The sequence below is a fragment of the Sphingomonas sp. genome (assembly GCF_025353885.1).
Lineage (GTDB): Bacteria > Pseudomonadota > Alphaproteobacteria > Sphingomonadales > Sphingomonadaceae > Sphingomonas_O.
In genome coordinates, this window is record NZ_JANXNX010000030.1 from 1 (window position 1) to 55410 (window position 55410).

Sequence of the window (55410 nt, forward strand, 5' to 3'; positions counted from 1 at the left end):
CGAGCGCGTCGCCGTCATCGGAGTCGTCGACGGTGACAAGCCGATGCTGGACCGCGCTTTGAAGGCGATTACCAACTGATCGTCGTCAATCTTCGGTGATCAGGGTGGCCCGTTTGGTTTCGGGCAGCAGGACGATCGCCAGGGTTGCCACGCCGACCAGCGCGGTGATGTACCAGTAAAAACCGCTCTCGAGGTTGATTTTCTTGAACCAGAGCGCCGCATATTCGGCCGACCCGCCGAACGCTGCGTTGGCAATCGCATAGGGCAGGGCAACGCCGAGCGTGCGAATGTGCGGCGGAAACAGTTCGGCCTTAACGAGCGCGCTGATCGACGTATAGGCGGCGAGCAGCGTTAGCGGGACAAGCAGCAATCCGAACGCGACGAGCGGCGAAGACACGATTTCGAGCGCGCGGAACACGGGCACCGACACGGCCATAGCCCCAATTCCGAACAGCAGCAATTGCGGCTTGCGTCCGAAACGATCCGCGACCAGTCCCCATAATGGCTGCATCAGCATGAACACGACCAGTGCGGCGGTCATGATGCCGGTCGAAATCTGTTTGGAAAAGCCGGTCGTGTTGACCAGAAACTTCTGCAAATAGGTCGTATAGGCGTAAAATGCTGCCGAACCGCCCGCAGTCAGGCCTACGACAATCAGGAACTCACGGCGGTGATTGCGCCAGAGATTGCGCAATGAGGATTCGGGCCGGTCGCGGGTCTGCGCCTCGAATGCGGCGGTTTCCGACAGGCGACGGCGCAGAATGTAGACGCCCAATGCCAGCCCCGCACCGATCACGAAGGGGATACGCCACCCCCATGCCTCCAATTGCGCCTCGGTCAACAGTGCCTGCAGGACGAGCAGCACCGCCAGCGCGCCGAGTTGCCCGCCGATTAGTGTAACATATTGAAAACTTGACCAGAACCCGCGCCGGTCGCGGCTCGCCATTTCCGACAGGTACGTCGCGCTCGCCCCGTATTCGCCCCCGACCGAAAGCCCCTGCATCATCCGCGCCAACACCAGCAGGGCGGGCGCCGCGACACCGGCGGAGGCATAGGTCGGCGACAGCGCAATGAGGAGCGATCCGCCGCACATCAGCGCAACCGACAGCGCCAGCCCTGCCTTGCGGCCATGCCGGTCTGCATAAATCCCCATAATCCAGGCCCCGATCGGACGCATCAGGAAACCAACCGCAAAGATCGCGGCGGCGTTCAGCAATTGCGCGGTCGGTTCACTCTCAGGGAAGAAAGAGGGTGCAAAGTAGATGGTCAACACCGAGTAAGTGTACCAGTCATACCATTCGACAAGATTGCCCGCCGACCCTCCGACAATGGATTTCAGACGTTTCGAATTGATCGACATTGCTGCCCTCGCTGTGCCGATGGGGGCCACCGGTGGCGGTTATGCGATGAAGGAGCCTGACCGCACAAGCGTGATGACTTGGCGGGCGCAGGGTCGTGCGTTACGACCGTATGATGATCTCGTTTCGTAAAGCTCTTGTCTTTGTGCCGCTTGCCATCACCGGATGCGTCGGGAAACCGGTTGCGCCGCCCTTGCCTGCCCTGGTGTACAGACCGCTGCCGCCGCCCGTCGCGCCCGTCGCCAACTGGGAAAATGGCAGGCTGACGCCGGGGATCTGGACCTACACCAAGGACGCCCGTGGTGGTCTCGCCCTGTATGGCCTGCCGGGAGGCACTGCAGCTCTCAGCCTCCGATGCGACATGACGACACGGCGGATATTTGTTTCCCGGCGCGGAAGTGTCGCTGCCCAGATGACCTTGCGCGCAACATCGGGTGCGCGCGTCTATGATTCAAAGCCTACCGCAGGAACGCTGCCGTATGTTGCCGCCGAACTGTCCCCTGCCGATCCCCAGCTCGATGCCGTCGCATTCAGCCGGGGCCGATTCCTGGTTGGACTGGCGGGAGCGCCCGATGTTGTCGTGCCCAGCTGGCCCGAAGTCGCGCGCGTGATCGAAGATTGTCGGGGCTAAGACCGTCGGTGCACGGATAAAAGTCCAGAACTTGAATCATGACGGTATTTATTTTTTTGCACAAGACTTGATCGGCGACTCATGATGAATCATGTTCCATCTGTGTCCAACGCAGGATACGGCTTTTTCAACTAGCGAAAGGAGGTGATCCGATGTCTCATGGTTCAGCACAGGGGTCGGGTAGTTTCGTTCGGGGGATGCGCAGCCAGGGGTAATCCTATGGCCGCCCATGGTCTCCCGGGCTTGAGATATATCTCCGGCCGCTGACCATGTTAGGGGTTGCCGGGCCTGCGGGTCCGGCAACCTTTTTCATTTCTGCTTCAGTCTCGCCATGAAGAATCCGTCCAGGCCCGGCTTCGGCAGGATGCGAACCCAGCCCTCCGGCGCAGGGACTAGGCCCAGCGGCAGTTCGTGCGCACTGACCGGATCCACCGTCAGGCCACTTGCCGCGATAACTTCCTCGCCTTCCTCAGGTTCCATTGAGCAGGTTGCGTAAACCAGACATCCGTCGGGTTTCAGCCATCGGACAGCGCGGGCAAGCATGCGACCCTGTAACGCCGACAGTGACGCAATGTCTTTTGCGCCGATGCGGTGCAAGACATCGGGATGGCGCGCAAAAATGCCGGTAGCGGTGCATGGCGCGTCGAGCATGATGGCATCGACCGGAGCGGGGGGCTCCCATGCCATGACATCGGCTTCGACGATGTCCGCGGCCAAGGCTGTCCGGCTAAGGTTTTCCCGAAGGCGCTGGATGCGACCCGAATGCTGTTCGACAGCAATGACGTTCCAACCCGCCGCGGCAAGCTGCATGGTCTTGCCGCCCGGTGCTGCGCACAGGTCGAGGACGGTGCGGCCGTTGCCCTTGCCCAATAGCGGGACGGGGATCTGGGCCGCGATATTCTGAACCCAGAAGCGGCCCTCGGCATAGCCGGGAAGTGCGATCACGCTGAGGCCGCGCGGCAGTCGGCGGTGGCCGGAGGCAAGCTCTTCGCCTTCGAGCCGGGTTTCATTTGGGTCGCGGAGGGCCAGGTCGAGCGGGGGCGGCGCGGCGATGGCGCGGGCGGCGTCTGCAACGGCTTCGGGGCCCCACGCCTTGGTCCAGCGCGTCACTACCTCGGCGGGAAGGGTCGGGATTTCGGGGAGCATCGCGCCGCGCCTGATCAGCGTGCCGAAAACGCCATGCACCAAACGGCGCGGACCGCCGAGAACAAGCGGCAGCGCGGTCGCGATGGCGGCATGGGGTGGGGTGCCGAGAATGAGCGCCTGGGTGAGCGCAAGGCGGAGAACACTGCGCGCCTTCACGTCCTGGGGGAGTTGCTTTTCGGTGGCGGAATCGATCAATGCGTCAAGATCGGGAAGATGGCGCAGGACTTCGGTCGCAATGGCGATGGCCAGCGCGCGATCTTCAGGGAGCGTCAGATTACGCGTCGCGTGGATAACCGAGGTGTCGAGGCGCTGGCCCTGCCGCAGGACGGCGTCGATTAAGCGGAGCGCAGCAACCCGAGATCGGGCTCCGGCAATTTCCCCCTCCGGACTTGAATTGGTACGTTTAGGCTCCGACTTGTTCACTGACTATCCTGTACTGAAAGCTGATCGCGATGAATGGTAACCGTCCGGCTCACATCAAGCCGCCCGCCGACCTGCCGGCAAATACGCCTGTGCCCGAACCCAAGCCGATTGTCGCTCAGGATGAGTCCGGGGGGCCAAAGGGCCTGGAACCAACGCGGTACAACGATTGGGAGAACAAGGGAATCTGCTGGGACTTTTAGGCGCAATCCTTCAAGAAGATCTGCGAAACAGTGAGGGCATGGTTTCCTCGCCTAGTAACACGGTTGCTCAGCCCTCACCTTTTAGCGGACGCGACATCAGAGCGGCCACGACTGCGTCGACCTTTGACTCACCGGTCAGTAGCGCGCAAACCGCGTCGACGACAGGCATGGCAATGCCGCAATCGTTCGCCGACTGGGCGAGGACCGGGGCCGTAAATGCGCCCTCCGCGACGCTGGCACGGTCGGCCAACAGCGATTCGGCCGATTCCCCCTTGCCTAGCCCCACGCCCAGCGAAAAGTTGCGTGACGCAACTGACGAGCAGGTCAGCACCAGATCGCCAAGGCCCGACAGGCCGCTGAGGGTTTCGGCCCTCCCACCCCGGGCGATTCCATAACGCACCATTTCAGCAAATCCACGCGCGATCAGGGCGGCGCGGGCGTTTTCGCCCAGCCCAGCCCCGGCCACGACCCCACAGGCGATGGCTAGCACATTTTTGACCGCGCCACCGATCTCTGCGCCCACAACATCCTCCGAAGCATAAGGTCGGAAATTCGGGCTGGCGAGGCGCTCTGCGAGCGCACGCCCGATGTTTTCGTCAACACAGGCCAAAGTGACGGCGGTGGGCAGGCCGCGCGCGACTTCTGCGGCGAAGGTCGGGCCGGAAAGGACCGCAACCGGCGCGTGCGGATGAACAGCGTGTGCGATTTCAGACATAAGCGCGGCGGTTCCGGCCTCGATCCCCTTCGCGCACAACACCAGCGGGCGGGTGTCCGCGGGGGTTTCAGACAGCACCGCGCGAAGATGCTGTGCTGGTGCCACAACCAGAAATGCGTCGCTGGCTGACAGGTCAGCAAGCGATTCAGTAGCGGTGATTGCAGGAGACAGCGCGATACCAGGGAGAAACTGCCGGTTTTCATGTTCGCGGTTGATCGACGCCACGACGTCGTGCTCCCGCGCCCACATCATGACCGGATCGCCACCCGCTGCCGCGACCTGAGCCAGTGCCGTGCCCCATGCGCCGCCACCAATCACTGCTATTCTCATGCCTTCACTCCCGCACCACGCGCTTTTTCCGCGAAGGGGTCGAGCGGCCACCGCGGATAAGCCGGCGTGTCGAGAGCGTCGCGATAGCCAGCGTTAAAGCGCTCGATCCCGGCCCAGGCGATCATCGCGGCATTATCGGTGCAGAGCCATAAAGGCGGCGCCACGAAGGGAAGTCCCCGCGAGGCTGCCAGTGCGCCGAGAGCGTTGCGGATCGCGGTGTTCGCGGCAACCCCGCCAGCGACGACCAATGCAGTCGCGCCCTGTGCTGTGGCCAAGGCGCGGGCAGTTCGGTCGACCAGGCAATCGACAACCGCGGATTGAAAGGATGCGGCAATGTCTTCAGGCCGATATTTTCCCGTATCGCGCGCGCGCAGTACGGCGCTTTTCAACCCGGCGAACGAAAAATGTGGCTCGAGCGATCCGAAGAGCGGGCGCGGTAGCTTTACCGCGCTGGCATCACCCGCTGCGGCGGCACGTTCGACGGCACTGCCACCGAAGCCGAGCCCCAACAGCTTGGCCGTCTTGTCAAAGGCTTCTCCCGCCGCATCGTCGATCGTGGTGGCCAAGCGGTGGTAGTTGCCGACACCGCGCACGAACAGCAACTGGCAATGGCCGCCCGAAACAAGCAGCAACAGATAAGGAAATTGCACGGTCGCATCGGCGAGGCGCGGAGACAGCGCATGACCCTCAAGATGGTTGATTGCCAGCAGGGGTTTACCGCTGGCATGGGCAAGCGCCTTGGCCGTGACCAGGCCCACCATGACGCCACCGATCAGCCCGGGTCCGGCAGTTGCCGCGATGGCGTCGAGATCCGACAGCGCGACCTTGGCATCGGCAAGCGCAGCCTCGACCAATGGGACCAGTACCTCGACATGAGCACGCGCGGCGATTTCGGGAACGACGCCGCCATACGGCGCGTGTGCTGCCTCCTGCCCGGCAAGGCAGTGGCTTAAAACCACCCGGTTACCGTCGACCACGGCGGCAGCCGTTTCGTCGCAACTCGATTCGATGCCGAGTATCAGTGTCATCGCACTTTCGCCTTCATCGCCAAGCCGCTAGCACGCGCGAATGACCGCCGCCACCATCCGTCTCGGTACCAGGGGTTCACCCCTTGCGCTCGTGCAGGCGCGGCTGACGCGCGACGCCTTTTGCGCCGCGCACAATTGGCCGCCGGAGCGGGTCGAGATCGTGCCGGTGATGACTGCGGGCGACCGGATTCAGGATCGCCCCCTGGCGGAAATCGGCGGCAAGGCTTTGTGGACCAAGGCACTGGATAGCGCACTGTTTTCAGGCGAGATCGATTTTGCGGTCCACTCATTGAAGGATGTCGAGACGCTGCGGCCCGCGGGGATAACGATCGCGGCGATGCTGAAACGCGCTGATGTGCGCGACCGGCTGATCGGCGCGCCATCGATTGCGTCGTTGAAGCACGGCGCGCGGGTGGGCACGAGCTCCCCGCGCCGGGGTGCGCAATTGCTCAGGCTGCGGCCCGACCTGGTCGTCTCGCCGATCAGGGGTAATGTGGCCACCCGGCTGGCAAAGCTGGCGGCGGGAGAAGTCGATGCGACCCTGCTGGCGGCGGCGGGGCTTGACCGACTGGGCCAACCGGACGTTGGGGTCGCGATAACGGTCGATCAAATGCTCCCTGCCGCGTCGCAAGGAGCGATCGGGGTCGAATGCCGGACCGAAGATGCCGCGATGCGCGCGCTGTTTGAAGCCATTGACTGCAAGTCGACGCGGGCGGCAGTTTGCGCCGAGCGCGACCTGCTGGCGGAATTGTCGGCCGATTGCCATTCGCCGGTCGGAGCTTTCGCAGAGGTGCGTGACGGAATATTGATTCTGACAGCCGAGCTACTGACCGAAGATGGCAGGCTTTACGTGCGCGACGAGATCGCGATCAACGGTCCCGACTCAGCGGCATTGCTGGCACGCAGGTTGCTCGACGATGCACCGTCCGAATTACGGGCCTTGTTCGGGAAGTGATGCGCCCGCTGCTGATCCTCCGTCCGGAGCCTGGAGCATCGGCGACGGCGGCCAGGGCTGGAACAATCGGATTGGGAGCAATGGTTCGCCCGCTGTTCGAAGTGCGCCCCGTTCGCTGGTCGGCCCCCGTTGCATCGCTGTTCGATTGCCTGCTGTTGACGAGTGCCAACGCCGCGCGGCTGGGTGGCGCTGGCTTGGCCGAATACCGGCGCTTGCGCGTATTTGCCGTTGGGGATGCGACTGCCGATGCCGCGGCGATGGCCGGCTTTGCCGATGTTGTTGCTGGAGCAACCGATGTCGCGACAGTGACTGGCCTGATGGCGAATGCAGGCCACAAAAACGTCCTTTATCTGGCCGGGCGCGATCGGACGACGTTTGCAGTGCCGCCCTTTCACCTTCACGTTGTCACAGTCTATGAAAGCGAGACATTGCCCCCGCCGGACATCGGTGAGCCAGCGGTCGCGATGCTTCATTCCGCGCGGGCGGCGCGGCGCCTTGCGGCAATCCTGCCCCGCAAATCTTCGGTGACGATCGTGGCAATCAGCCAGGCCGTGGCAGACGCGGCGGGGCCAGGCTGGCAGTCGGTAACGGTCGCCGTTGAACCCACGGACGGCGCGATGCTGGCACTCGCTGCCAGTCTGTGCAAAACGCAAGACGACTAGGCGACGGAACCGGGTAGCACGATGGCGAGCGACTATAACGAAACGGCTTCATCCTGGCAGGACAGCGTCCCGCCCCGGCGTGCGCCGCCGATGCGCAGTGCGCTTGTCATCGCATTGCTGGCCTTTCTGGCTGGATCGGTGGTCATGGTGTGGATATTCACCCGCTGGGCCCCAGCGCGAAAGCTGATCGGGGCGGCGCCGGTTGCGTTGGTTTCGTCAGTAGCGCGCCAGTCCGTTGTCCCGGTGCCCCCGGCGAGCATTGTCCCGGTCCCAGTCGGTCCAGCGAATGTCGTTCAGGCACAGTCGGCAACGGTTGACATGCGCGTATCGCAACTGGAGGAGCGCATTGCCCGGATCGACCTGCGCGCAGCGGCCGCAGCGGGGAACGCGAGCCGGGCGGAGGGCCTGCTGATCGCCTTTGCCGCGCGCCGGGCAATCGATCGTGGGACCGGCCTCGGCTATGTCGAGGGACAGTTGCGCGATCGATTCGGCGAGACCCAGCCGCGCGCGGTGTCTGCAGTGATTGCGGCAGGGCAGCAGCCGGTGACGATCGCCAATCTGAAACAAGGGCTCGACCGGATCGCGCCTAATTTGTCCAGCGGAACACGGAGCGAAAGCTGGTGGGCGGCAACTCGCCGCGCACTGTCGACGCTGGTCATCGTGCGCCGTGAAGGCACCCCCGCTCCCGCCCCGGACGAACGCATTGCCCGGGCGCGCCTGATGCTCGACGGTGGGCAGGTCGACGGCGCGCTGGCTGAAGTGGCACGCTTGCCGGGGCAGGCGATGGCTGGCGACTGGATGACCGCGGCGCGGCGTTGGGTCGAGGCGCACCGTGCACTAGACATCATCGAGGCCGCCGCGATCATGCCGCCGCCGGTAGTCGTACCCGTCACCGATGTCGGGGTTGCGCCTCCGGCCACAGCCGCGCTTCCGACCCCATAATAGCGCTCCGTCTACGGACCAAACTTGTTTCACCGGCCATTTTTTTTCCGCAGGAGCCAGTTCCGGTGCGGAGCATCTGGCGGTGCAGCGGGTTAACATGATTTATTTGCAGACAAAAGGACGTACGAAGTGACGATCGAAGCCGAATGGTGGGACTATGATTCTGCCGAAGATCTTGCCGAAGCCGTTGCCGGGGATGTCGGCTTCATCATCGATTCGGCACTCGACGCGCGCGGGTCTGCGTTGATCGCTTTGCCGGGCGGCAAGACGCCGCTGGCGGCGCTGGAGTTGATCAGTCAGCAAAAACGCAGCTGGAAGCATGTCACCATCGTGCCGACCGACGATCGCATCGTCGACGTTACCAGCCCTCATTCAAACGTGGCGATGCTGGCCAAGATGTTCTTGCCCAAAGGCGGCCGCGTGATCCCTCTGACCGGAGGCGCAACTGCTGCCGATTACAAAATGAGCGGAAAGGCCGCCGACGCCCGGCTGGCCGACCTGCCGTGGCCGATCGACCTCGTCTGGCTGGGCATGGGCAGCGATGGCCATGTCGCCTCGATTTTTGCTGGTCCCGACCTCGACGAGGCGCTAAACGGCCCAAAAGAACGCCGTGCGCTTGGCGTCATGCCCGATCCCCTGCCTGCCGATGCGCCGTATCCGCGCGTAACCTTGAGCAAGGCGGCGATCCTGTCTGCGCGGACGGTGTTGATGACTGTCACCGGAGACGACAAACGGGCCCTGCTGGAAAAGGCGATCGAGGACGGCGCACTGTCGCTGGTTCCAATCGGGCGAGTGCTGGCGGACTGCGAACTGCCAATCGACATTCACTGGGCGGCCTGAACCTTGAGCGCGCACGGGTTGCCCCACGAAAATCACGGTCATTCGGGTAATCATAAGGGCCATGATCATGCGGACCATAGCGGCGGTCATAGCCACAGCCATGCGACTGCGAATTTTGATTTGGCCTTCCTTATCGGAATTTCCCTGAACGTCGGTTTTGTTGTGCTCGAAGCGATTTATGGGTTTGCCGCCAATTCGATGGCACTGCTGGCCGACGCCGGACACAATTTGTCCGACGTATTCGGCCTTTTGATGGCCTGGGGCGCGGCGGCGGCCGGAAAGCGCGCTGCATCGAAGCGTTTTACCTACGGCTGGCGCAAGTCGTCGGTGCTGGCGGCGCTTTTTAACGCAGTGTTTCTGCTGGTTGCGGTCGGCGCTATCGCGGTTGAGGCGGTGCGGCGTTTCGGCGAACCCCAATCGGTCAGCAGCACTACGGTAATGGTAGTCGCGGCACTCGGCATAGCGATCAACGGCGCGACCGCTTTGTTGTTCGCGCGGGGGCCGGCAGGCGACATCAACATTCGTGGTGCCTATCTCCACATGGCGTCCGATGCCGCGGTGTCGGCAGGGGTGGTCGTGTCAGGTTTTATCATCGCGCGCACCGGTTGGGCGTGGCTGGACCCGGTGACCAGCCTGGCGATCGTGGCGGTCATTGTCTTTGGCACCTGGGGACTGTTACGCGATTCGGTAACGATGGCGATGGATGCGGTCCCGCCGTCGATCGAACCTGGAGCAGTGGAGGCGGCGCTGGGCAACCTGCCTGGCGTGGCCCAAGTTCACCACATGCACATTTGGCCAATGAGCACGACCGAAAGTGCACTAACTGCGCATCTGGTGACACCGGAAGGCCAGCCAGGAGATGCATTCCTTCGCGACGTATGCGCGATGCTAAAGACGCGGTTCGGAATCCAGCATGCGACGATACAGGTAGAGATTGATGAAGCTGCCTGCGCTTTAGGTGCGGACCATTCCCACTGAAGAGACTGACGACCCTCGGGCAGTGAACCACAGGCAAAGCCCCTGTTCTAGGTCCTCGCGAGAGCGCGCCCGGCGGCGCTGGTGCAGAGGTGATATAGCGTTGCTAAATCATCTCGCACTGCGCGTGGAGCGGGCGAAGGGATTCGAACCCTCGACCCCGACCTTGGCAAGGTCGTGCTCTACCCCTGAGCTACGCCCGCTCGAGCGTCGATGAAGACTGTCTGAAGTCTCCGTCGGGTAGGGCGGCGCTGCTAGCAGAGGGTTTGACGAGGCGCAACCCCGTGCGTTTTGACCCCTTTGCAAAGGCTCTCCCAACGGGGTGTTTGGCCCTTTCCCCTTGGCAGAGGCGGCGCAAACCCCACATAAGGGCAAGGACGATAACGGAGAATCATGTGGCGACGCTGGGATTGAGTGCGGCTGACCGGGAACAGATCGAAACATTTCGCAGGGATGTGATCGAGCCGTCGATGACCAAGCTCGTCATCCTGGATTTCTGGGCCGAATGGTGCGGTCCGTGCAAGGCATTGTCGCCAGTGCTCGAAAAGGTGGCGGCGGATTACGCGACGAAGGGCGTCATGCTCGTAAAGATCGATGTGGATGCTAACAAGGCAGTCGCGGCTCAGTTCCGCGTCCAGAGTATCCCGACCGTCTACGCGGTGTTCCAGGGACAGCTTGTCGCCGACCTGACGCCCGCGCGGACAGAGGGGGCACTGGTCAAGCTGCTCGATACGATCTTGAAGAAATTGCCGATCGAAGGTGAAGAACAGGCGCTGGAAGCCGAGATCGAGCCGTTGATCGCTATGGGCGAAGAGGTTCTTGCAGCAGGCGATGTTGAGCGTGCAGCGGCGATCTTTGCGCAAATAGTGGATATGGCCCCCGACAACCCTGCGGCTATCTCTGGACTGGCAAGAGCGCTGACGGCGAGTGGGCGGGTTGACGAAGCCGCCAAACTGCTGGGCGCGGTAGCCGTCGAGCTTGAAAAGGATCCGGCGATCGCCCGCGCGCACTCGGCGCTGGCTCTGGCGCGGGAGGCAAGGCCGGTGAGCGATTTATCCGGGCTGGAGGATGAGGTCGCGGCCAACCCGGACGATCACGACAAGCGGTTCGCGCTGGCGGGCGGCCTGATGGCAGCGGGCGATCGCGATGGCGCAGCCAATCACTTGCTGACGATGATAGCCGCAGATCGTGACTGGAACGAGGGCGCGGCAAAGGCTCAGTTATTGAAACTGTTTGATGTCGTCGGTGTGATGGATCCGTGGGTTTCGGGTCAGCGACGTCGGCTGTCGGCAGTGTTATTCACATGACCGACGAACCCGGGGTCTTGCAGCGCATTTCGATTTTTCCGCTGGGTGGAGCCCTGCTCTTCCCCCGCATGCAATTACCGCTTCATGTTTTCGAACCGCGTTACCGGGCGCTGATCAGCGATGCGATGGCGCGCGATCGTAAAATCGGCCTGATCCAGCCGCGCATCGTGCGCGCCGAGGATGATAATGATACCCCCAAGCTGTTCGACATCGGCTGCCTCGGCAAAATCGCGCACGTCGAGGCACTCGACGATGGTCGTTACAATATCGTGCTTGAAGGGCTGGCGCGGTTCCGGATGACGCGCGAACTCGACGTCACGACGCCATTTCGCCAGATCGAGGCTGCGATCGAGATCGACGATCGGGACGATACCAATCTCGCCCTCGCACGCCGCGCCAGCCTGGAACATGAATCGCGACGTTTTGCCGATAGCCAGGGCTATGCGGTCGACTGGGAAGCCGTGGCGAGGCTCGACGATGAGTCGCTGGTCAACGGCATTGCTCAGATCGCACCGTTCGACGCGGCGGCAAAACAGGCATTACTTGAGGCAACTTCGCTGGCCGACCGTGCCGACCTGATCGTGCAACTCATGCAGTTCTTTGGGCGACACGGCGGCGAGGAGCGGGTTACGCTCCAATAGTCAGACGGTTGCACCCTGCAGCAGCTTTGGCAGCGCGCCGGTCTCGCCACGCGCTTCTGCCATGAGCATCGACTTCAAGGGAACGATCCTCTGCACCGCGCCAATGCCCAGCCGCCGGACAGCGCGTGCCGATCGACCAGGAATGCCAAAAAGACGCGTCAGCGTATCGGTCGCGGTTGCGACCATCAGCGTGTCGAGACTGCGCCAGGTTTGATAGCGGGCCAGTAGCTGTGCATCACCAAGGTCGAGGCCGAGGCGACTTCCCTCGACCAGCACTTCGACCAGCGCGGCAACGTCCCGAAAGCCGAGGTTCAATCCTTGCCCGGCAATCGGGTGGATACCATGTGCAGCATCACCAACGAGCGCGAGGCGTTCGGCGGTAATCACAGCAGCATGGTGGAAACTTAAAGGGTAGGACGAGCGTGGGGCAGCGGCGGACAATTCACCCAGCAAGCCACCAGTGCGCTTTTGCGCTTCGACGGCAAAGGCGTGGTCGCTGAGTGCCAATAACCCCGGCGCGTCCTTTGCAGCGACTGTCCACACAAGCGCCGAGCGGTGACCAGGCAGCATGGGGAGCAGAGCAAACGGACCGGCCGGGTAGAATATCTCATGCGCCACATTATCGTGGGGGAGGCTGTGTTCGAATGCCGAGATGATCGCGACATGATCGTATTTCCACGTTGCGGTGCGGATGCCCGCAGCCGTGCGCGTCGACGAGTTGCGACCGTCGGCGGCAATCAGCAGGTCGGCGGCAACGGTGCTGCCGTCGTCGAGCGTCGCATGAACACCGTCAGGACCTCGCGTCACTGACACGGCGCGACCCGGTGCCTTCAGACTCACATGTTTGGCGCCAAGCACAGTTTCATAAAGCGCCCGCCGGACGAGGCGATTTTCCACCATTGTGCCCAGCGCCTCGCCATCGGTCGGCGTGAAATCGAGTGGGTTTCTGGTCAGCCCATCACGCACCTCGATGCGGCGAATTTTGCATCCCTGGCCTTCCAGCCGCGACGCGACGCCGACCGCCTGCAGCATCCGCCAGCTGGCCGACGCAATGGCACTGGCGCGGCCATCAAAGGCCGCGTTTGCAGTTCCCGCCGGATCGGTGGGATCGACAACCACCGAAGTCAGCCCGTGGGCGTTGAGAGCGAGGGCGGCCGTCAGCCCGACAAGGCCACCACCAAGGATTAGGACATCTACGCGCTGCATCGGCTGCTTATCGCACCCCGGCAGGCATCGCGCCAGCGGACTCTTGACGTGGAGTCACCCGAAAGCGCATGGTAAATGCGAACGAAACGCGCACAGATTCATCGTCGAGCAGAAGGGTGTCATCATGAGCAGCCGGGCGGTCGCCATTCGTCCCACTTTACGCGAGTCGGTAAAACGCGGTGCCGTGCGAAGCAGTGCGCTGGGCGGGGCGATCGCCCTGATTATTTTTGCGCTGTTGCTGGCGGCGTCGCTTATCACTTACCGGCCGAGCGATCCGTCCATGAATACGGCTGCGGGCGGACCAGCGCGGAACCTGGTTGGTGCGCCTGGTGCATGGGTGTCGGATTTCCTGCTTGGACTGCTTGGTCCCGCAATAATCCTGTTGCTGCCGGTTATTGTCGTGACGGCAATCCGCCTGTGGCGCGACGTGCCCGTTAGTGGCTGGCGTCGGCGCATGGCGGGATCGAGTCTTGGCATCGCCATAATTGCAATTGCACTTTCGCTGTTTCGCGATGGCGCAATGACCGGACTTCCTGCAGGGCTTGGCGGCGTGATAGGCCTGACGGGGAGTAGTGCGATACAGTGGGCCAGCGCGCTTGTGGGCAATCCCGGGATAGCCGAAGTAATTTCCTGGACAGTGATGGCCATATTCGCAGTTGTCGGGATCGTCGTTTGGGCAAAAAGCCTCGATCTCGACCAAGCGGAGCGGGCATTCCTATTCAGGCGACGCGAACGTGCGCGCCTCGAGCCAAAACCCGCAGTTCCCCCGGTACCGAACCGCATCACTGAATCGACACCCCGGATTACCGCTCCTTTGGAGGACCGTCCTCGCCCCGTTATTGCCGACCGTGCGCCCGCCGCATCACGGGCCAAGGGCGAGAAAGAACGTCAGTCGAGCCTGGCGCTGAGGGACAAGTACACCCTCCCGACGCTCGATCTGCTGACCCCACCGCCACCATCCGGCGGGCCTGTCATCGACAAGGCCGGACTCGAGCGTAATGCGCGTCTGCTGGAAAGCGTTCTAGAAGACTTTCACGTCAAGGGATCGATCGTCGAGGTTCGTCCCGGTCCGGTTGTCACCATGTACGAACTTGAACCGGCCGCCGGGATAAAAGCCAGTCGGGTGATCCAGTTGGCCGACGACATTGCGCGAAACATGTCGGCCCTATCGGCGCGCGTCGCAACCATACCGGGCCGTAGCGTGATTGGTATCGAACTGCCGAACGCCCGGCGTGAGTCGGTTGTGCTGCACGAACTGGTTGCAAGTCAGGCGTTCGAGGACCAATCGGCACAGCTGCCGATCATCCTGGGCAAGAACATCGCCGGAGATCCGGTGATCGCAGATCTTGCGCCAATGCCGCATCTGCTGGTCGCGGGCACGACCGGTTCGGGCAAGTCGGTTGGACTGAACGCGATGATCGTGTCGCTGCTGTATCGCCTGACGCCTGACCAGTGCCGGATGATCATGATCGATCCCAAAATGCTTGAGTTATCGAGCTACGAAGATATTCCGCACCTCCTTTCACCAGTTGTAACCGAACCCGCGAAGGCAATCCGCGCCTTGAAATGGGCGGTCGAGCAGATGGAGGAACGCTACCGTATGATGGCGTCGGTCGGCGTTCGTGGACTTGCCAGCTTCAATGACAAGGTGCGTGCTGCCAAGGCCAAAGGCACCCGTCTGGGGCGCCGCGTGCAGACGGGCTATGACGCTGAGACCGGTCAGCCACTGTATGAAGAGGAAGCACTCGATTTCGAAGTGCTGCCGCAGATCGTTGTGATCGTCGACGAGTTAGCCGACCTGATGATGACGGCGGGCAAAGAAGTTGAATTCCTCATTCAGCGCCTCGCGCAAAAGGCGCGCGCGGCCGGCATCCACCTGATCATGGCGACCCAGCGACCATCGGTCGATGTCATCACCGGCGTTATCAAGGCAAATCTTCCCACGCGCATCAGTTTCCAAGTTACGTCGAAAATAGATTCGCGCACGATTCTGGGAGAACAGGGTGCCGAACAGCTGCTTGGCAAGGGCGACATGCTCTACATGCCGGGCGGCAAGCAGATCGTCCGCGTCCACGGCCCCTTCGTCAGCGACGAGGAAGTGAAGGCGGTTGCCGATCACTGGCGCGCGCAGGGACGGCCGGATTATATTCAGGCAGTCACCGAGGAGCCTGAGGATGGCGGATACACACTGGACGGTGCGCCCTCCGGCGAAGACAGCCCCGAGGATCAAGCGTATCGGAAGGCGCGGCAACTCGTCGCCGAATCGCAAAAGGCATCGACGAGTTGGCTGCAGCGGCAACTACGCGTTGGCTACAACAGTGCTGCCCGTCTAATCGAACGTATGGAAACCGACGGGTTGGTGAGTCGCCCCGACCATGTTGGACGTCGCGAAGTCCTAATGGATACCGACGGCAGGCCACTTTAGCGGCTTGGTTCAGAACGGGTTAAAGCGACCCGCTGCAAACTTGCCAACGAATTTATGGAGATTGAGCGTGATGTATCGCCTGTTCGTGCCCTTTGCGCTTTTTGCTTCCGCTGCGGGCGCACAAGTCACGCTGCCCGCGGTAAACCCCGATCTGACTGCCGTTTCAGCGCACCTGAAAGCCGTTCAAACCATGACGGCGGACTTTGCGCAAACGGATCGCAGCGGAAAAGTCCTGACCGGCCAGCTTACGCTTAAACGACCAGGCAAAATCCGATTCCAATATCAGGCGGGAGTACCGATCCTGATTGTAGGAGATGGAAAGTCGCTGACTTTTATCGACTATTCGGTAAAGCAGGTATCACGCTGGCCGATTGGAAATTCTCCACTTGGAGTGCTGCTCGACCCGTCCAAGGATCTTACCCGGTTTGCGCGTATACTCGATACCGGTGACAATCGTATCGTGCTGGCTGAGGCGCGTGACCCCCGACATCCTGAATACGGTGCCATAACCTTGGCGTTTGCGCGCGAGCCCGGAGCGCCTGGCGGGATGCGTTTGCAGGGTTGGGTTACACTCGATTCACAAAATAATCGAACCTCTGTGCGCCTTAGCAATCAACGCTTTAACATACCGGTGAGCGACGGAGCGTTCGCGTGGCGCGATCCGCGCCCGATAGGGCCCCGTCAGTAGCGGGGGCGTTCATATTCGCGACAGGTATTGGCCAGTAGAACGACCGGGCAGCCATCAAGCGTCGAATTGCCGGGATTTCCCCTGTTGACCGTCACTTCGCCTTTGTGGCTCGCCTGCGTGACGAACGCCGGTCGACCCTCGCTCCACGCCCCCGGAGCGGGGGTCTTTCATTGTTCCGGCATCATCTCCTGAGCAGAGTTTCGGCTATGGCGCGGGGCCTCCTCCGTCGCTACATCGCCCTTATGAATAAAACGCTCAAGATCGCGTCCTGGAACATCAATTCGGTCCGTTTCAGGATCGGGATCGTCGAGCAATTCCTCCGGCAAGAGTCGCCAGACATCCTGTGCCTGCAGGAGACTAAGGCGATGAATGCGGCCTTTCCAACTCAGGTTTTTCGCGAAGTTGGTTTCGTGCACCAGATGCTCAACGGCCAGCAAATGCATCATGGGGTCGCCATCCTATCGCGGATTCCTTTGGTCGAAGATGACCGCCTCGATTGGCAGGCCAACGGCGAGGCGCGGCATGTTGGCGCCAGGCTGCCGAACGGGGTGCGGCTTGAGAATGTTTACGTTCCAGCGGGCGGCGACATCCCCGATCGCGAACTCAACCCCAAATTCGGCCAGAAACTCGATTTTTTCGAAAGAATGACGCGTTGGTCCGAGACGCTGGTGGGCCCGACGCTGCTGGTAGGGGATTTCAATGTCGCACCGCTCGAAAGCGATGTCTGGGGGCACAAACAGCTGCTTGACACGGTCAGTCATACGCCGATCGAAGTTGAGACGCTGGGCCGCCTCCAGAAGGCCGGCGGCTGGGTTGATCTCGGGCGCCAATTCGTGCCTGCTCCCGCGCGCCTGCACACCTGGTGGAGTTATCGTGCGAAGGACTGGGCAGCCTCGGATCGTGGACGCCGCCTCGACCATATGTGGGCCACGCCCGATCTGGCTGAAAAAGCCGTTGCGCACAGCGTCCACGAGCCTTGTCGTAGCTGGGAAAAACCGTCCGATCACGTCCCGCTGGTCACTGAGTTTGCATTCTGACCGCCGCCCCTGCAGACCCTCGTGCGGCAGCCCGGGCAATTGACGCGCTTCGCCGTGGCTGGGTCGTCGCGATCAACCAAACGCGCGTGTTGGCGATCGAGACGGCGGATGATCAGCGACTTGCCGCTTTCGACCCGGAAACGCACGCAGACATCCTGCTCGCCGGCTCGCGCGCTGCCACGCTAAAGTTGACGAACCAGCGTGATGCTGCCGACCCCGATCGTCCGGTTACCGTGGCACGGGTTGCTTGGCTGGATCTGCCCGCGGCGCGCGCGCTTGCCGATCCCGCCACCGATCTGGCACACCCACTACAAGGACCGTTTCGCGCTGTCGAAACGAATGACCCCAAAGCGGCTGCGGCGGCCCTCGAGCTGGCGCGCCTTGCGGGTATTCTGCCGGCGTTCTTCATTGCGACGCAGGGCGATACGGATACGACCGTCACCTTGGCCGATATCGCTGCCTATGACTCTTCTGACCGTCTGGAGATCGTAGCGCGAGCACGGTTGCCGGTAGAGGCGTGTGAGTCGGCCGAGATCGTCGCATTTCGCAGTCCAGAGACAACGTCCGAGCATGTCGCGCTCATCCTTGGCAAACCCGACGGCACAACGCCGCTGGTGAGGTTGCATAGCGAGTGCCTGACCGGAGATGTGCTGAGTTCGTTAAAATGCGATTGCGGTCCGCAACTTCATGCCGCACTTGCCGAAATCGCAGCAAGTGGCTGGGGAATCCTGTTGTATCTGCGGCAGGAAGGACGCGGCATCGGGCTGATCAACAAGCTGCGCGCCTATGAGCTACAAGACCAGGGTTTTGATACCGTGGACGCAAACCTGCGACTGGGTTTTGCGATAGACGCTCGCGATTTCGGCGTCGCTGGCCGGATGCTTTCACTGCTTGGCCAGTCCTGCATTCGCCTATTGACCAACAACCCAGCGAAGGTAGCAGGGCTGGCAGCATCGGGTATTACCGTAGTCGAGCGCGTGAGCCACAGCGTGCCGCCAAACCCGCACAATGAGAAATACTTGGCGACCAAGCGCGACCGCACGGGTCACCAACTCTAGAATATCAAGCGTCTGACGTCGTGGAAATCACTGGCGATGGCGTCCACCCCGATCGCGCGGAGCCGGTCTGCATGGTCGGCCGAACAATGACTTCCCCCGCAAAATCCGATGACATGCGCTCGCGACGCCACTGCGGCCGTGGCGCCCACTGGTGAGTCTTCGAGTATGACCGAGCGAATAACCTCGACGCCGAGCGCCGCTGCTGCGTGAAGGTAGATATCCGGCGCGGGCTTGCCATGCGTCACATGCTCGCGGCCCGAAAAAATCATATCCCCGAAAATGTCGCTGATGCCGAGATGTTCTAGATGACGGACGATCCACGCGCTCGAACTGGAGGAGGCGATGGCTTTGGGGAAGCCGGTTGGAAGCGAGCGGACAAAAGCGACTGCTCCGGCAACCTCCTCAATCCCCTCACGCATCACCCGCGCATCTTCCGCAGCGCGCGCGTTCTGGAATTCCGTAGACATGGGGCGACCGGTCCAGCGTTCGATCGCAGCGATAAAATCTTGCCCTGCGAGTCCCATGAAGTGCGCCATCGATTCTGCCGGCGTCGTTGGGTGCCCTGCGCCCGTAAGATATTCGGCGATCTGCTTGTTTCCCGCATATTCGCTTTCCAGCAGGACGCCGTCGAAATCAAAGATGATGGCATCAAATTTCATGTCCGAGCGCCGAACAATGCCGTGCCGACGCGAACGTGAGTCGCGCCGATCTTCACGGCGCTTTCGAAATCACCCGACATGCCCATGCTCAACCCGGGAAAGTCATGGTCGCGTGCAAGCTTTCCCAACAAGGCAAACCAGGGCGCAGGTTCCAAATCGACGGGCGGAACGCACATCAGGCCAATGACAGGGAGATCCGCTTCGCGCGCTTCGGTCAGCAAGCCCGGAAGATCGGCCACGGTGCACCCTCCTTTGTGCGCTTCCTCAGCCAGGTTAACCTGCACAAAGCACTTGGGCCTCTTGCCAGACTTGTCCATCGCCCGCGCAAGTGCCGTGACCAACGAGTGGCGGTCTACCGAATGGATGAAGTGCGCAATTTCAACGGCGTCCTCAGCCTTGTTCGATTGCAACTGGCCAACGAGGTGAAGTTTGATGTCCTTGTTGAATTCAATTAGCGCTGGCCACTTTTCCTGCGCCTCCTGCACCCGATTTTCACCAAAATGGCGTTGGCCTGCCGTGATGAGCGGCTGTATTTCCTTGATGGTCCGCGTTTTGGAAACGGCGATAAGGGTCACATCCTCGCTATTTCGGTTCCCGAACGTCGCGGAGCGTGCGATGCGATTGCCAACGTCGATAAGGTTGGAAGCAGCTTCTTCAGTCATGGCGCTGCGCTATAGAGGGGGCCATGCGACACCGCCACCCGCTCCCACGAATCTGGTTGATGACCGACGAACGCATCAACGATATGACGGCTGCGATAGCGTTATTGCCGCGTCGGTCAGGCATTGTCTTTCGTCATCATAGCCTGGAACCACTAGCGCGCCGGACCTTGTTCGATCAGGTTCTGAAGCTGGCAAGACGCAGTAATCATGTTTTGCTCCTGTCAGGTACACCGCAACAAGCTCGACAATGGGGGGCTGCTGGCGCGCACAATCGGTCGCGCCTGATCTCACAAGGAATTCGCACCGCCCCGGTCCATAATGGTCGCGAGTGCGTCGCCGCACTTCATGCGGGAGCGGACTTGATTTTCGTCTCGCCTGTTTTTGCCACACGTTCGCATCCGAGCCAGTCTCCCCTGGGGCGAGTTCGATTGGCGATTGTGTCAGGTCCCGTCCGCTCGCGCACAATTGCGCTCGGCGGGATGAGTGCAACACAGGCCAGAACCCTGTCTGCCTTGCGACTATTCGGCTGGGCGGCAATCGACGCTTTCAACCCGTGTTAAAACTTAAAGGCAGTTCCGATATACACCGCTTGGCTGTCACGACGGTCGTCGGTTAGCTCAAGACGGTCGCGTTCGGGCGCGCGATATCGAACGCCCGCCGTCAAGTCGAGATTGCGACTGAGGCGAAACGAGCCGCCAAGATCGAGGGAATAGGCTGCCATGCCGCTGCTAAGCGCCCGTGGCGTCCCGGTAATAGGGTGTTCGTTACCAACAGCAAGTCGCGTGGTCCAACTTTGCGCATTGTAGCTGACACCAATGTCCGCACTTTCGCGGCCACCCATCAGACCAAGATCCACCTTTGCCACGTCGCTGGACACGGCAAACCGTTTCCAACCGACGGCGACACCCAGGTTATAGGCAACTGGCGCTATGCTGGACGAAGGGGCGCCGACGAGGGCAAAACGCTCGCCGCCCGGCACACCCAAATTGGTTCCAGCCCGGACGGCAACGGTTACCGATCGATTGAGGCGGATGCTGGCGCTAGTGCTGGCCGGTGTGAAGCGGAAACCGCTGCCCGAGAGACCACCACGTGCAAGCACGGCAGCCAGCCGAGCGTCGCTGCTGGCGGGCGTGAAAGAACCCAGGCCATTGCGCGTAGTCAAAAGGACCTTGGGCTTTACCGCGCGCAAATCGTTGGATGCGCCAAGAGCTGGCGACAATGCGAGGGCCAGAGCGACGAGCGCGCCTCCTGAAAACCCCAACGTCCAACCCCGCCTACGCACGACTCAGCAATCCCTTTGTTCCATGTCGCTACATAGAGGGCTTGACCCCTTCTACCAACGGGTCCGGCCGTATTTATCCATACTGTGACTTTAAACGCACAGATTGCGAAGCAGGGGAACGCCCGTCGCTTGCGGGAGGCGTGAAGCCGGTATAACGCACCACTATCCGTCTGAACAACTTTATACCAAGGATTTTCATGGCCCGCCGCTCGTCCATCGCGTTCGTCATTGCCATCGTTTCGCTCACTGCGGCATGTGGGGGGCACAAGTCGCGTCCCAGGGCCGAGCTGGCGCCATCGCAGGTAACGACGATCGGTATCAATTCATACTTGTGGCGCGCCGCGCTCGACACGGTTTCGTTCATGCCGCTCCTACAGACCGATTCCAACGGTGGCGTCATCGTAACCGATTGGTATGTGAACCCCAGCGCGCCCGGTGATCGCATGAAGTTAACCGTGACTATTCTCGACCGTGACCTGCGTGCTGATGCAGTGCGCGTTGCCGCTTCTCGCCAGATACTGACAGCGGGGCAGTGGGTTGATGCTCCGGTACAGGCTGCCACCGTCCAGAAGCTTGAAGACATTATCCTAACCAAGGCGCGCGACCTGAGACGCAACGCCGTTTCCGGCTGATCGAACAGTGAGTTCATCGACCGGAAATCCGTCACCGGGAAGTTCGCGTTTTAATCCGCTAAAGGCGGACTCGCGCTGGCAAGCGGTCTGGGAAAAGCAGGAGACATTTGTTGTCCCTGCCGGTGTTGCGGCCACCGATGACGTGGTCAAACGCGCTTATGTACTTGAGATGTTTCCCTATCCATCCGGGCGCATTCATATGGGCCACGTTCGGAATTATGCGATGGGCGACGTCGTCGCGCGCTACAAGCGGATGACCGGCCATATGGTGCTCCATCCTATGGGATGGGATGCGTTTGGAATGCCCGCCGAAAATGCGGCGATGGAAAAGAAAGTTCACCCGGGGGCTTGGACGCGCGCCAACATCGCCACGATGCGTACGCAGTTGAAACGTTTGGGTCTGTCGATCGATTGGACGCGCGAGCTGGCGACTTGCGAGCCTGATTATTACGGGCATGAGCAGGCTTTGTTTCTCGATCTATACAAAGCCGGGCTGGTTTATCGTCGCGAGTCCTCCGTAAACTGGGACCCTGTCGACATGACAGTGCTGGCCAACGAACAGGTCATCGACGGGCGGGGTTGGCGGTCGGGTGCGCTGGTCGAAAAGCGGAAGCTGAACCAGTGGTTTCTGCGGATAACAGATTTCGCCGAAGAGTTGCTGGATGGGCTCGACACACTGGAGCTTTGGCCAGATAAAGTTCGCCTGATGCAGGAAAACTGGATCGGAAAGTCCCGGGGACTGAAGGCAAGCTTTGCGTTGACTGACGGGTCGCAGGATATCGACGTTTTCACCACGCGGCCCGACACAATTTTCGGAGCCAGCTTTATCGCCGTCGCGCTTGAGCACCCATTGGCCGTTCAACTCGCAGAAAATCGCTATGCCTTGCAGCAATTTATCGAGGAATGCCGCCTTGGTGGAACGACTGCGGCCGAAATAGAAACTGCTGAAAAACTCGGCTTTGATACCGGGCTCAGTGTTGTTCATCCGCTTGATCCGGCACGAACGCTACCGGTATTTGTCGCTAATTTCGTGTTGATGGATTATGGCACTGGCGCAGTCATGGGTGTCCCGGCCCATGACCAACGCGATCTCGAATTTGCCCGTAAATATGATCTTCCGGTTGCTCGCGTAGTAGCCGATGGCAAGATGACGGACTCTGTGTTCAAGGGAACCGACGCTTTTACCGGTCTTGGCACAATGGTAAATTCTGGCTTTCTGGACGGCATGTCCATTGACGACGCGAAAGCGGAAATCGTTACACGCGCTGAGCGTCAGGGCTGGGGCGAAGGCCAGACGCAATATCGCTTGCGAGACTGGGGGGTTTCCCGGCAGCGATATTGGGGCACTCCAATCCCTATCATTCACTGTAGCTTCTGCGGTGTATTGCCCGTTCCACGCAGCCAGTTACCGGTCGTGCTGCCAGAGGACGTCAGTTTCGATATCCCTGGCAATCCGCTTGATCGCCATCCCACCTGGAAAAATGTTCCGTGCCCGAATTGCAATGAACCTGCGCGGCGAGAGACCGACACGCTCGACACGTTCGTAGATTCTTCGTGGTATTTCATCCGTTTCGCAAGTCAGCCAAAGGACCAGCCCTTCAATCACGCGGAGGCCGAACAATGGCTTCCGGTGGGCCAGTATATTGGTGGCGTAGAACATGCGATTCTTCATCTGCTTTACGCTCGTTTCTGGACACGGGCGCTAAAGCACATCGGGCGGCTTAATGTTGCGGAGCCTTTCGAGGGCTTGTTTACCCAAGGAATGGTTACTCACGAGACTTACAAGGATGGGGACGGAAAGTGGCTGGCCCCCGACGAGGTCAGCAATGGCAAGGTGATCGCGACGGGCACACCCATCACTCCTGGTCGCATTGAAAAGATGTCAAAATCGAAGAAGAACACTGTCGATCCCGGGCCAATTCTCGACAGTTACGGTGCCGATGCCGTGCGCTGGTTCATGCTGTCCGACAGCCCGCCCGAACGTGATCTTGAGTGGAGCGAGTCCGGCATTGAGGGAAGCTGGCGTTTCGTTCAACGTTTGTGGCGCTTGTTCGAGAGCGAGAAGGGCAATCAGGGGAGTGACAAGACGGTCGACCGCGCCCTGCATCGCGCGATCGCTGGGGTCGCAACTGACATCGACGCGCTTCAATTCAACAAGGCGGTGGCCAAAATCTATGAATTGACGAATGCCTTGGAAAAAGCCGCCCCTTCGGCATCGCGCGACAATGCGATCGTGAAGCTCACCAATTTGATTGCCCCTATGCTGCCACACCTTGCCGAGGAAGCGTGGGAAAAGACAGGCGGCAAGGGCCTAGTCGCTGATAAGCTTTGGCCAATTGTCGATTCATCGCTGCTTGTAGATGATGAAGTTACCATTGCTATTCAGGTTAATGGCAAGCTGCGCGACACGATTGTCGTGACCAAGGGAACATCGCGTGAAACGCTTGAAGGCCTAACGTTGACGTCCGATAAGATAATTAAGTTTCTTGCTGGAACCATTCCTAAAAAGGTTATCGTTGTGCCAGATCGTCTCGTGAACATTGTAGCATGAAGCGATTTCTAGCCATTGCGGCGTTGGCTTCGCTATCGGGCTGTGGGCTTCACCCACTGTACGCGGGCGGATCGAAAGGTGCAGTCTCACAAGCGCTTTCGGGAATTTCCGTATCCCTAATCGATGGCAAGGCCGGCTGGTTGATGCGCAATGCTCTCAACGACCGAATGTCGGCATCGGGGCCTGCCCGTTACCGGCTCGATGTCACGCTTGACGACAAAATCGAGGGATTTGGCGTTCGTCGCGACGACGCGATCACGCGTGAAAGGCGCACCTTGCGCGCCCGTTTCCAACTGGTCGATGTAAGCAAGGGCACGGTGCTGCTGGATGCGACAGCGGGTTCGGATGCCGGCATCGATGCTGTCTCTTCCGAATATGCTACGATTGCTGCAGAGGACACGGCGCTGGAAAACTTGACCCAGACTGTTTCCGATCAAATCGTAGCCCGCCTTGCCCTATACGCACAACGGTCCGGAGCCCAATGACGAAACATCGGGTACGATGAAAGTCAAAGAATCTCAAATATCGCGTGCGCTCGACAATCCTGACGGCGCGATCCGCCTTTACCTGCTATATGGTCCCGATGATTCAGGATCGCGTGCGCTAGCGGCACGACTTGACCGAGCAATGGGTTCCGATGCCGAACGGATCGATCTGGCAGGCGCCACCCTTAAAGAAGATCCGGCTCTTCTTGCTGACGAGGCCGCGTCAATCTCTCTTTTCGGGGGGAAACGTTATATCAGAGTGACGGGCGGTGACGATTGCACGACGGCCGTGCAGGTGTTGCTAGAGACTGCCACGACAGGTGATCCCGTCGTGTTGGTAGCAGGCGCCTTAAAGCCATCCTCAACTCTTCTGAAGCTGGCCTTGGCCGACGCGCGCGTGCTTGGCTATGCCAGCTACAAACCAGAGGGCAGCACCGCCGATGAGTTGGCTATCACATTAGGCCGCAGCTATGGCTTGCGTCTGTCCAAATCAGCAGCGCAACAGTTGGCTACAAACTGCCTCGTTGACCGCGCAATTATGGCGCGCGAGCTGGAAAAGATCGCCCTATATCTTGATGCCGCCCCGGACCGGCCCCGTGATGCCGACGTCGAAGTGCTCGACATGATCGGAGCGGGCCTGGACGAAGCCGATACGGGGCTGCTGGTTGACGCGGTGCTCAGCGGTAAACTCCCGGCGCTCGCGGCAGAACTAGCTGCGATGACCGATGGAACGGCGGGACCAATACCGATGCTTCGCGGCCTTTCTCGTAGGTTGCTAATGCTAGCCGGCATGCGCAGCGAAGTTGATCGGGGGAACAGTGTTGGCAGCGTGTTGGGCGCGGCCGGAAAGTCCATTTTCTATAAGGAAAGGGACGCCGTGGCGAACCAATTGAGCAAGTGGACTTCGCCCCGCCTTCGAATCGCGGCGGGGCGAGTGTTTTCGATCGAACAGTCGCTTAAAAAACCAAAATGTGCTGGCGAAGTGTTGGCGGCTGATGAATTCATCGCGATCTCCCGCGTGGCAGAACGCTTAAGCTAAATCCTCTCGCCGCTAAGACGCTGGCAAATCATATCAAGTTGATCCAGCGTCGCGTAATGCAGGGCGACACTACCGCCATTCCCCGCATGCGTAATACCGACCTTTAACCCCAGCAAGTCCCCCAGTTGCCGTTCCAACATGACAAGATCTTCGTCTTTCTTTGGACCCGTCATCGATTTATATTCCAGACCTGCAGGCTTTTTGGCCCGCTTCGCCAGTTTTTCGACATCACGGACCGATAGTCCCTTTTCAACTATTTGATCGGCAAGGTCTTTGGCGTTTTCGACACCGAGCAACGCTCGTGCATGGCCCATCTGTAAGCGCCCCTCGGCTAACATGATCCTGACCGGAGGAGGCAATTCGAGCAGCCGCATGAGATTCGCAATATGGCTACGCGATTTATGGACGATCTTGCCAAGAGACTCTTGGCTATGACCAAATTCGCGTGTCAGGCGAGCGTAGGCCTCTCCTTCTTCAATAGCATTAAGCTCCTCCCGCTGGATATTTTCGATTAGCGCCACTTCGAGAACCGTGCCGTCATCGTAATCTTTTATGATGGCCGGTATCTGGTGAAGCTGTGCGCGTTGAGCCGCTCTCCAGCGACGTTCGCCGGCGACAATCTGAAACTTGTTCCCTATCGACCTGACGACAATGGGCTGAAGTACGCCGCGTAGAGCGATCGATGCTGAAAGTTCGGCAAGTGCGGCATCGTCGAAGTGGCGGCGCGGCTGACCTGGATGTGGAGAAATGTCTGCAATGGCAATCTCCCTCACGCCATTGTCTGCGCTGCCCGGTTCGCGTGCGGCCTCGCCCAACAAGGCCGAAAGCCCGCGCCCAAGCCCCGGTGCTTTACGGCGTAGTGGGAGTGGCTCGACGCTCATGCGGCAACCTTGCTAGCCATTGGCAAGCGGGCCATGAGTTCGCGAGCAAGACCCATATAAGCTTCTGATCCTGAACATTTTATGTCATAGATCAGAGCGGGTAAACCGTGGCTCGGCGCTTCCGATAACCGAACATTGCGCGGTATCACAGTTTTAAAAACTACTTGGCCAAGGCAAGCTCTAACGTCTTCTGCGACCTGCTCGCTTAACCGGTTGCGCCGATCATACATGGTTAGGGCCACGCCTAGAATCGATAGACTTGGGTTGAACTTAGCGCGAATTCTCTCAACGGTTGAGAGCAGTTGCGACAAGCCTTCAAGAGCAAAGAATTCGCATTGCAACGGCACCAATAGCGACTGTGCAGCAACCATGGCGTTGATCGTCAGCATTCCCAAAGACGGGGGGCAATCGATCAACGCGATATCCCATTTCCTCGATGGCGACGCGTCGAAGGCCTCAGCCAAGCGGTGTGTCCGGTTTTCATATTGCACGAGTTCTACCTCCGCGCCCGAAAGATCAGCGGTCGAAGGTACGATATCGAGGCGAGGAACTCTGGTGGAAATCACGGCTTCGGCCAGTGAACAATCCCCAGTGAGCAGTTCATAGCTGGTGCGAATACGTTCCGACTGGGTAATGCCCAAGCCTGTAGATGCGTTTCCCTGCGGGTCCAAGTCGACCAGCAAAACCCGCCAGCCCATGGCCGCAAGGGCAGTGGCGACATTTATCGCAGTCGTGGTTTTGCCAACCCCCCCTTTTTGATTAGCCACCGCAAGACAGATCATAAGAGCCCCCGCCGGGAGATATTGTTCGCCACGATGATCGAGCTTGTCGGATCTGTCATGCTTGGTTCCAGTCGGAACTTACCGTGCCACGTATGTTTGGCGGACGCCAGTTCTTCTGCCGCCGTACGCCCCTTTGGAAGTATCCAAAGGGTGGCCGCAGACGAAAATCCGTGGGCCAAAGACAATGTCTTTTCTAAAGGGGCAAAGGCACGAGCTGAAATGGTAGCCGCCGGAAAGGGCTTGACGCGCTCAATGTTAGCGCCTTCGACACACACATTGGTCAGGCCAAGCGAGCGCACCACTCTATTCAAAAACTCATATCTTAGTCGACGCTCCTCTACGAGAACGACGTTTTCGATCCCACACGCTGCTATCACAAGACCAGGGAAGCCTGCGCCAGTGCCGAGGTCGAGCCAGGGCCCGACGACTGAAAACTTTAATAGCTGAAGAGAGTCGACGATATGACGGTTCCAGATGTCACTTAGGGTTCGCCTCGATATTAGGTTTTGCTTGATGGATTCCGCAGCAACCTGATCAACCAGCCCAACCAACAACGCAAATGTTTCACGTGAAACATCCACTCCTGCAGCACGGCACAGTTCAGCTCGCTCCATCAAACCATCAACCGAGATCGGGATGCGATCAATATTGTTACGAGTGCAGCAGGCGTAATGCCTCTTATCCGGCGTGCTTCCCCAATCGTATTTGGTCGACTCGCCTCCAGCCTCTCACGCATCTCCGTTGAAAGCCCTGCAAGCGCGCCATAGTCAAAATCAGGCGGGATGTTCGCGAGTTCAGCCTTTGATACAGACTTCATTTCTGCCAATTGGCGCGCCACATAAGGGGCATAAGCAATATCCTCGAAGACTTCTTCTAGCACCGTGTCACTAGGACCTGAAGGAGTGAACTCGTTGTGGAATCTATCATAAGACCATCCTTCCTTTCGCACACGGTCCCCGGTGGTTCCCAAACCTTCGACGCGGCCCACATAGTCGTTCACTTGTCTCAGTGTTGCTTTTCTGACGCTCCACCATTTGGATCGCTCTGGCCCAATGCACCCGACTGCAATCCCTTTGTCGGTCAATCGAGTCGCGGCATTGTCAGCGCGCAATTGAAGACGGTATTCTGCGCGAGCGGTAAGCATGCGATAGGGTTCTGTGACTCCCTGAAGCACTAAGTCATCAACCATGACGCCGATATAACTCGACGACCTGTCCAGCAAAAAGGGTTCCCTGTTCAAGGCATGAAGCGCTGCGTTCAATCCCGCTAGCAAGCCCTGAGCAGCAGCTTCTTCATAACCAGTAGTGCCATTCAACTGGCCCGCAAAAAAAAGCCCATCAATTGCCCTGAGGCCAAGGCGGTGATCCAAAACCCTGGGGTCTAAATAGTCGTATTCCACGGCGTATCCAGGCTCAATAATCTTCACATTCTTAAGGCCGTCGATAGTCTGTAGCATGCGAAGTTGAGTTTCGAATCCCAATGAGGTGGACAGACCGTTTGGATAGATCAGTCTCGTATTCAAGCCTTCAGGCTCAAGGAAAACTTGATGCCCCGTCCTGTCACCAAATCGAACAATCTTATCCTCGATCGACGGGCAATATCGCGGTCCCTGCCCCTTGATAGCTCCGTTAAATAACGGTGACTCACTCACAGCATTGCGGACGATATCGTGTGTTTCGGCGTTGGTTCTAGTCACAGCGCAAAACAACTGGGGCAACGAACGCCGCTCTAGGGGCGACATTGACCAGTTCATCCCATCTGAGGGCTGTTTTACCAACTGGCTCCAATTAATCGTTGCACCATCGAGACGAGGGGGTGTTCCCGTCTTCAAGCGGCCCATCGGAAAACCAAGGGCTATCAATTGCTCTCCTAACAAGCTTGCCGACCGCTCACCTACTCGGCCGCCAGCCTCCCGCTCGTCGCCTCTGAACATCCTCGCTCGGAGAAATGTCCCCGTGGCGAGAAGCACGGCAGGGGCTGAGAGCGTGTCACCGTCTTCTAACGAAACGCCAGTGATCTTGTGACCTTCGATAATAAGCGCTCTGACCACTCCCTCAACAACGGTAAGATTGTCGAATTCCGCCAGAAAGCCCTGCACGCTGGATCGGAAGCAACGCCGATCAGCCTGAACCCTTGGCCCCTGCACCGCTTTGCCTTTTGACAGATTGAGCATTCGATAGTGGATTGCTGACCGATCGGCGGCACGACCAATGATCCCATCCAGAGCATCCACTTCCCTGACGAGATGTCCTTTCCCCAAACCTCCTATCGCCGGGTTACAAGACATCATTCCGACTGACTTTTTTGTGAAAGTGACGAGGGCTACTGTCACACCCAGTCGGGCGGCAGCCGCCGCTGCTTCAACACCAGCGTGACCTCCACCGACAACAATCACTTCAAAGCTATTCATATCCTGCCGTTAGAACGTGCTTCCAAAATGTCAAAAATGTTCCACGTGAAACATTATTTGCCGATGCAAAAAGCGCCAAACAACACATCAAGCAACGCCTCGGAATCATTGCCGCCAGTCATTTCGCCCAGCGAACGACGCGATAAGCGCAGATGTTCTGCAATAATGAGTTCGTCTTTTTCATGCTCAATAAGTCCAAGCGGGCAAAGCATCCTACGCAAAATCTCACGGTGACGGTCGTTCAGTGCTACCGCGTCGAGAGGTGGCAGCAACGATCGCGCGATAGCTTTCACTTCTGCCATCAACAAATCCATTCCTGCCCCTGTGGATGCGGAAATCGACATTCCGGAAGTGGCAGTTTCAATGTCAGATTTCGCGGAAACGTTGACTATGGGGACCAAGGTGTCTCCCTGCCAGCCTCCTAACGCGAGGATTATGTCCACGGTGTTGATCTGCGCAATTGCCCGCGCAATTCCGATCTTTTCAATTGAATCAAGGCTATCTGCGCGAATTCCAGCAGTGTCGATGAAAGTAAACAATATACCATCAACATTTACGGACCCCTCGATCACATCCCGGGTTGTGCCAGGCGTGGCAGACACGATCGCGGCATCTCGATCGAGCAGTCGATTGAACAGGGTAGACTTCCCGGCATTGGGTGGCCCCAGTATCGCAACCCGAATTCCGCCGAAAAGTCGTTCGGCCGGAGGTTGCTCCAGCTTCTGCGAAATGTCAGCGATCAACACTGCTGCGCCATCCTGGATTTCCTTTCGAAAGTTTCCCTCGACGTCATCCTCATCGCTAAAATCAATCGCAGCTTCGGCTAGGGCGGAAAGTCTCAGCAGGTCGTTCCCCCATGACTGCGCGAGCCGCGTAAGCGACCCACCAATCTGTGCAACGGCATTACGTCGCTGTGCCTCGGTTTCGGCACCGAGCAGATCGCCTAGGCCTTCAGCTTCTGCTAAATCAATCGCGCCGTTTTCAAACGCCTGCCTCGTGAACTCGCCCGGTTCAGCCGGTCGTAATCCTGATTGTTTGCTAAGCGTCTCGAGTACGATCGCAACGACCGCTCTTCCACCATGGAGGTGGAGTTCGACGACGTCGTTGCCAGTCACGCTGATTGATCGAGGAAACCAAAGCACCAGAGCATGGTCGAGTGTGAGGCCTATGTCTGGGTCTCTCAATCGTGCCATTGTGGCGAGACGGGGCGCAGGAGGTTGCTTGCCGGTCAAACCGGTCAAAACAGCCAATGCTTCAGGACCACTTATCCTGATGATAGCAATGCCGGCAGGCGGTGAACCACTTGAAAGTGCGTAAATTGTCTTCCGGTGAGTCATTTAATCAACGCTTTGCGGGTCCGGTTACCTGTTCGAGCAACTGCTGCCACACTTTCATGCCCGTCTCACCCACCGGCCCCCAGTTCTTCATGAGGGACTCTATCGTCTCAGACGACATCCCATTTTTCATCGCGTCCTGCATCTGGGCGATATAGGCATCATGCACTGGCGTCAGATCGGGTAACCCCATAAAGCGCCGCGCTTCTTCGGGTGTACATTCGACTTCGACATTGACTTTCATGAGGTGATCCTGTTGCCTGCGCTGGGCTTATGATAGCCACCGATCAAGCTACATGACCATAGGTCAAAGACCAAACAACCGGCGGGTCAGCGGCGAAACGTCATGCCACCCCTCAACGATCATGCCTGAAGCCACATACAATATTGCCACCAAACCAATATAGGCAATCCAGTGGTAACGTGCGATCAGGCGAGCAATGAGATTTGCAGCGAGGCCGGTCAACGTGACGGAAAGCGCAAGACCGATAAACAACACCGTAGGATGTTCGCGCGCCGCGCCTGCCACAGCCAGCACATTGTCAAGACTCATTGACAGATCTGCGATCGCAATCTGGATCGCTGCCTGCGCAAACGTTTTTGACCGCAGGGGACCCTCGATCGCAACCGTATCGGGATCATCCGCTATCACCGAAGCCAGAGCCGGATGAAGTTCCCTCCACATTTTCCAAGCTACCCACACCAGAAGCAGCCCTCCGGCAAGCAAAAGGCCGGTTATTTGGAGCAACTGGGTCGCGATCAGGGCAAAACCGATAAGACAAACCATTGCCATGCTAACGCCAAACGCCAATACTCGTTTGCGTTCGTTAGCGGGCAACCCTGACGCCAATGTGCCCATGACGACAACATTGTCGCCAGCCAATGTTAGATCCATTAGGATGACCTGGCCCAAGGTCGCGAGCCCAGCAGTCGTAAAAACGTCGGCTAGATCAAGTGTCATCGTTTTTAGAATTCACGTCACGAAGCTTATGAGTTCATGCTGTCGAAGAAATCTTCGTTAGTCTTAGAATCCTTCATTTTGTCGAGCAGGAATTCCATCGCATCGATAGTCCCCATTTGCATAAGAATACGACGAAGCACCCACATTTTCGACAGCTTGTCCTTAGCAACAAGCAATTCTTCTTTCCGCGTACCCGATTTTCCTACATCCAGTGCGGGGAAGACGCGCTTGTCAGCGACCTTTCGATCGAGGACAATCTCGGAATTGCCTGTACCCTTAAATTCCTCGAAAATGACTTCATCCATCCGGCTGCCGGTATCGATCAGCGCGGTCGCAATAATAGAGAGCGAACCGCCTTCCTCGATATTGCGCGCGGCACCGAAAAAACGTTTCGGACGCTGCAAGGCGTTGGCATCGACGCCACCTGTTAACACCTTGCCCGAGCTGGGTACGACAGTGTTGTAGGCACGTCCAAGACGCGTAATCGAGTCGAGCAAAATGACGACGTCCTTCTTGTGCTCAACCAAGCGCTTAGCCTTTTCGATAACCATTTCGGCGACCTGAACATGCCGCTGGGCTGGCTCATCGAACGTCGATGATATGACTTCACCTTTTACTGAACGCTGCATGTCGGTGACTTCTTCGGGTCGCTCGTCAACAAGCAGAACAATCAGGAAAACTTCTGGATGGTTATCGGTGATCGCTTTGGCTATATTCTGTAGAAGTACGGTCTTGCCGACCCGGGGCGGCGCCACGATCAGGGCGCGCTGCCCCTTGCCTTGCGGTGAAATGATATCGATCACCCGCGCCGACTTATCTTTGACGGTCGGATCAAGCGTGTCGAGGTTCAGTTTTTCATCGGGATAAAGCGGTGTCAGATTGTCGAAATTGACACGGTGGCGGACCACCTCTGGATCATCGAAATTGACCGCTGTCAGCTTGGTGAGTGCAAAATAACGTTCGCCGTCCTTTGGACCGCGAATTTCACCCTCCACCGTGTCCCCAGTCCGCAACCCATGTTTGCGCACCTGATTGGGTGAAATGTAAATGTCATCTGGACCTGCCAGATAATTAGCTTCTGGACTGCGCAGAAATCCAAAACCATCCTGCAAAACTTCCAGCGTACCGATGCCCATGACCTGTTCACCATTGTCGGCCTGGACTTTCAGAATGGCGAACAGCAAATCCTGCTTGCGAAGCGTCGAGGCGCTCTCCACATCAAGCGACTCTGCCATTTCCACCAGTTCGGCAGGCTTTTTTTTCTTTAAATCTTTCAAATGCATAATATGACTTTCGGGAATTTATTCGGTCATTGATGCCGAAGCAGCGAACCAAGGACTGGTGCTGGCAGCGCGAACCGAGCGGTTGCGTTGCTGTCGCAAGTAAGCTTGGCGCCCACCTTAGTCAATCGTCTCAAAATGGCTTGATGATGACCAGGAACACAATGACCACGACGGTGATTCCCGGCACTTCGTTCAGCAGCCGCAAGGCGTTGCCACTCAGAAGACGCTGGCCCCTTGCCAATGTACGATGATAACCAACCAGCCAGCCGTGGTAGCCGGACAGACCGATTACAAACAGAAATTTGAGCTGAAACCACTGTTGGAACGCCGCACCACTGCTGACCAGCAAGGCAAGTCCACACGCCCAGACGGCGATCATTGCCGGATTGAGGATAATTGAGATCAACTTGTGTTCGCGACTTACCCAGATCGCGTTTTCCGGTGATTCTGGGTCGGCTTCCTGATGGTAAACAAGATAACGCGGTAACATGAATAACCCGGCCATCCAGAAAATCACAAAGATGACATGCGCGGCTTTTACCCAAAGATAAGCACCACCCAGAAAACCGATCATCCCTGCAATCGCTCCAAAACGCGCTCGACATGGGCTATCGGCGTATCTGGCAGAATACCGTGGCCCAAGTTGAAAATATGGGGCCGCCCGGCAAAGGCCGCAAGGATCGCGTCAACCTCTCGGTCCAAAGCCTCGCCACCGGCAATCAGGGCAAGTGGATCGAGATTGCCCTGGACGGGCAATTCCGGTGGCAAGCTTCGGTGCGCCCATACCGGATCGACCGTTTCGTCGATGCCGATCGCGTCGACCCCGGTGCCGATCGCATAGGCTGCCAGCTTTCCACCCGCGCCTTTGGGGAAACCAATGATAGGCGTTTCCGGATGAAGAGCGCGCACCTCATCAACTATGCGCCGGTTGGGGGCGATCACCCAGCGATCAAACTGGGCGGGTGACAAGCTGCCAGCCCAGCTGTCGAACAATTGCACTGCTTCGACACCAGCCCGAATCTGGCCTGAGAGGTAAGTCACAGTTGTTCGGATTATCATGTCAATTATCGCGCCAAATGCTGCCGGATCACGATAGGCAAGCCGTCGCGCCTCTGCCTGATCGCGACTGCCCCGTCCGGCCACCATGTACGTTGCGACCGTCCAGGGGCTGCCGGCAAACCCAAGGAAAGTCGTTTCCGGAGGTAGGGCGGCACTTACCCGTCTAACGGTCTCGTAGATAGGTTGCAGAAGCTCTGGCGCGCCTATGAGTGCACTGATGTCGGTCTCAGCCAGCCTTGGCGCAAGACGCGGACCCTCGCCTTCCTCAAACCACAGATCCTGCCCAATCGCATGAGGAACTACCAATATGTCCGAAAACAATATGGCACCGTCAAATCCGAAGCGACGAATTGGCTGCAACGTCACCTCTGCTGCGCACTCCGGATCATAGGCAAGATCCAGAAATCCACCCTTTCTAGCCCGGAGCTCGCGATATTCGGGAAGGTAGCGGCCAGCTTGACGCATCAGCCAGATCGGTGGCCGATCGTGTCGAATACCATTGAGTACTTCAAGCAATCGCTTGGTCGGTTTTTCGTATCCAGACAGGGCGTCTTATCCTTTAAGGTATTAGATATTAATAGATTGAAGCAGATGTAGAGACGTGTTTCCCGGGACTTATCGTCTCCGGGCAACTCTGCCAACAGTTCGTGCTGCAATCGACTCACGGAGAGTCAGCGATTCCCTCATTCGATACCCGTAATCCACAGGATACTGGTTAGAACAGGTGGCTGTGGAGGAATTTGGGGGCGCAAATTCAGAATGGAGCCCTAACTCCGGAGGGAAGCTCATCAACTGATCTGCCCTAGCCAAACTCCATAGGGTTATGCACAGGGTGTGGCATGACCCGCCTCCACCTCCATCTGGTTTCCGATTCAACCGGTGAAACGTTGGAGACGATGGCAAAGGCGGCATTAGCCCAATTCGATGGCGTCGAAGTGCTCAAACATTTCTGGCCGATGGCGCGCAGTGAAGGCCATATTGAGCGTGTACTCGGTGAAATCGCGCTCTCGCCCGGCCTGGTGATGTATACGTTGGTCAACCGCGATCTTCGCCGCAAATTTGAAAATGGATGCCATGCACTGGGGTTGCCAGCGGTTGCTCCCCTCGACGCGGTCAGCAATGCGCTGTCGAATTTGCTGGGACAGGCGGCAAGCGCGCGCCCTGGTCGCCAGCACGTCCTCGACGCTGCCTATTTTGCACGGGTGGACGCCATTCAATTCACGATTGCCCATGATGACGGGATCAACTGGGAGAATTGGGAAGAAGCCGATATTCTGTTGGTTGGTGTGTCTCGGACTTCTAAAACTCCGACCTCGATCTATCTCGCCAATCGCGGGTTTAAAACGGCCAATTTACCCCTCGTCATCGAATCACCCCCGCCCGGGGTTCTGTTCACCGTGAAAAATCCCCTGATAGTTGGCCTGATCACCAGCGCCGAACGCCTTATCCAGATCAGACGAAATAGATTGCTGTCTCTGAACCAGGCTCCCGAGACCGACTATGTTGACGAGCAAGCCGTGGCGCGAGAGATAGCGTTTGCGCGGCGAATATTTGCCGATAACGAATGGCCGGTGATCGACATGACTCGACGATCGATCGAAGAAGCAGCAGCAGCCATCATCGCGCTGGTTGGCGAACGTCGGTGAGGTCATGACGCTAGTCCTTGCTTCGATGAGCGCTGCTCGGCGCGGGATGCTGGCGGCTGCCGGAGTACCATTCGAGGCTGTGGCGTCGGGCGTGGATGAGAACAGCGTGAAGGCTTCGCTGAAGGCCGATGGGGTCGATGCGCGCGACCTCGCTGATGCCTTGGCCGAATTAAAAGCGCTTAGGATTTCAAGGCGCAGGCCAGGGGATATCGTTTTAGGCTGCGACCAGACGCTGTCGCTTGATGATGGCACGATGCTCGACAAGCCAGGTCGCCTGCTTTCTGAGCAATTGCACTTGCTTTCCGGCAAGACGCATACCCTCTACAGCGCCGTCGTCGCAGTTGAAAACGGCACCCCAATCTGGCGTAATCTCCAGAAGGCCAAATTAACGATGCGTCGCCTCAGCGACACTTTCATTGCCGACTATGTCGAACAAGAGGGGGAGCAGGTGCGTGATTGTGTGGGTGGCTACCGCATCGAGGGTTTGGGCGCGCAGCTGTTTACCAAAATCGAAGGCAGCCATTTCGTTATTCTCGGACTCCCTTTGCTCTCTTTGCTCGACTGGCTCCGGCTCCGCGGCATCATGGCGTCATGAATATGCCGTATGCAGAGGTAATCGGGTCTCCGGTCGCACACACGAAATCCCCGATCATTCATAATTTCTGGCTGACGAAACTCGGCATAAAGGGAGAGTATCGGGCTATCGAAGTGACGCCCGATGCCTTGGCTGATTTTATCGAAAGGCGAAGCGTTGATCCCGATTGGCGGGGATGCAATGTGACAATTCCGCACAAGATCACAGTCATGGGGCATGTCGCCGACCCAGGAGACGTCCGCGCTTCGATCGGCGCGATGAATACAATCACGCGCGATCGGGATGGTTTGGTCATTGGGACGAACACCGATGCCGCCGGCTTCTACGCGCCGATCGCCGACATGGACCTTGCCGGCGAGCTGGTGGCCGTGATCGGAAGTGGAGGGGCCGCCCACGCCGTCCTGTTCGCGCTGGCGCGGGCCGGGGTGACCGACGTTGCGCTGCTGGCACGTAACCCGTTGAAGGGGGCGGCACTGCTGGCTCGATTCGGGCTGAAGGGTTCGGTGCATAATATTAAGGCAACCCTTCCGCCGGTCGCTCTGCTGGTCAATGCAACCTCGCTCGGAATGACAGGTCAGCCGCCGTTAAAAATTGACCTGTCACCGCTTCTGGACGATGCGGTTGTCTATGACCTTGTCTACGCACCGCTGCAAACGCAGTTGCTGGCGGCAGCCGAATCTCGTGGCCTAGCGACGGTCGGAGGGCTGGACATGCTGGTCGGGCAGGCGGCCTTCGCCTTCGAACTGTTTTTTGGTGCGTCACCTCCGCGTGACTGCGATGACGAGCTGATGGCCTTGCTGACCAAATGATGATCGTGGGGCTGACCGGTTCGATAGGGATGGGGAAATCCACGATTGCCGCGATGTTTCGCGAGTTTGGTGTGCCGGTGTTCGATGCCGACGCCGTTGTCCACGTGCTCGAAGGGCCGGGTGGTGGATTGGTGGATGCAATCGAGGCGTCTTTTCCAGGCACTACCAGTGATGACGGCGTCGATCGCGTTAAACTCGCGGCGGAGGTATTCGGTGATGATGGGGCACTGCAAAGGCTCGAGGCCATCGTTCACCCGGCGATTGCCGAGCAACGCGCGCGCTTTCTGGAAGCGCATTCCAATGCGTCGATCGTGGTATTCGACATCCCTCTTCTTTTTGAAAAAGGCGGTAATCTGACGGTCGACAAGGTCATCGTCGTTTCCGCGCCAGAGTCTACACAGCGGGCTCGCGCGTTGACACGCCCGGGAATGACGGTCGAAAAATTCGAGCAGATCAAGGCACGCCAAACGCCCGATGCCCGGAAGCGCGCGCTTGCCGACTATGTGATCGACACGAGCACCACCCTGGCGGTCACGCGGACCCGCGTGAAGCAAGTCCTTGCTTGTCTCGTTTCGTCGCAAGGCCGATAAGACTGGGTATGCGCGAGATTGTCTTTGATACCGAAACCACCGGGCTGGACCATCGCCAAGGCGACCGCGTCGTTGAAATCGGGTGCGTCGAACTGATCAACCGGGTCGAGACCGGGCGGACCTATCACGCCTATTTCAATCCGGGCATGGCGATGCCGAGTATTGCCGAACAGATCCACGGGCTGAGCGACATTTTTCTGTCTGACAAGCCCGAGTTTCATGAAACGGTTGAGGACCTTCTCGATTTTCTCGATGACAGTCCGCTGATCGCTCATAACGCGATGTTCGACTGGGGCTTTCTCAACCACGAACTCGGCGAGTGCGGGCGGATGCACATTCCGTTGTCGAGGATCATCGACACGCTGGCGATGTCGAAGACGCGGCACCCTGGCGCCAAGCACAGCCTTGACGCGCTTTGCAATCGCTATGGCGTCGATCGCAGCCAGCGCGTGAAGCATGGCGCACTCCTTGATGCTCAATTGCTTACCCAGGTCTATGTCGAACTGACGGGCGGTCGACAGATTGGGCTAGAGATCGGATTTCAGGAACAGCCCCGGATGCAGACCCTAATTCAGGCCAGTGTGCCGATGGCCCTCAATGGACGTCGTCCCCGTTTTCATACGGTTTCCGACGATGAACGCACACGTCATCGTCTTTTCGTCACGCGCCTTATCGATCCCTTATGGGCCCAGGGCGATAGTTGGCACGAACATGCGTCTCAGAGCGTTGATGCGAGAGCCGACACCGCATAGGCTGTCGTAGTTGCCGTTGTTCAAGGAGTCGAACCCAATGGAAATTCGTGTATCTGGCCATCAGGTCAACACCGGTGATGCACTACGCGCACACGTCGACGAGCGACTTCAGGGTATTGCCCATAAATATTTTGCGCGTGCGATCGCCGCCCATGTCACATTCGGGCGCGGTCCTCACGACAACGGGTTTTCGTGCGATATCGTCGCTCACGTCATGCAGGGACTCATCCTTAAGGGGTCGGGAAGCGCGATGGACGCCCACCCAGCGTTCGATGCGGCTGCCGAAAAGATCGAACGCCAGTTGCGCCGCTACATGCGCCGACTGAAGGACCACAAGGGGGGTGGTGCCCAGGAACAGGAACCCTATGAGCCCGTCGAGTCGGGTTATCAGGCCGGGTACACCGTTTTTCAATCGAACGACGAAGACGGCGAGGTAAGCGATTTTCCTGCAATTGTCGCCGAAACGCGCGTCGATGTACCCGATGCAAGCGTGTCGGACGCGGTCATGATGCTCGACTTGCGCAACACCAATGCCCTGCTTTTCAAAAATAGTGGGACGGGATCGTTTAATATGGTCTATCGGCGCGGCGATGGCACGATTGGATGGGTGGAACCGCAGCGCGCGGCATAATCTCCCAATCCAACCGGCGATACCCGATTCGGACTAGATATGAACGACTTGATTGATTTTCTTCGACCCGGCGCTGTGGTTGCAGCGCTTGCGGTTCCCAATAAGAAGGTGCTGTTCCAGCAATTGGCAACTTTGGCCGATACGGCGCACGGGGTCGATGCGACGCTTGTCGTGGAGCGGCTTACCGAGCGGGAACGACTGGGGTCGACCGGCTTCGGTGGCGGTATCGCGATTCCGCACGGCAAGATCGAAGGTCTTGATCGCGTGGTGGGCGTCGTCGCACAACTCGCTGATCCGATTGACTTTTCGGCAATCGACGACCTTCCCGTCGATCTCGTCTTCATGCTCTTGTCACCCGTCGATGCCGGGGCGGATCACCTAAAGGCCTTGGCCCAAGTCAGCCGTGCTCTCCGGGACAAGACATTGGTCGCAAAGTTGCGCGGAGCCGCCAGCGACGATGCCCTGTTTGCCCTGTTCGCAGCGGGCGAAACGCGCGATGCAGCCTGACGGGCAGAGCGGGGCAAGCGCGCACCATCGTGCACTTGAGTCGCTTTACCGTTCTGCACCGATCAATACCCTGTTCCCCTCGACACTCGAAATCGTTGAGGATGGTTTTGCCCGGATAAGCTTTTTCGTGGGCACCGAACATTATCATGCGGCTGGTGCGGTTCATGGCACCGCTTATTTCAAGATGCTCGACGATGCTGCTTTTTATGCGGTGAACAGCCTGGTCACTGATCGCTTTATCCTCACCACCGCCTTCAACCTGTTATTCACAAAGCCGCTGAAAGCCGGGATGGTAATCGCCGAAGGTCGCTGGATCAGCGGACAACGTCGGGTATTCGTCGCCGATGCCCGCCTAATCGATAGCGATGGCGAGGAAGCCGCTCGGGGAACCGGGACGTTCATGCGATCGGGAATTCCGTTATCCACTCTCCCGGGATATGCCTGTAAATGACGCCGCGGCTCACGAGCGCGATGCTGGTGAGCAGTTTGATCCGGCTGGTGGACCAGGCCGGCGGAAGCGCCACGGTGTTGAAAAAAGGGAATTCTGGTGCGGGTGCGATATTGCTCTACTGTTCGGAGCGCGGTCGTTTTACGTCACTTCAGGAGCGGGTGCTGACTGGCACCGGATGCTATTTGTGGCAGCCGATTGGGCCTGACGCGACTCATCCAGTTAATGAAATTGATGCATATCTTGCCCGTCGCAGGGAACGGGACGGTGATCTATGGTTAATAGAACTGGACATCGCAAATGCCGAACGGTTCGCCGCTGAAACGATTGCGATCGATTGACTCTTTTGCGCTGCACAATGACAGGGCCCTCTTTCCAAATGCGATACCGCTGAACGTTTCGGGTTTTAGGAACGCCGGCGGACCGTAGTCGGAAGGATGATCAGGGCCGATAAGTGTTTGAATTGCCCAGTGTAAGATCGTCCAGCCGCTTAATTTGAAGACCAGATGCCAATTGTTTCCCGAGCCGTAAACTTTGCGGTAATTGCATTTTGCGCGGTTGTCGCGATGGGCGGCATACCTGCAGGCACGGCCTCGGGCGCAATGTTCTATCCTCAGTCGATTCCATTGACCTCGCTGCCACCGGCCCCTGCGGTTGGGACGGCATCGACAGACGGGATGGTTACTGACGATGGGACGGTCATCACGCCGGTCTTGGTACCTACTATCCAGGCTCCCCCGGCGTCCCTTTCGGCACTCGTTGACCGTTATTCCGATGATGACGCCGTAGCGGGTGGTGAGCTTAACTGCCTTGCGACCGCGGTGTATTTCGAATCAAAAGGCGAACCGCTTGCCGGGCAACTCGCCGTGGCGCGGGTGGTGATGAATCGGTCGCGGTCGGGCCGCTTCGCATCCACCATTTGTGGCGTGGTCAAGCAGCCCAGCCAGTTCTCCTTCGTGCATGGCGGCGGTTTCCCTGTTGTCCGGAGCAATTCGATGTGGCGCAAGGCGGTCGGCGTTGCGCAAGTCGCGATAAAGGACCTTTTCGCAAGCCCTGCCCCCGACGCGCTATACTTTCACGCCAGGCATGTTTCGCCACGTTGGAACAAACGCCAAATCGCCATGGTCGGAAATCATCTTTTCTATCGCTGATTGATTGACCGGTCTTTTATCCGTTCACGTCTCGTTCTATCGTTGATCGATGCAGATTAATGTTGTCGATGTCGAGGATATTGCCGCAGCCGTTACCACCGCAGAGGTGGTTCGCGGCACGGCGCGGCTGCTGTTACACCATGATTGCCTGACAGTTACCGAGGTTTCGTTGGGCAACGGTCGGCGTGCCGATTTGATGGGCCTTTGTCCCAAGGGTCTGGTGACGATTGTCGAGGTGAAGACATCACGAGCGGATTTGCTGGGGGATGCCAAATGGATCGATTACCTTGACTATTGCGACCGCTTTTTTTGGGCGGTTCCCTTGTCGCTGAGCAGTCTTCTGGACCGCCCCGAAATGCTCCCCGACCGCGCCGGGCTCATCATTGCAGACCGTTACGACGCGGCCATCGTGCGGGAGGCCACATCGGTGCCATTAGCGTCATCGCGTCGCCGAGCCGAGACCTTGCGCTTTGCGCGCCGCGCTGCCCGTCGCCTGCTCGGAGATCTTGATAACGGAGTCACCGTCGCGACTTAGTTCGGCCCGATTGCAGCTTTGGCCCGCGGACGCGCTTCGTCGAGCGTCTTCAGGATTAACGAAGCCCGCGGATCGCGAACGGCATAATCGCGTGCCGACATGCCGGCCCCGGTATCGTGCTTTGACGGACTTGCGCCCGCGGCCAGCAGCATTTTCACCGTCGTCATGTCGCGGTTCTGCACTGCGCGGATCAGCGGTGTTTCCCCGCCGTTGTTCGCCATATCGACTGACGCGCCGCGTTGCAGGAGCAGGGAAATGCCCTCTGCCCAGCCGATCTGGGTCGCAAGAAAGAGCGAGGTATTGCCCTGGCCATCGCGCAAATTGGTATTTGCCCCCTTCGAAAGAAGAAAATTCAGCCACACGATGTCGCGCCCCTTCGTGACAATATGCAAGGCGGCCTCTCCCGTTGCAGCGTCGCGCGTGTCAATGACGATCGGGCCCGATCCCGGCGTGGAAATAAGCTCGGTTACCTTGGCTCCGTCGCGATCCTTGACAGCCTTCAGGAAATTAAATCCTCCACTGAACTGGGCATAGGCCGCAGTTGGCAGCAGAAGCGCCGCCGCCAGCAAGGGACCAACCACCCGAAAAGCCATTCTCATTCTGTATCACCCGGTAAGTGCTGCACGTCCGTCTTGCGCAGCCCGCACTAAAACCGCAAGGCTGGCCGTGTCATGAACAAGCTTGCCACTCTCTTGCTGTGCGTGCTGATTGCCGGATGCATTCCGACCGCCGCGCCAAAGCCCCCGCTTGAAGGTGCCCGGATTGGTGGCCCGTTCGTGCTCACCGACCAGAATGGACGGCAGGTCAGCGATCGGGATTTCGCTGGACGTTACCGGATCGTATATTTCGGTTACACATTCTGTCCCGATGTTTGCCCGACCGACGTCGCCAATCTGATGCATGGCTGGCAATTATTCGGAAAGACCAACGCCGCGCGCGCCGACAGGATTCGCAGCATCTTCATCACCGTTGACCCCGCGCGTGATACCCCCGAAACGCTGAAGGCATTTACCGCCAACTTCGATCCGCGTCTTGTTGGCCTGACCGGCTCGCCGCAGGCCATCGCCGCGGTGGCAAAGGCTTATGGGGTTGCCGTGCAGATACAGAAGCCGACCTCTCCTGGTGTGTATTTCGTCGACCATACTAACGCGGCCTATCTAATGAACCCCGATGGCAAGCCGCTGGCGCTGTTGCCATCGGACGGAACACCGCAGGCCATTGCCGACGAACTGGGCAAATGGGTCAGGTAAAGGTGCGCTTTTGGGAAACCACGCCGCTCGATCAACTCGATCGCGCGCAGTGGGAAGCCCTATGCGACGGCTGCGGGAAATGCTGCATCCACAAGCTGGAGGATGAGGATACGGGAGAGATGTTTCCGACCAATGTCGCCTGCAAGTTGCTCAACCGGCATAGCGCCCAATGTTCGGACTATCCCCATCGTCACCAGTTCGTGCCCGAATGTATCCGCCTGACGCCCGCCAAGCTGGACGACCTCGACTGGCTGCCTCCGACCTGTGCCTATAAATTGCGGGGCGAGGGAAAGCCGTTGCCGGGTTGGCACCATCTTAACACCGGCGATCGCGAAAGCGTTCATGTCGCCGGGATGTCTGTCCGCGGGTGGACGATTTCGGAATCCGACGCCGGCGACCTCGAATACCATATTGTCGACCGCGATGATCTTTAGGTCCGGAGGTCCGGGCTCAGATCTTATCTTCACCGGGGGTGGGCGGGCGCGTCCGCTCACGATCATCCGCCGCCCGCGCGCACGAACGATGCGGCTCACCGTCGATCCGCGCGACGCCAGTATATTGCTCAGTCTGCCAACCCGCGCGGCATTGCGTCCGGCGCTGGCCTGGGCGGCGGGCAAGCGCGACTGGATTGAAACCGAACTTGCGCGGTTACCAGGCCCGCATCCGATTGCGCCCGGAATGGTCTTTCTGTTCGGAGGCGAGCAGGTGCAACTGAACTGGGATTGGTCCCTGCCACGGTCGGTCGGGTTGGCCGATGGCATAATTACTATCGGCGGCCCAGCCGACAGTCTGGCCCCACGGTTATTGCGATTTCTGCGACGTGAAGCCCTCACCATGCTTGAGCAGGAGACGCGGATGCTGGCGGCGCGGCACGGCATCTCCGTAACAAGGGTCGCGGTCGGTGACCCCAAGGCGCGCTGGGGCAGCTGCGCGTCCTCAGGCGATATCCGCTATAGCTGGCGGCTGATCCTTGCTCCCGCTGACGTCCGCCGGGCGACCGTTGCCCATGAAGTTGCCCACCGGATTCACATGAACCACGGCGCGGCATTTCATGCGCTGGTCGCCGAATTGCATGAAGCCGATCCCAACCCTGCCCGCCTCTGGTTGCGCAGTCATGGCGCCGCGCTTCACTGGTTCGGACGGGACGGGTAACCGGGATTGCCGTCGACCCCCTGCGCATTCGGATCGCGTTGCAGAACCCCGTCGATCCAGCGCTGGTTCAATTCGGTGGTTGGTTGAGCATCAGGTTGTTGGTCCTTTTCGCGATCGCTGCTATCCGGGGCTCGATCGATCGGCGCGCCGTTTTCGTCAACGAACTGACCTTCGTCGGCATTGCCGAAATAGGCTTGCTCGTCGGGTTCCAATTGCCATTCCGGCAAGGTTACCTCAGTCTTGAATTGCTCCACCGGGCGCTTTGCCACCGCCACTTTCATGAATTGCGCAAATGCCTGGGCGGGCGCGCGGCCGCCTTGCAAGCCGGGGATCGGATCGGCGTTGTCCTTGCCCATCCATACGCCCGTCGTCATGCCGCTCGAAAAGCCTAGGAACCACCCGTCTTTGTTCGAACTTGTCGTGCCGGTCTTGCCCGCGACCGGGCGACCGATCTGGGCGGCGCGGGCGGTGCCGGTGTTGACTGCGGTTTGCAGCAAGTCGATCATCTGGGCGGCCACCTGCGGCGAAACCAGCACGTGGCTGCTGTCGCTCTGGTGCTCATACAAAAGCTTGCCGCTGCCCGTCGTCACTTTCAATATACCATAGGGCGATACTGCCACGCCGTTACCTGAAACCGCTGCAAATGCGCGGGTCATGTCGATCAGCCGAACGTCGGAGGTGCCCAGAACCATCGACGGGTGGGTGTTGATCGGCGTCGTAATGCCGAACCGACGTGCCATGTCCGCAACCGTCGACGTGCCGACTTCGGCCCCGATCTTGGCCGCTATCGTGTTGATCGAATAGGCAAATGCCGTTCGAAGGTTAATTGCACCCGAAAACTTGCGCGATGAATTGCGCGGCTTCCAGCCCTGAATGTCGACCGGCTCGTCGACCATCATATCTTGCGGGGTATGCCCGGCTTCCAGCGCGGCGAGATAAACGAACAGCTTGAAGGCCGATCCCGGCTGGCGCACCGCCTGTGTTGCGCGGTTATAGATCGACGACACATAATCCTTGCCGCCGACCATCGCGCGGACAGCACCGTCACGGTCGAGCGCGACGAGCGCACCCTGCGCGCCCGCCGGAGTGTTGGTGCGAATCGACGTATCGGCCTGGCGCTGCATGTTCAGGTCGAGCGTCGTCCAAACCTCGATCGGCTCGCTGCTTTCATCGATCATCGTGTCGAGCTGCGGCAGCGCCCAGTCGGTAAAATAACGGACGCTGTTCTGTTTGGGTTCGGGGGCCAGCGCCACCGTTTCGGGCGCGGCGTCGGCCGCCTGTCGAGCGGTGATGTCGCCATGATCGCGCATGACGCCCAGAACGACCTGCGCGCGGCCCACGGCGGCCTTGGCATCGGCGCTGGGTGAATAGTTCGACGGCGCCTTGACCAATCCGGCAATGATCGCGGCCTCTCCCAATGACAAGCCATTGGCGGGATGACCAAAGAATTTGCGTGACGCGGCATCGACGCCATAGGCACCGCCGCCGAAATACACCTTGTTCAGGTAAAGCTCGAGCACCTGATCCTTCGAAAACTTGCGCTCGATCGCCAGCGCCAGCACGATTTCGCGGATTTTGCGCGTCCACGTCTTGTTGTTCGTCAGGAAGACATTGCGCGCCAGCTGTTGCGTGATCGTCGACCCGCCTTGCCGCCACGACCCGGTAGTCGCTCGAACCTGGATCGAGCGGGCGATGCCGATGGGATCGACGCCGGGATGCGAGCGAAACCGGCGATCCTCGACCGCAACCATGGCCGTCTTCATCGTGTCAGGAATCTGGTCGATGCCGAGCCATTGCCCATAACTGGGCCCGATCGACACCAGCACCGTGCCGTCGACGGCATGAACCCGGATCATCTGGCCGTTGGGTGACGATTTCAATTCGGAGAAAGAGGGCAGCGACGAATAGGCCACGGCAATCGTAACGATGAGCGCAATCGCCCCAAGGATTGCAGCAAACAGCCCGATCCGAAAAATACGCCCTAACCAGCCGAAGCGTCTTGGACTGGAAGGATTGTTGCGCGACGCCATCGGGAGCGGAGGGTTAGCCGCTAACCCAGCCGCTCACAAGCAGCTTACGCCTTGGAGTCAAAGTCCAGCGACGCGCTGTTCATGCAATAGCGCAGGCCGGTTTCGGCAGGGCCGTCAGGGAAGACATGACCCAAATGCCCGTCGCAGGTGGCACACCGAACTTCAGTGCGACGCATGCCGTGGCTGACATCGCTGTGCTCGACGACGGCATCGCTGCTGGCAGGCTTGATAAAGCTGGGCCAGCCCGAGCCTGAATCGAACTTGGCATCGCTGGTGAACAGCTCGGCACCGCAACCCGCGCACCGATAGGTTCCCGGCATTTTGTTGTCGTCATAAATGCCCGTGAACGCCCGTTCGGTGCCCGCTTCGCGCAGCACGTGATACTGTTCGGGCGAAAGGCGCTTTTTCCATTCGCTTTCGGGGAGATTGATTTTTTCCATGCAGTCCAGATGGGGCGAGGCACAGCCCGGTTCAATCCCCGATGCGCGTTGCCTGTGCAAAGAGTTTGGCGAGGCCCGGTGCAAAGCGGAGGAACTGGACCCCGAGCCCGGCCGACCACCTCGATTCTCCGCGTTCCCACAGGAATTTCGCAACGGCGACCGGTCGTTTCGTCCGGCGGGCAAATGCCTGTTGATAGAATGGAGCCGCCGTTGCACCGCCCGCCATCCAGGCCTCGGCGGCCGCGACCCCGCTGGCGATGGCAATGCCCATCCCTTCGCCAGCCAGCGATGGGATAACCGCCGCCTGGTCGCCCAGCCGGAAAATACCGGGGGCGGTGTCCAGCGCACGCCAGCCATAGGGGACCGACGCGATCGCTTCCGGCTCGCAAGCCTCGGCCAGCCATTGCAGCCGCTCCTCCAAATGCGGAGACTTTGCACTCAATTCGGCAAACAGGGTCGCGGGTTTCCCGTCAGCTTCGGCCAAGCGTGATTTGCGAACCGCCAGGCACAGGTTCGCGCTGCCATCCTCCTGCAGCAACAGCCCGGCATAGCCCCGGTCGAACAGGTGAAGTTCGATACCGCTGCCGATCAGCGCCGACAGTCGCGGGTGCGGTGCGATGCGCAGTCGCAGGCCGAGGGTCGGATCGTGACCGCCGATCCGGGGGCGCGCCAGGCCGCGCACATCATGTTTGCCCGTCGCTAGAAAGATCGCGTCTGCCGTGAAACTTCCCCGGTCGGTGCGCACCACATCCGCGACGATGCCGCGAACATTTGCAATTTCCAGCCCGGCCCCGGCCGCAACGGCGTGTTCCAGCATGATCGTGTCCAACCTGCGTCGCGACAGTCCGATCGCCCCCGCGGGCAAACGGGCCGATGCCGTCCGATTGCCTGAATAAACCCGCACGTGATCGATAGCGTGGCCGCCCAATTCCTGAGCGCCAATCCCCAGCCGCCCAAGCTGCTGCAAAGTCCGCCAGCTCAGGAAGCCGCCACAAAGCGCGTCGCCGATCACGCGCTGACGCTCGACGACCAGCGGCCTGCGACCCTGGCGGGCCATCGTTATCGCGGCAGCGGACCCCGCGGGCCCGCCACCGACGATCAGCGGATCGCTTCGACGCACAGGCGAAATGGAAATATGCGGCGGATACTGGCGCGGACTCCCGCCTGGTGCAGGATCGCGGGCCATTCCCCGGGCCGGTAACTGCGCGCGATGGATAGCTGGCCATCGTGACGCACGATGCGATGCCAGCGCATCAGGCGGGCCAAGACAGGAAACCCCAGCCAGGCAAAACCATGCCGGTGGAGATCGTTGATGAACCACCCTGCCCGCGCCTCGCGATCCATGAACTGCAAGAAGGTGATCAGCTGGTCATGGCTCATATGATGGGCGACGAGGCTGGAAATGATCAGGTCGAAATGCTCGCCCACAAGGTCGCTATAATCGCCCGCCCGGTACTCGATCTTCAGCGCGGCGGAGGTCGCGGCGCGCCCGGCGGCCACGCTGTTGGGATTCAGGTCGATCCCAACCAGATCAGCGACAATGCCCCGTTTCGCTGCCCAGCGCGCAACCGTCCGCAACATGTCGCCCTCGCCAAAACCCACGTCGAGCAGCCGAAAGGACTTTCGTCCAGCCAGCGCGCGTGCGAGAAAATCGAGCGTCGGACGCCGCGCCATCGTCATCGTATTGACCGTAGCGAGATCGCGGAGCACCGCCGCATAGGTGGCGGCGGGCAGATCGGGCGCGTCCATCAGTTCCTCGGCAGTGGCACGCTTTTCCAGCATCAGCCGTCGACCCAGCCATAGCGTAAACCTTCGGCGGCAAGGCCGGGACCAAAGGCGAGCGCAACGCCCTGCATCGGGCGGTTCTCCATCATGCGGGAAAGGACAAACATCAGTGTGGCCGACGACATATTGCCAAAATCCTGCAACACTTCGCGCGACGCCGCCAGCGCGTCGGGGGCAAGACCCAACGTCGTTTCGACGGCATCGAGGATCGACCGACCGCCAGCGTGAACGGCCCAGCCGTCGATGGCGCGGGGATCGACTCCGCCCGTCAGCGCACGTCGTGTGACCGGGTCCGACAATGCCTCGCCCAGCTTGGCCGGGACGGCACCCGACAGATGCATGGCAAATCCGGTGTCGCCGATCGCCCAGCGTATCAGGCCGTCCGAATCCTTGACGGTCGCGGCAAAGGGGTCACCCAACGCCAACCCCTTGCCCTCAGCAGTCACGACGGCTGCGGCCGCGCCGTCCCCGAACTGGAGCATCGCCAGCAACGGTTCGATGTCGAGGTCAGCTTGCAGATGTAGAGTGGACAGCTCGACGGTGACAACCAGCACGCGCGCTTCGGGTTCGGACCGGACGATGTGCCGTGCAGTTTTCAACGCGGTTACCGCGGCATAGCACCCCATGAATCCGATCAGCGTCCGTTCCACCGATGCCGACAGGCCCAACCGAGTGGCAATGATCTGATCGATTCCCGGTGCCACAAAGCCGGTGCAGCTTGCCACGACCAAATGGGTGATCTCCCCCAGTTCCGGCAGAGTGGCAATCGCTGCAAGCGCGAGGGCTGGTGCGGCTTCGGCATAAATTCGCATTCGCTCCGACGTCGGCGGCATCAGGCCATCGGCGTAAAAGCCCCCGGGTTCGACCGGCGACCCGCCGTCCGCGCTGATGGGCAAGACCGACCAGCGATGCCGGATACCCGCGCGCTGCGCCATGCGTTCGAACAGCCGCGAATTGCGACCGCCATCCAGGCGTGCGCGTGCCCATCCGATGAATGCATCATGGATATCGTGCGACGGAACCGCCGTGCCGATTGCATTTATTCTTGGTATTGCGACCACGCGCGACTTTGGCATCCCCAACCAAACGCAGCAATGGCCATATTGGCTGCAATGTCGCATAGTTAACCGGTCGTTGACGCGTGATCGGTAGGGGCGGTGCATGGACCGCCGCGCGCTCTTTGCACTCCTTGCCTTGCTGCCAATTCAGGCACGGGCGCAGTGTCAGCTTTGTAAACCCACGGCGAAAGCAGAAGCTGCACCGCCTGGCCGTGCGCTCACCATCGAAATCCAGTCGTCGCTCAATTTCAGCCGGGTGGCGCAAAAGGGCAGCGGGTCTGGCAGCGTCATTGTCAACGAACGATCGGGCGCGCGCTCGGTAAGCGGGGGGCTGGTCGACCTGGGCGGCATGTCACTGAAGGGCAGTGTCCGCCTCACTGGCGATCCGCTCAGGCACATCCGCATCAGCCTGCCGTCGTCGATCAGGCTGACATCCGCCGACGGCGGCAGCGCAGAAGTAGTCGATCTTCGCACCGATCTGCCCGGCGACCCCGCGCTCGACGCCACGGGATCGCTCAATTTCTCGTTCGGCGGACGTCTCGTCGTCAGCGGGGGAACGTCCGGTGACCTGCGGGGTCGTATCCCGATCGTGGCGGATTATCAGTAACAGCGACTGGCGATCGCAGCAGGTGGCCAAAGATTAAATGGCTGTTTACCAAGTGTTGCAATCCATTCTGAACGACCGGTGCGGCAAAGGGTCCTTCGCGACGGGACGTGGGGTCCTTTCACGCTGGCTTTGGCCAGTCAATTTACCGGGGACCAACCTGCTATGACTATTCGTTCGTTCAAGGCCGTTCTGGCCGGCTCCGCCATGCTCGCTCTCGCTTTGGGCGCAACTTCGGCACAGGCTGCAAACACCGCAACCGCAACTGCAACCGCATCGATCCTGAAGCAGGTTTCGGTCACGAAGACTGCCGATCTCAACTTCGGCACGATCGTCACCGGCACGACTGCTGCCACCGTGGTAATTTCGCCAGCCGGTGGCCGTACTTGTGGCACGGGACTCGTCTGCACCAATGCCGTAACGGCTGCGGCTTTCGGCATTGTCGGCACGACTGCACAGACGGTTACCCTGGCGGCGGCCGGTCCGGTTACCCTGACAGCAGGCGCCAACACGATGTCGGCGACACTGCAGACATCTTCGGCGACGCGTGTCCTGAACGGCACCGACAGCTTCACGGTCGGCGGCACGCTCAGCGTTGCTGCCAACCAGGCCGATGGCGTCTACACCGGCAGCTTCTCAGTCACTGTCGACTACCAGTAAGCCTCGCTATTAGTCAGGATCTGGCCCGTCGGTTCGTTCCGGCGGGCCATTTTCTTGTCCACGGTCACCGCATGGTTAGCACAATATAAACCCTGTTCGCCCATGGTCGGAACACTGGCCGTCCTTGGCCAGCGGGGACCATTCGATGCTAAAAATTCAGCGGAGCGCCATTGCGCTCGCTCTTACCAGTTTTGCCCAGCCGGTGCTGGCCGCCGGAGATCTGCTGGTTGCGCCGACCAGGGTCATTCTCGATGGTGGCCGTGGCACCGAAGTCATCCTGAACAATGTCGGTGCCGAAACCGCCACCTATCGCGTTTCGCTCGAACTGCGTCGGATGACGGCAAATGGGCAGTTGGATGAAGTGCCGACAGAGGCCGCCACTCCCCGAGAAAAGGCAACGCTGGCGATGATCAGCTATGCGCCGCGTCGGGTTGTCTTGCCGCCCAACCAGCCCCAGGCGATTCGAATCGGTGCGCGCTTTGCTGCCGACCTCCCCGATGGCGAATATCGCGCCCACATGTTGTTCCGGGCCATTCCCGACGCAAAGGCGGTCACGGCCACGCCTGTCCGCGAGGGGCTCTCGATCGCGTTGACGCCGATCTATGGTGTCACGATTCCGATCATCGTACGGAAGGGGGCGCTGAAGGCAAGCGCGGCGATTTCGGATGTTCGGATGACGCGCGATGGCAATGGCCCGGCGCTGAGTTTCACATTGGCGCGCAGTGGCGATCGGTCGACTTATGGCCGGATCAGGGTCACCAAGGCGGGGCAGCCCAAACCGATATTCGAGGCCCGTGGCATTGCCGTCTATGCCGAAGTCGCCCAGCGCACGGTCGCCCTGCCGATCCAGGATGCGGCAACGGCCTTGTCGATGAATGGCCCGGTCAAGGTCGAGTATCTTGAGGAAGGTGAATCGGGCGGCGGCACCATCGCCGAAGTCAGCGCGGTGCTGCGCTAGGAAACGCGAGGCCTCAGGGTCTGCCGCCATGAAAAGATTTTTCTTCCGAGCCAGTCAGGCCTTGGCGGCGTTTGCCGGCGTGGGTTTCTGCGCCGGGTCCGCGCCTGCCCTTGCCGCGCCTGGCCTTGCCGCGCCTGGCGTGGCCGTGGCGGCAGGGTGGTCGGCGAACGCCGATGACGCCCTGTTGTTTGAGATGCGCCTTAACCAATACCGGCTGGGTGACGGCGTGCGCGGTTACGCCACGCCGACCGGCACGTGCGTCGATCTGGCCGATGTCATCATCGCGCTGGATATTCCGGTCCGGCTCGACAAACAGTCGCGCCGCGCGACTGGGTGGGCTTTCGACGAAAGCCACAAGATCACGATCGATCGCAACACCGACAACGAACAAATCACGAACACGTCGCGAAAAGTCGCGCCAGACGACATTCGTGATACGCCCGAGGGGTGGTGCGTCGCCACCAGCGCGCTTTCAAGATGGCTTGGCGTCAAGATCGAGGCCGATATTCCGAACGCGCTACTGTTCGTCAAGTCCGATCGCAAATTGCCACCCCAGCTTGCGGCCGAACGGCGTGCAAGGACGGCGGTTCAGCGTCCGCTATTTGATCTCGCCAGTTTGCCGCACTCTACCAGCCCCTATCGCGGTATTAAACTGCCTTCGATCGACATCGTTGCCGGTATAGGCGGCCTGAGGGATCGGCTCAGTGGCAACCGCACCAACGCCCAGTATGAAATTTTCGCGTCAGGAGAAGTCGGCCCCGTCGCCTACGACGCCCGCATATCTTCCAGCCGTCATGGTGCGCCCGAAAGCGTCCGGGTGCGCGCTTACAGGACCGATCCGGATGGAGGGCTGCTGGGGCCGCTCCATGCCACCAACGTCGCGGTCGGTGATGTCCAGGGCGTATCGACGGCACTGGTTGCCCAATCGAGCGTGGGGCGAGGGATATCGGTCACCAATCGCCCCGTTGAGCGCAACGAGAATTTCGACAAGACTAATTTCCGTGGCGAATTGCCACGCGGCTGGGATGCCGAACTCTATCGCAATGGGCAGTTGCTCGCCTTTGCAAACGACCGAGCCGACGGGCGCTACGAGTTTCTCGACGTTCCGCTTCAATACGGACAAAACCGCTTCGAGGTCGTGCTCTACGGTCCGCAAGGCCAGGTTAGGCGGGAAGTTAAGTCGGTTCCGGTCGGTCTCGACAGCATTCCACCACGCGAAACTTACTATTGGGCAGGCGTCGATGAAGACGGTCACGACCTGATCAATCCTGCCGGAGGTTCTGTAGGACGCCGGGGTGGATGGCGCGGTGCGTTCGGAATCGAACGCGGCATCGACACGCGCACATCATTCGCATCTGTACTGCACAGTATCATGGATGAGCATGGCATCCGCCGCAACTACGCCGAGGCGTCGCTTCGTCGCGCAATCGGCCCCGCGTTGGTTGAGGTCTCGGGCGCGCAGAACCTGGGCGGGGGAGCGGCATTGCGAACCCAGCTGCTCGGCGAATTTGGCAAGACCCATGTCGAGGTCGAGACAATTTGGGCAAATGGCGGATTCACGTCCGACCGGTTGCTTGAAAACGTGACCGGCTTGCACCAGGTCGGCATCGACCGATATTTCGGCAATGGCCACACCAGCATTCCCGTCCATCTCGATGTGCGATACACGACGCGATCGGTTGGTAACGACAGCCTTGACCTGACGGCGCGCACCTCCGCCAGTCTCGGTCGTGTATCGATGACCGGTGAGATCGCATGGCGGCAGGATTACGCGCATTACGGCCCCGACCCACCGAGCGACATAGAGGCCGGGATCCTGGCCAACGCCCGGATCGGGCGTGTCCGTGTGCGCGGAGAAGCGCGGTTTCGCCTTGCGCCAGAAAGCCGGTTCCAGTCGGCAGCACTGGTCGGCGAATGGTCGGCGGGTGGCGATTTGACGCACGCAAATGACTGGCGGGCAGAGGTCGGCTATGACCGTGACCTGCACCGCGCCCGAGCGGGGATTGGCTATGTCCGGCGCTTCGATCGGGTGGCGGTGACGTTCAGCGGCGAAGGGGCGACCGACGGCTCGATCGCCGCCGGTCTGAATCTGGCCTTCAGCATCGGTCCCGATCCGCGCCGTCATGGCGGCATCCGGTTGACCTCCGACAAGCTCGCGTCGCACGGGTCAACAATGGTGCGCGTCTATCGCGACACTAACAACAACGGCCGCCGCGACCCCGGCGAACCGTTGGAAAAGAACGTCCAGGTTTCGGCGGGGCGGATCCCGGTTGATGCCGTTACTGATGCCGAGGGTCAGGTTATTGTTGATAACCTTGAACCTTTCCAGCCGGTGCTGATCGGTATCGATGGATCGTCGTTGCCCGATCCGCTGGTCCAGCCATCCACCTCCGGGCTTGTCGTCACGCCGCGCCCCGGAGTGACGCAGGCCATCGAACTGCCGCTGGTCAGCGCCGGCGATGTCGACGGCACCCTGGCGCGGGCGGGCGGCGGCACGATGGAGGGCATGGACCTCGAACTGGTCGACGTCGAAGGCCGCGTTGCCGCCACGACGCGCAGCGACTTCGACGGGTTCTTTCTGTTCGAGGGGGTGCCCTATGGACAATACCACGTCCGCATCGCCCGCCTGTCGGCCGCGGCAACGCGCACCTCCACCGCACTTAACGGCGTGGCGACGATCGATGCCGGGACGCCCTCGGTTCATCTGGGCGGTATCGCGGCGCAACCCGATGAAACCCGGCGCGCTGCAAAATAACCGACCCGCTACCGTTTTGCTGCCAGACCGGCTAACCGCGCGCCATCATGACAATTTCTCAAGACCGTCGCACCTTTGCCATCATCGCTCACCCCGATGCCGGAAAGACCACGCTGACCGAAAAACTACTGTTGTTCGGCGGCGCGATCCACACCGCCGGAGAAGTGAAGGCGCGCGGCCAGAACCGCCGTGCGCGGTCGGACTGGATGAAGATCGAACAGCAGCGCGGGATTTCGGTCACCTCGTCGGTGATGACGTTCGAAACGCAGGGGCTGACCTTTAACCTGCTGGATACGCCGGGGCACGAAGATTTCTCCGAGGATACGTATCGCACGCTGACGGCGGTCGATTCGGCGGTCATGGTCCTTGACGCCGCGCGCGGGATCGAGGCGCAGACCCTGAAACTGTTCGAGGTCTGCCGCCTTCGCAATGTCCCCATCATCACGTTCATCAACAAAGTCGACCGC

At 59.7% G+C, this 55410-nt stretch carries 61 protein-coding genes and 1 tRNA gene (1 of these 62 only partly in view); 37 read left to right on the top strand and 25 right to left on the bottom strand.

The window, feature by feature from the left end; genetic code table 11:
• Positions 1–85 precede the first annotated feature (85 nt).
• Entirely contained in the window at positions 86–1360 is a 1275-nt protein-coding gene (locus Q0R02_RS03100; protein WP_293880752.1) for an MFS transporter, read from the bottom strand.
• A 95-nt stretch (positions 1361–1455) separates the two neighbouring features.
• On the opposite strand from Q0R02_RS03100, the gene Q0R02_RS03105 reads away from it, so the two are divergent.
• Complete coding sequence (locus tag Q0R02_RS03105; RefSeq protein ID WP_293880754.1) at positions 1456–1989, top strand: hypothetical protein; 534 nt, start codon at positions 1456–1458, stop codon at positions 1987–1989.
• A gap of 309 nt (positions 1990–2298) precedes the next feature.
• On the opposite strand, the gene Q0R02_RS03110 is transcribed toward Q0R02_RS03105, so the two are convergent.
• The gene (locus Q0R02_RS03110; protein ID WP_293880756.1) at positions 2299–3558 is read right to left on the bottom strand and encodes a transcription antitermination factor NusB; all 1260 of its coding nucleotides are present in this window, start codon (positions 3556–3558) and stop codon (positions 2299–2301) included.
• A gap of 29 nt (positions 3559–3587) precedes the next feature.
• Here Q0R02_RS03110 and Q0R02_RS03115 point away from each other — a divergent pair, with 29 nt between their 5' ends.
• Positions 3588–3758 carry a DUF1674 domain-containing protein gene (locus tag Q0R02_RS03115; protein WP_367271419.1) on the top strand — a complete coding sequence of 57 codons (171 nt, stop codon included), beginning with the start codon at positions 3588–3590 and terminating at the stop codon, positions 3756–3758.
• Positions 3759–3825: 67 nt separating this feature from the next.
• Here Q0R02_RS03115 and Q0R02_RS03120 read toward each other — a convergent pair whose 3' ends face one another.
• The gene (locus Q0R02_RS03120) at positions 3826–4803 is read right to left on the bottom strand and encodes an NAD(P)H-dependent glycerol-3-phosphate dehydrogenase (RefSeq protein ID WP_293880758.1); all 978 of its coding nucleotides are present in this window, start codon (positions 4801–4803) and stop codon (positions 3826–3828) included.
• Positions 4800–5831, bottom strand: coding sequence for a tRNA (adenosine(37)-N6)-threonylcarbamoyltransferase complex transferase subunit TsaD (gene tsaD / locus Q0R02_RS03125; RefSeq protein WP_293880760.1), 1032 nt, complete (start codon positions 5829–5831; stop codon positions 4800–4802). Before tsaD ends, Q0R02_RS03120 begins: the two co-directional genes overlap by 4 nt.
• A gap of 40 nt (positions 5832–5871) precedes the next feature.
• Between tsaD and hemC the strand changes: the two genes are divergently transcribed.
• From hemC to Q0R02_RS03150, 5 genes are all read left to right on the top strand, one after another.
• Positions 5872–6786 carry a hydroxymethylbilane synthase gene (hemC, locus tag Q0R02_RS03130; protein WP_293880762.1) on the top strand — a complete coding sequence of 305 codons (915 nt, stop codon included), beginning with the start codon at positions 5872–5874 and terminating at the stop codon, positions 6784–6786.
• Positions 6786–7448 carry a uroporphyrinogen-III synthase gene (locus tag Q0R02_RS03135; RefSeq protein ID WP_293880764.1) on the top strand — a complete coding sequence of 221 codons (663 nt, stop codon included), beginning with the start codon at positions 6786–6788 and terminating at the stop codon, positions 7446–7448. The genes hemC and Q0R02_RS03135 overlap by 1 nt, the downstream gene beginning before the upstream one ends.
• 21 nt (positions 7449–7469) lie before the next feature.
• Positions 7470–8390: a hypothetical protein gene (locus Q0R02_RS03140; RefSeq protein WP_293880766.1), complete on the top strand. Its 921-nt coding sequence runs from the start codon at positions 7470–7472 to the stop codon at positions 8388–8390.
• 129 nt (positions 8391–8519) lie between these two features.
• Entirely contained in the window at positions 8520–9230 is a 711-nt protein-coding gene (locus Q0R02_RS03145; RefSeq protein WP_293880768.1) for a 6-phosphogluconolactonase, read from the top strand.
• A 120-nt stretch (positions 9231–9350) separates the two neighbouring features.
• A complete protein-coding gene (locus tag Q0R02_RS03150) occupies positions 9351–10208 on the top strand; it encodes a cation diffusion facilitator family transporter (protein ID WP_367271420.1) in 858 nt (285 codons plus the stop codon).
• Positions 10209–10333: 125 nt separating this feature from the next.
• Here Q0R02_RS03150 and Q0R02_RS03155 read toward each other — a convergent pair.
• Positions 10334–10408: transfer RNA gene (locus tag Q0R02_RS03155), tRNA-Gly, on the bottom strand.
• 192 nt (positions 10409–10600) lie between these two features.
• On the opposite strand from Q0R02_RS03155, the gene Q0R02_RS03160 reads away from it, so the two are divergent.
• Both Q0R02_RS03160 and Q0R02_RS03165 read left to right on the top strand, forming a co-directional pair.
• Positions 10601–11512, top strand: coding sequence for a tetratricopeptide repeat protein (locus Q0R02_RS03160; RefSeq protein ID WP_293880772.1), 912 nt, complete (start codon positions 10601–10603; stop codon positions 11510–11512).
• A complete protein-coding gene (locus Q0R02_RS03165; protein WP_293880774.1) occupies positions 11509–12153 on the top strand; it encodes an LON peptidase substrate-binding domain-containing protein in 645 nt (214 codons plus the stop codon). Before Q0R02_RS03160 ends, Q0R02_RS03165 begins: the two co-directional genes overlap by 4 nt.
• Here Q0R02_RS03165 and Q0R02_RS03170 read toward each other — a convergent pair whose 3' ends face one another.
• A complete protein-coding gene (locus Q0R02_RS03170; protein ID WP_293880776.1) occupies positions 12154–13359 on the bottom strand; it encodes an FAD-dependent monooxygenase in 1206 nt (401 codons plus the stop codon). It lies immediately after the preceding gene.
• Positions 13360–13483: 124 nt separating this feature from the next.
• On the opposite strand from Q0R02_RS03170, the gene Q0R02_RS03175 reads away from it, so the two are divergent.
• The 4 genes from Q0R02_RS03175 (at position 13484) to ribA (ending at position 18567) form a co-directional block, all read left to right on the top strand.
• On the top strand, positions 13484–15784 hold the full coding sequence (locus Q0R02_RS03175; RefSeq protein ID WP_293880778.1) for a DNA translocase FtsK: 2301 nt from the start codon (positions 13484–13486) through the stop codon (positions 15782–15784).
• A 70-nt stretch (positions 15785–15854) separates the two neighbouring features.
• Positions 15855–16472 (top strand): outer membrane lipoprotein carrier protein LolA, encoded by a 618-nt coding sequence (locus Q0R02_RS03180; protein ID WP_293880780.1) that lies wholly within the window; start codon positions 15855–15857, stop codon positions 16470–16472.
• A 242-nt stretch (positions 16473–16714) separates the two neighbouring features.
• The gene (locus tag Q0R02_RS03185; protein ID WP_293880874.1) at positions 16715–17509 is read left to right on the top strand and encodes an exodeoxyribonuclease III; all 795 of its coding nucleotides are present in this window, start codon (positions 16715–16717) and stop codon (positions 17507–17509) included.
• Positions 17506–18567, top strand: a complete 1062-nt coding sequence (gene ribA, locus Q0R02_RS03190; protein WP_293880876.1) for a GTP cyclohydrolase II — start codon at positions 17506–17508, stop codon at positions 18565–18567. Before Q0R02_RS03185 ends, ribA begins: the two co-directional genes overlap by 4 nt.
• Here the strand turns inward: ribA and Q0R02_RS03195 are convergent.
• Both Q0R02_RS03195 and Q0R02_RS03200 read right to left on the bottom strand, forming a co-directional pair.
• Complete coding sequence (locus Q0R02_RS03195; protein WP_293880782.1) at positions 18564–19226, bottom strand: HAD family phosphatase; 663 nt, start codon at positions 19224–19226, stop codon at positions 18564–18566. The two genes, ribA and Q0R02_RS03195, sit on opposite strands and share 4 nt — an antisense overlap.
• Positions 19223–19888: a YggS family pyridoxal phosphate-dependent enzyme gene (locus Q0R02_RS03200; protein ID WP_293880784.1), complete on the bottom strand. Its 666-nt coding sequence runs from the start codon at positions 19886–19888 to the stop codon at positions 19223–19225. Before Q0R02_RS03200 ends, Q0R02_RS03195 begins: the two co-directional genes overlap by 4 nt.
• Positions 19889–19947: 59 nt before the next feature.
• Between Q0R02_RS03200 and Q0R02_RS03205 the strand changes: the two genes are divergently transcribed.
• Positions 19948–20448: a thiamine phosphate synthase gene (locus Q0R02_RS03205; protein WP_293880786.1), complete on the top strand. Its 501-nt coding sequence runs from the start codon at positions 19948–19950 to the stop codon at positions 20446–20448.
• Here Q0R02_RS03205 and Q0R02_RS03210 read toward each other — a convergent pair.
• Positions 20445–21170, bottom strand: a complete 726-nt coding sequence (locus Q0R02_RS03210; RefSeq protein WP_293880788.1) for a hypothetical protein — start codon at positions 21168–21170, stop codon at positions 20445–20447. The two genes, Q0R02_RS03205 and Q0R02_RS03210, sit on opposite strands and share 4 nt — an antisense overlap.
• Before the next feature lie 197 nt (positions 21171–21367).
• Here Q0R02_RS03210 and Q0R02_RS03215 point away from each other — a divergent pair, with 197 nt between their 5' ends.
• The 4 genes from Q0R02_RS03215 to Q0R02_RS03230 are packed head-to-tail and all read left to right on the top strand — an operon-like array spanning position 21368 to position 25877.
• Entirely contained in the window at positions 21368–21802 is a 435-nt protein-coding gene (locus Q0R02_RS03215; RefSeq protein ID WP_293880790.1) for a DUF3576 domain-containing protein, read from the top strand.
• 7 nt (positions 21803–21809) lie between these two features.
• Positions 21810–24353, top strand: a complete 2544-nt coding sequence (gene leuS / locus Q0R02_RS03220) for a leucine--tRNA ligase (protein WP_293880792.1) — start codon at positions 21810–21812, stop codon at positions 24351–24353.
• Entirely contained in the window at positions 24350–24838 is a 489-nt protein-coding gene (gene lptE / locus Q0R02_RS03225) for an LPS assembly lipoprotein LptE (protein WP_293880794.1), read from the top strand. Before leuS ends, lptE begins: the two co-directional genes overlap by 4 nt.
• Positions 24804–25877 carry a DNA polymerase III subunit delta gene (locus Q0R02_RS03230; protein WP_293880796.1) on the top strand — a complete coding sequence of 358 codons (1074 nt, stop codon included), beginning with the start codon at positions 24804–24806 and terminating at the stop codon, positions 25875–25877. The genes lptE and Q0R02_RS03230 overlap by 35 nt, the downstream gene beginning before the upstream one ends.
• On the opposite strand, the gene Q0R02_RS03235 is transcribed toward Q0R02_RS03230, so the two are convergent.
• From Q0R02_RS03235 to hemE, 10 genes are all read right to left on the bottom strand, one after another.
• Entirely contained in the window at positions 25874–26758 is an 885-nt protein-coding gene (locus Q0R02_RS03235; RefSeq protein ID WP_293880798.1) for a ParB/RepB/Spo0J family partition protein, read from the bottom strand. The two genes, Q0R02_RS03230 and Q0R02_RS03235, sit on opposite strands and share 4 nt — an antisense overlap.
• Complete coding sequence (locus Q0R02_RS03240) at positions 26755–27540, bottom strand: ParA family protein (RefSeq protein WP_293880800.1); 786 nt, start codon at positions 27538–27540, stop codon at positions 26755–26757. The genes Q0R02_RS03235 and Q0R02_RS03240 overlap by 4 nt, the downstream gene beginning before the upstream one ends.
• Positions 27537–28154 (bottom strand): RsmG family class I SAM-dependent methyltransferase, encoded by a 618-nt coding sequence (locus Q0R02_RS03245; RefSeq protein ID WP_293880802.1) that lies wholly within the window; start codon positions 28152–28154, stop codon positions 27537–27539. The genes Q0R02_RS03240 and Q0R02_RS03245 overlap by 4 nt, the downstream gene beginning before the upstream one ends.
• Positions 28154–29950, bottom strand: a complete 1797-nt coding sequence (gene mnmG / locus Q0R02_RS03250) for a tRNA uridine-5-carboxymethylaminomethyl(34) synthesis enzyme MnmG (protein ID WP_293880804.1) — start codon at positions 29948–29950, stop codon at positions 28154–28156. The genes Q0R02_RS03245 and mnmG overlap by 1 nt, the downstream gene beginning before the upstream one ends.
• A 53-nt stretch (positions 29951–30003) precedes the next feature.
• On the bottom strand, positions 30004–31287 hold the full coding sequence (gene mnmE / locus Q0R02_RS03255) for a tRNA uridine-5-carboxymethylaminomethyl(34) synthesis GTPase MnmE (RefSeq protein ID WP_293880806.1): 1284 nt from the start codon (positions 31285–31287) through the stop codon (positions 30004–30006).
• Between the two features lie 4 nt (positions 31288–31291).
• Entirely contained in the window at positions 31292–31528 is a 237-nt protein-coding gene (locus Q0R02_RS03260) for a DUF6489 family protein (protein ID WP_293880808.1), read from the bottom strand.
• A gap of 63 nt (positions 31529–31591) precedes the next feature.
• Complete coding sequence (locus tag Q0R02_RS03265) at positions 31592–32197, bottom strand: YjbE family putative metal transport protein (protein WP_293880810.1); 606 nt, start codon at positions 32195–32197, stop codon at positions 31592–31594.
• A gap of 74 nt (positions 32198–32271) precedes the next feature.
• A complete protein-coding gene (gene rho, locus Q0R02_RS03270; RefSeq protein ID WP_293880812.1) occupies positions 32272–33528 on the bottom strand; it encodes a transcription termination factor Rho in 1257 nt (418 codons plus the stop codon).
• 130 nt (positions 33529–33658) lie between these two features.
• Positions 33659–34099, bottom strand: coding sequence for a CopD family protein (locus Q0R02_RS03275; protein WP_293880878.1), 441 nt, complete (start codon positions 34097–34099; stop codon positions 33659–33661).
• Positions 34099–35133, bottom strand: a complete 1035-nt coding sequence (hemE, locus tag Q0R02_RS03280; RefSeq protein WP_293880880.1) for a uroporphyrinogen decarboxylase — start codon at positions 35131–35133, stop codon at positions 34099–34101. Before hemE ends, Q0R02_RS03275 begins: the two co-directional genes overlap by 1 nt.
• Positions 35134–35426: 293 nt before the next feature.
• Here hemE and Q0R02_RS03285 point away from each other — a divergent pair, with 293 nt between their 5' ends.
• From Q0R02_RS03285 to Q0R02_RS03335, 11 genes are all read left to right on the top strand, one after another.
• Positions 35427–36233 (top strand): pyruvate, water dikinase regulatory protein, encoded by an 807-nt coding sequence (locus Q0R02_RS03285; protein ID WP_293880814.1) that lies wholly within the window; start codon positions 35427–35429, stop codon positions 36231–36233.
• A gap of 4 nt (positions 36234–36237) precedes the next feature.
• Positions 36238–36828, top strand: a complete 591-nt coding sequence (locus tag Q0R02_RS03290; protein WP_293880816.1) for a nucleoside triphosphate pyrophosphatase — start codon at positions 36238–36240, stop codon at positions 36826–36828.
• A 2-nt stretch (positions 36829–36830) separates the two neighbouring features.
• Positions 36831–37637, top strand: coding sequence for a shikimate dehydrogenase (locus Q0R02_RS03295; RefSeq protein ID WP_293880882.1), 807 nt, complete (start codon positions 36831–36833; stop codon positions 37635–37637).
• Positions 37634–38227 (top strand): dephospho-CoA kinase, encoded by a 594-nt coding sequence (gene coaE / locus Q0R02_RS03300; RefSeq protein WP_293880818.1) that lies wholly within the window; start codon positions 37634–37636, stop codon positions 38225–38227. The genes Q0R02_RS03295 and coaE overlap by 4 nt, the downstream gene beginning before the upstream one ends.
• A gap of 8 nt (positions 38228–38235) precedes the next feature.
• Complete coding sequence (gene dnaQ, locus Q0R02_RS03305; protein ID WP_293880820.1) at positions 38236–38979, top strand: DNA polymerase III subunit epsilon; 744 nt, start codon at positions 38236–38238, stop codon at positions 38977–38979.
• A 37-nt stretch (positions 38980–39016) separates the two neighbouring features.
• Positions 39017–39610 (top strand): ribosome-associated translation inhibitor RaiA, encoded by a 594-nt coding sequence (gene raiA / locus Q0R02_RS03310; protein ID WP_293880822.1) that lies wholly within the window; start codon positions 39017–39019, stop codon positions 39608–39610.
• A gap of 39 nt (positions 39611–39649) precedes the next feature.
• Positions 39650–40117, top strand: a complete 468-nt coding sequence (locus Q0R02_RS03315; protein ID WP_293880824.1) for a PTS sugar transporter subunit IIA — start codon at positions 39650–39652, stop codon at positions 40115–40117.
• On the top strand, positions 40107–40568 hold the full coding sequence (locus Q0R02_RS03320; RefSeq protein ID WP_293880826.1) for a PaaI family thioesterase: 462 nt from the start codon (positions 40107–40109) through the stop codon (positions 40566–40568). The genes Q0R02_RS03315 and Q0R02_RS03320 overlap by 11 nt, the downstream gene beginning before the upstream one ends.
• Positions 40565–40906 carry a DUF1491 family protein gene (locus Q0R02_RS03325; RefSeq protein WP_293880828.1) on the top strand — a complete coding sequence of 114 codons (342 nt, stop codon included), beginning with the start codon at positions 40565–40567 and terminating at the stop codon, positions 40904–40906. Before Q0R02_RS03320 ends, Q0R02_RS03325 begins: the two co-directional genes overlap by 4 nt.
• A gap of 336 nt (positions 40907–41242) precedes the next feature.
• A complete protein-coding gene (locus Q0R02_RS03330; RefSeq protein ID WP_293880830.1) occupies positions 41243–41716 on the top strand; it encodes a cell wall hydrolase in 474 nt (157 codons plus the stop codon).
• A 49-nt stretch (positions 41717–41765) separates the two neighbouring features.
• Positions 41766–42251, top strand: a complete 486-nt coding sequence (locus tag Q0R02_RS03335) for an MmcB family DNA repair protein (RefSeq protein ID WP_293880832.1) — start codon at positions 41766–41768, stop codon at positions 42249–42251.
• Here Q0R02_RS03335 and Q0R02_RS03340 read toward each other — a convergent pair.
• Positions 42248–42844 carry an ankyrin repeat domain-containing protein gene (locus Q0R02_RS03340; RefSeq protein ID WP_293880834.1) on the bottom strand — a complete coding sequence of 199 codons (597 nt, stop codon included), beginning with the start codon at positions 42842–42844 and terminating at the stop codon, positions 42248–42250. The two genes, Q0R02_RS03335 and Q0R02_RS03340, sit on opposite strands and share 4 nt — an antisense overlap.
• Before the next feature lie 78 nt (positions 42845–42922).
• Here Q0R02_RS03340 and Q0R02_RS03345 point away from each other — a divergent pair, with 78 nt between their 5' ends.
• From Q0R02_RS03345 to Q0R02_RS03355, 3 genes are all read left to right on the top strand, one after another.
• A complete protein-coding gene (locus Q0R02_RS03345) occupies positions 42923–43501 on the top strand; it encodes an SCO family protein (protein WP_293880836.1) in 579 nt (192 codons plus the stop codon).
• The gene (locus tag Q0R02_RS03350; RefSeq protein WP_293880838.1) at positions 43489–43935 is read left to right on the top strand and encodes a YcgN family cysteine cluster protein; all 447 of its coding nucleotides are present in this window, start codon (positions 43489–43491) and stop codon (positions 43933–43935) included. Before Q0R02_RS03345 ends, Q0R02_RS03350 begins: the two co-directional genes overlap by 13 nt.
• Before the next feature lie 88 nt (positions 43936–44023).
• On the top strand, positions 44024–44653 hold the full coding sequence (locus Q0R02_RS03355) for a YgjP-like metallopeptidase domain-containing protein (protein WP_293880840.1): 630 nt from the start codon (positions 44024–44026) through the stop codon (positions 44651–44653).
• On the opposite strand, the gene Q0R02_RS03360 is transcribed toward Q0R02_RS03355, so the two are convergent.
• Genes Q0R02_RS03360 through Q0R02_RS03380 form a run of 5 tightly spaced genes read right to left on the bottom strand, consistent with a single transcriptional unit; the run spans position 44629 to position 49984 of the window.
• Entirely contained in the window at positions 44629–46683 is a 2055-nt protein-coding gene (locus Q0R02_RS03360; protein WP_293880842.1) for a transglycosylase domain-containing protein, read from the bottom strand. The two genes, Q0R02_RS03355 and Q0R02_RS03360, sit on opposite strands and share 25 nt — an antisense overlap.
• A gap of 44 nt (positions 46684–46727) precedes the next feature.
• On the bottom strand, positions 46728–47123 hold the full coding sequence (msrB, locus tag Q0R02_RS03365; RefSeq protein WP_293880844.1) for a peptide-methionine (R)-S-oxide reductase MsrB: 396 nt from the start codon (positions 47121–47123) through the stop codon (positions 46728–46730).
• A 31-nt stretch (positions 47124–47154) separates the two neighbouring features.
• Positions 47155–48243: an NAD(P)/FAD-dependent oxidoreductase gene (locus tag Q0R02_RS03370; RefSeq protein ID WP_293880846.1), complete on the bottom strand. Its 1089-nt coding sequence runs from the start codon at positions 48241–48243 to the stop codon at positions 47155–47157.
• Entirely contained in the window at positions 48222–48905 is a 684-nt protein-coding gene (locus tag Q0R02_RS03375) for a methyltransferase domain-containing protein (protein ID WP_293880848.1), read from the bottom strand. The genes Q0R02_RS03370 and Q0R02_RS03375 overlap by 22 nt, the downstream gene beginning before the upstream one ends.
• Entirely contained in the window at positions 48905–49984 is a 1080-nt protein-coding gene (locus tag Q0R02_RS03380; protein ID WP_293880850.1) for a type III polyketide synthase, read from the bottom strand. The genes Q0R02_RS03375 and Q0R02_RS03380 overlap by 1 nt, the downstream gene beginning before the upstream one ends.
• An 85-nt stretch (positions 49985–50069) precedes the next feature.
• Between Q0R02_RS03380 and Q0R02_RS03385 the strand changes: the two genes are divergently transcribed.
• The 5 genes from Q0R02_RS03385 to Q0R02_RS03405 all read left to right on the top strand — a co-directional run.
• Positions 50070–50573 carry a DUF4402 domain-containing protein gene (locus Q0R02_RS03385; protein WP_293880852.1) on the top strand — a complete coding sequence of 168 codons (504 nt, stop codon included), beginning with the start codon at positions 50070–50072 and terminating at the stop codon, positions 50571–50573.
• A 162-nt stretch (positions 50574–50735) separates the two neighbouring features.
• Entirely contained in the window at positions 50736–51230 is a 495-nt protein-coding gene (locus Q0R02_RS03390; protein WP_293880854.1) for a DUF4402 domain-containing protein, read from the top strand.
• Between the two features lie 145 nt (positions 51231–51375).
• Complete coding sequence (locus Q0R02_RS03395) at positions 51376–52188, top strand: molecular chaperone (protein WP_293880856.1); 813 nt, start codon at positions 51376–51378, stop codon at positions 52186–52188.
• A 28-nt stretch (positions 52189–52216) separates the two neighbouring features.
• The gene (locus tag Q0R02_RS03400) at positions 52217–54943 is read left to right on the top strand and encodes a collagen binding domain-containing protein (RefSeq protein ID WP_293880857.1); all 2727 of its coding nucleotides are present in this window, start codon (positions 52217–52219) and stop codon (positions 54941–54943) included.
• Between the two features lie 47 nt (positions 54944–54990).
• On the top strand, positions 54991–55410 hold the 5' portion of the coding sequence (locus Q0R02_RS03405; RefSeq protein WP_293880858.1) for a peptide chain release factor 3. It continues 1146 nt past the right edge of the window; only the first 420 of its 1566 coding nucleotides appear in the window; it begins with the start codon at positions 54991–54993; its stop codon lies beyond the right edge, outside the window.

Coding starts and splice junctions, on each gene's coding strand:
- Q0R02_RS03165 (WP_293880774.1), top strand. CDS start 11,509: ATGACCGACGAACCCGGGGTCTTGCAGCGCATTTCGATTTTTCCGCTG.
- mnmE (WP_293880806.1), bottom strand. CDS start 31,287: ATGACTCACCGGAAGACAATTTACGCACTTTCAAGTGGTTCACCGCCT.
- Q0R02_RS03170 (WP_293880776.1), bottom strand. CDS start 13,359: ATGCAGCGCGTAGATGTCCTAATCCTTGGTGGTGGCCTTGTCGGGCTG.
- Q0R02_RS03295 (WP_293880882.1), top strand. CDS start 36,831: ATGCCGTATGCAGAGGTAATCGGGTCTCCGGTCGCACACACGAAATCC.
- Q0R02_RS03380 (WP_293880850.1), bottom strand. CDS start 49,984: ATGCCAAAGTCGCGCGTGGTCGCAATACCAAGAATAAATGCAATCGGC.
- Q0R02_RS03335 (WP_293880832.1), top strand. CDS start 41,766: ATGCAGATTAATGTTGTCGATGTCGAGGATATTGCCGCAGCCGTTACC.
- Q0R02_RS03115 (WP_367271419.1), top strand. CDS start 3,588: ATGAATGGTAACCGTCCGGCTCACATCAAGCCGCCCGCCGACCTGCCG.
- Q0R02_RS03215 (WP_293880790.1), top strand. CDS start 21,368: ATGGCCCGCCGCTCGTCCATCGCGTTCGTCATTGCCATCGTTTCGCTC.
- Q0R02_RS03200 (WP_293880784.1), bottom strand. CDS start 19,888: ATGACTGAAGAAGCTGCTTCCAACCTTATCGACGTTGGCAATCGCATC.
- Q0R02_RS03175 (WP_293880778.1), top strand. CDS start 13,484: ATGAGCAGCCGGGCGGTCGCCATTCGTCCCACTTTACGCGAGTCGGTA.
- Q0R02_RS03400 (WP_293880857.1), top strand. CDS start 52,217: ATGAAAAGATTTTTCTTCCGAGCCAGTCAGGCCTTGGCGGCGTTTGCC.
- lptE (WP_293880794.1), top strand. CDS start 24,350: ATGAAGCGATTTCTAGCCATTGCGGCGTTGGCTTCGCTATCGGGCTGT.
- Q0R02_RS03325 (WP_293880828.1), top strand. CDS start 40,565: ATGACGCCGCGGCTCACGAGCGCGATGCTGGTGAGCAGTTTGATCCGG.
- Q0R02_RS03285 (WP_293880814.1), top strand. CDS start 35,427: ATGACCCGCCTCCACCTCCATCTGGTTTCCGATTCAACCGGTGAAACG.
- Q0R02_RS03290 (WP_293880816.1), top strand. CDS start 36,238: ATGACGCTAGTCCTTGCTTCGATGAGCGCTGCTCGGCGCGGGATGCTG.
- Q0R02_RS03375 (WP_293880848.1), bottom strand. CDS start 48,905: ATGCTGGAAAAGCGTGCCACTGCCGAGGAACTGATGGACGCGCCCGAT.
- Q0R02_RS03320 (WP_293880826.1), top strand. CDS start 40,107: ATGCAGCCTGACGGGCAGAGCGGGGCAAGCGCGCACCATCGTGCACTT.
- Q0R02_RS03345 (WP_293880836.1), top strand. CDS start 42,923: ATGAACAAGCTTGCCACTCTCTTGCTGTGCGTGCTGATTGCCGGATGC.
- Q0R02_RS03390 (WP_293880854.1), top strand. CDS start 50,736: ATGACTATTCGTTCGTTCAAGGCCGTTCTGGCCGGCTCCGCCATGCTC.
- rho (WP_293880812.1), bottom strand. CDS start 33,528: ATGCATTTGAAAGATTTAAAGAAAAAAAAGCCTGCCGAACTGGTGGAA.
- Q0R02_RS03185 (WP_293880874.1), top strand. CDS start 16,715: ATGAATAAAACGCTCAAGATCGCGTCCTGGAACATCAATTCGGTCCGT.
- Q0R02_RS03100 (WP_293880752.1), bottom strand. CDS start 1,360: ATGTCGATCAATTCGAAACGTCTGAAATCCATTGTCGGAGGGTCGGCG.
- msrB (WP_293880844.1), bottom strand. CDS start 47,123: ATGGAAAAAATCAATCTCCCCGAAAGCGAATGGAAAAAGCGCCTTTCG.
- Q0R02_RS03395 (WP_293880856.1), top strand. CDS start 51,376: ATGCTAAAAATTCAGCGGAGCGCCATTGCGCTCGCTCTTACCAGTTTT.
- mnmG (WP_293880804.1), bottom strand. CDS start 29,950: ATGAATAGCTTTGAAGTGATTGTTGTCGGTGGAGGTCACGCTGGTGTT.
- dnaQ (WP_293880820.1), top strand. CDS start 38,236: ATGCGCGAGATTGTCTTTGATACCGAAACCACCGGGCTGGACCATCGC.
- Q0R02_RS03340 (WP_293880834.1), bottom strand. CDS start 42,844: ATGGCTTTTCGGGTGGTTGGTCCCTTGCTGGCGGCGGCGCTTCTGCTG.
- Q0R02_RS03240 (WP_293880800.1), bottom strand. CDS start 27,540: ATGATCTGTCTTGCGGTGGCTAATCAAAAAGGGGGGGTTGGCAAAACC.
- Q0R02_RS03330 (WP_293880830.1), top strand. CDS start 41,243: ATGGTTACTGACGATGGGACGGTCATCACGCCGGTCTTGGTACCTACT.
- Q0R02_RS03315 (WP_293880824.1), top strand. CDS start 39,650: ATGAACGACTTGATTGATTTTCTTCGACCCGGCGCTGTGGTTGCAGCG.
- Q0R02_RS03235 (WP_293880798.1), bottom strand. CDS start 26,758: ATGAGCGTCGAGCCACTCCCACTACGCCGTAAAGCACCGGGGCTTGGG.
- Q0R02_RS03135 (WP_293880764.1), top strand. CDS start 6,786: ATGCGCCCGCTGCTGATCCTCCGTCCGGAGCCTGGAGCATCGGCGACG.
- Q0R02_RS03195 (WP_293880782.1), bottom strand. CDS start 19,226: ATGAAATTTGATGCCATCATCTTTGATTTCGACGGCGTCCTGCTGGAA.
- Q0R02_RS03385 (WP_293880852.1), top strand. CDS start 50,070: ATGGACCGCCGCGCGCTCTTTGCACTCCTTGCCTTGCTGCCAATTCAG.
- raiA (WP_293880822.1), top strand. CDS start 39,017: ATGGAAATTCGTGTATCTGGCCATCAGGTCAACACCGGTGATGCACTA.
- Q0R02_RS03140 (WP_293880766.1), top strand. CDS start 7,470: ATGGCGAGCGACTATAACGAAACGGCTTCATCCTGGCAGGACAGCGTC.
- tsaD (WP_293880760.1), bottom strand. CDS start 5,831: ATGACACTGATACTCGGCATCGAATCGAGTTGCGACGAAACGGCTGCC.
- Q0R02_RS03355 (WP_293880840.1), top strand. CDS start 44,024: ATGCGGCTCACCGTCGATCCGCGCGACGCCAGTATATTGCTCAGTCTG.
- Q0R02_RS03180 (WP_293880780.1), top strand. CDS start 15,855: ATGTATCGCCTGTTCGTGCCCTTTGCGCTTTTTGCTTCCGCTGCGGGC.
- Q0R02_RS03205 (WP_293880786.1), top strand. CDS start 19,948: ATGACCGACGAACGCATCAACGATATGACGGCTGCGATAGCGTTATTG.
- Q0R02_RS03350 (WP_293880838.1), top strand. CDS start 43,489: ATGGGTCAGGTAAAGGTGCGCTTTTGGGAAACCACGCCGCTCGATCAA.
- Q0R02_RS03120 (WP_293880758.1), bottom strand. CDS start 4,803: ATGAGAATAGCAGTGATTGGTGGCGGCGCATGGGGCACGGCACTGGCT.
- Q0R02_RS03360 (WP_293880842.1), bottom strand. CDS start 46,683: ATGGCGTCGCGCAACAATCCTTCCAGTCCAAGACGCTTCGGCTGGTTA.
- hemC (WP_293880762.1), top strand. CDS start 5,872: ATGACCGCCGCCACCATCCGTCTCGGTACCAGGGGTTCACCCCTTGCG.
- coaE (WP_293880818.1), top strand. CDS start 37,634: ATGATGATCGTGGGGCTGACCGGTTCGATAGGGATGGGGAAATCCACG.
- Q0R02_RS03260 (WP_293880808.1), bottom strand. CDS start 31,528: ATGAAAGTCAATGTCGAAGTCGAATGTACACCCGAAGAAGCGCGGCGC.
- Q0R02_RS03245 (WP_293880802.1), bottom strand. CDS start 28,154: ATGGAGCGAGCTGAACTGTGCCGTGCTGCAGGAGTGGATGTTTCACGT.